The organism is Streptococcus sp. 544 (genome assembly GCF_013277385.1).
GTDB classification, from domain to species: domain Bacteria; phylum Bacillota; class Bacilli; order Lactobacillales; family Streptococcaceae; genus Streptococcus; species Streptococcus mitis_BA.
The window spans coordinates 57,672-115,342 of the sequence record NZ_VMMU01000010.1; the positions used below are offsets into that span (position 1 = coordinate 57,672).

General features: G+C 37.6%; 54 protein-coding genes, 3 tRNA genes and 1 riboswitch (2 of these 58 cut by a window edge). Of the genes, 18 read left to right on the top strand and 39 right to left on the bottom strand.

The genetic code is table 11. The features are described from left to right. The 3 genes in view from hslO to HT728_RS05790 are tightly spaced (at most 1 nt apart) and all read left to right on the top strand, a layout consistent with a single transcriptional unit that may run on beyond the window. Positions 1 to 18 carry the final stretch of an Hsp33 family molecular chaperone HslO gene (hslO, locus tag HT728_RS05780; protein ID WP_173234315.1) on the top strand. 855 nt of this gene lie to the left of the window's left edge, so the window shows 18 of its 873 coding nt (coding positions 856-873); its start codon lies beyond the left edge, outside the window; the stop codon is at positions 16 to 18. Then, complete coding sequence (gene dusB, locus HT728_RS05785; protein WP_173234318.1) at positions 5 to 985, top strand: tRNA dihydrouridine synthase DusB; 981 nt, start codon at positions 5 to 7, stop codon at positions 983 to 985. Before hslO ends, dusB begins: the two co-directional genes overlap by 14 nt. Before the next feature lies 1 nt (position 986). Then, positions 987 to 1,538, top strand: a complete 552-nt coding sequence (locus tag HT728_RS05790; RefSeq protein WP_172925430.1) for a cysteine hydrolase family protein — start codon at positions 987 to 989, stop codon at positions 1,536 to 1,538. A gap of 165 nt (positions 1,539 to 1,703) precedes the next feature. On the opposite strand, the gene HT728_RS05795 is transcribed toward HT728_RS05790, so the two are convergent. From HT728_RS05795 to HT728_RS05875, 17 genes are all read right to left on the bottom strand, one after another. Next, a complete protein-coding gene (locus HT728_RS05795; RefSeq protein ID WP_173234320.1) occupies positions 1,704 to 2,477 on the bottom strand; it encodes an NUDIX hydrolase in 774 nt (257 codons plus the stop codon). Between the two features lies 1 nt (position 2,478). Then, positions 2,479 to 3,258: a nicotinamide riboside transporter PnuC gene (gene pnuC / locus HT728_RS05800; protein WP_173234323.1), complete on the bottom strand. Its 780-nt coding sequence runs from the start codon at positions 3,256 to 3,258 to the stop codon at positions 2,479 to 2,481. A gap of 9 nt (positions 3,259 to 3,267) precedes the next feature. Beyond that, positions 3,268 to 4,326: an AAA family ATPase gene (locus HT728_RS05805; protein WP_172925428.1), complete on the bottom strand. Its 1,059-nt coding sequence runs from the start codon at positions 4,324 to 4,326 to the stop codon at positions 3,268 to 3,270. Positions 4,327 to 4,473: 147 nt separating this feature from the next. Continuing rightward, positions 4,474 to 6,906 (bottom strand): ATP-dependent Clp protease ATP-binding subunit, encoded by a 2,433-nt coding sequence (locus HT728_RS05810; protein ID WP_173234325.1) that lies wholly within the window; start codon positions 6,904 to 6,906, stop codon positions 4,474 to 4,476. Between the two features lies 1 nt (position 6,907). Continuing rightward, on the bottom strand, positions 6,908 to 7,366 hold the full coding sequence (locus HT728_RS05815; protein ID WP_004261972.1) for a CtsR family transcriptional regulator: 459 nt from the start codon (positions 7,364 to 7,366) through the stop codon (positions 6,908 to 6,910). Positions 7,367 to 7,484: 118 nt separating this feature from the next. Further along, positions 7,485 to 8,213: an ABC transporter ATP-binding protein gene (locus tag HT728_RS05820; protein ID WP_173234327.1), complete on the bottom strand. Its 729-nt coding sequence runs from the start codon at positions 8,211 to 8,213 to the stop codon at positions 7,485 to 7,487. Continuing rightward, entirely contained in the window at positions 8,213 to 9,220 is a 1,008-nt protein-coding gene (locus tag HT728_RS05825) for an ABC transporter substrate-binding protein (RefSeq protein WP_050136943.1), read from the bottom strand. Before HT728_RS05825 ends, HT728_RS05820 begins: the two co-directional genes overlap by 1 nt. A gap of 38 nt (positions 9,221 to 9,258) precedes the next feature. Beyond that, complete coding sequence (locus HT728_RS05830; RefSeq protein ID WP_001245134.1) at positions 9,259 to 10,017, bottom strand: ABC transporter permease; 759 nt, start codon at positions 10,015 to 10,017, stop codon at positions 9,259 to 9,261. Then, complete coding sequence (locus HT728_RS05835; protein ID WP_000647659.1) at positions 9,980 to 10,270, bottom strand: thiamine-binding protein; 291 nt, start codon at positions 10,268 to 10,270, stop codon at positions 9,980 to 9,982. Before HT728_RS05835 ends, HT728_RS05830 begins: the two co-directional genes overlap by 38 nt. 68 nt (positions 10,271 to 10,338) lie before the next feature. Next, positions 10,339 to 10,441: riboswitch (TPP riboswitch) on the bottom strand. A gap of 82 nt (positions 10,442 to 10,523) precedes the next feature. After that, the gene (gene cbpD / locus HT728_RS05840) at positions 10,524 to 11,870 is read right to left on the bottom strand and encodes a choline binding-anchored murein hydrolase CbpD (RefSeq protein ID WP_173234328.1); all 1,347 of its coding nucleotides are present in this window, start codon (positions 11,868 to 11,870) and stop codon (positions 10,524 to 10,526) included. 87 nt (positions 11,871 to 11,957) lie between these two features. Then, on the bottom strand, positions 11,958 to 12,224 hold the full coding sequence (locus tag HT728_RS05845) for a Veg family protein (protein WP_000128619.1): 267 nt from the start codon (positions 12,222 to 12,224) through the stop codon (positions 11,958 to 11,960). A 1-nt stretch (position 12,225) separates the two neighbouring features. Then, a complete protein-coding gene (gene dnaB, locus HT728_RS05850; RefSeq protein WP_112444677.1) occupies positions 12,226 to 13,578 on the bottom strand; it encodes a replicative DNA helicase in 1,353 nt (450 codons plus the stop codon). A 43-nt stretch (positions 13,579 to 13,621) separates the two neighbouring features. Continuing rightward, positions 13,622 to 14,074, bottom strand: coding sequence for a 50S ribosomal protein L9 (gene rplI / locus HT728_RS05855; protein WP_000864214.1), 453 nt, complete (start codon positions 14,072 to 14,074; stop codon positions 13,622 to 13,624). Then, entirely contained in the window at positions 14,071 to 16,044 is a 1,974-nt protein-coding gene (locus HT728_RS05860) for a DHH family phosphoesterase (RefSeq protein ID WP_173218770.1), read from the bottom strand. The genes rplI and HT728_RS05860 overlap by 4 nt, the downstream gene beginning before the upstream one ends. 135 nt (positions 16,045 to 16,179) lie before the next feature. Continuing rightward, positions 16,180 to 16,728: a ribosome-associated translation inhibitor RaiA gene (gene raiA / locus HT728_RS05865; RefSeq protein WP_173234329.1), complete on the bottom strand. Its 549-nt coding sequence runs from the start codon at positions 16,726 to 16,728 to the stop codon at positions 16,180 to 16,182. 79 nt (positions 16,729 to 16,807) lie between these two features. Beyond that, positions 16,808 to 17,470 (bottom strand): ComF family protein, encoded by a 663-nt coding sequence (locus HT728_RS05870; protein ID WP_173234330.1) that lies wholly within the window; start codon positions 17,468 to 17,470, stop codon positions 16,808 to 16,810. Next, the gene (locus tag HT728_RS05875; protein ID WP_173234331.1) at positions 17,467 to 18,765 is read right to left on the bottom strand and encodes a DEAD/DEAH box helicase; all 1,299 of its coding nucleotides are present in this window, start codon (positions 18,763 to 18,765) and stop codon (positions 17,467 to 17,469) included. Before HT728_RS05875 ends, HT728_RS05870 begins: the two co-directional genes overlap by 4 nt. 56 nt (positions 18,766 to 18,821) lie before the next feature. On the opposite strand from HT728_RS05875, the gene HT728_RS05880 reads away from it, so the two are divergent. Continuing rightward, on the top strand, positions 18,822 to 19,457 hold the full coding sequence (locus HT728_RS05880) for a YigZ family protein (protein WP_000395741.1): 636 nt from the start codon (positions 18,822 to 18,824) through the stop codon (positions 19,455 to 19,457). A 285-nt stretch (positions 19,458 to 19,742) separates the two neighbouring features. Next, on the top strand, positions 19,743 to 20,669 hold the full coding sequence (gene cysK, locus HT728_RS05885; protein WP_000029881.1) for a cysteine synthase A: 927 nt from the start codon (positions 19,743 to 19,745) through the stop codon (positions 20,667 to 20,669). Positions 20,670 to 20,790: 121 nt separating this feature from the next. Here the strand turns inward: cysK and tsf are convergent, their stop codons facing one another. The 12 genes from tsf to HT728_RS05945 form a co-directional block, all read right to left on the bottom strand. After that, positions 20,791 to 21,831 carry a translation elongation factor Ts gene (gene tsf, locus HT728_RS05890; RefSeq protein WP_173234333.1) on the bottom strand — a complete coding sequence of 347 codons (1,041 nt, stop codon included), beginning with the start codon at positions 21,829 to 21,831 and terminating at the stop codon, positions 20,791 to 20,793. 79 nt (positions 21,832 to 21,910) lie between these two features. Then, positions 21,911 to 22,690, bottom strand: coding sequence for a 30S ribosomal protein S2 (gene rpsB, locus HT728_RS05895; protein ID WP_014017378.1), 780 nt, complete (start codon positions 22,688 to 22,690; stop codon positions 21,911 to 21,913). A 226-nt stretch (positions 22,691 to 22,916) separates the two neighbouring features. After that, entirely contained in the window at positions 22,917 to 24,095 is a 1,179-nt protein-coding gene (locus tag HT728_RS05900; RefSeq protein WP_081530007.1) for a CHAP domain-containing protein, read from the bottom strand. Between the two features lie 93 nt (positions 24,096 to 24,188). Further along, positions 24,189 to 24,683 carry a rod shape-determining protein MreD gene (gene mreD, locus HT728_RS05905; protein ID WP_173234334.1) on the bottom strand — a complete coding sequence of 165 codons (495 nt, stop codon included), beginning with the start codon at positions 24,681 to 24,683 and terminating at the stop codon, positions 24,189 to 24,191. Continuing rightward, complete coding sequence (gene mreC, locus HT728_RS05910; protein ID WP_173234335.1) at positions 24,683 to 25,501, bottom strand: rod shape-determining protein MreC; 819 nt, start codon at positions 25,499 to 25,501, stop codon at positions 24,683 to 24,685. The genes mreD and mreC overlap by 1 nt, the downstream gene beginning before the upstream one ends. Before the next feature lie 59 nt (positions 25,502 to 25,560). Further along, positions 25,561 to 26,355: an energy-coupling factor transporter transmembrane protein EcfT gene (locus tag HT728_RS05915; protein WP_173234336.1), complete on the bottom strand. Its 795-nt coding sequence runs from the start codon at positions 26,353 to 26,355 to the stop codon at positions 25,561 to 25,563. Further along, entirely contained in the window at positions 26,348 to 27,187 is an 840-nt protein-coding gene (locus tag HT728_RS05920; protein ID WP_173234337.1) for an energy-coupling factor transporter ATPase, read from the bottom strand. Before HT728_RS05920 ends, HT728_RS05915 begins: the two co-directional genes overlap by 8 nt. Next, positions 27,172 to 27,999: an energy-coupling factor ABC transporter ATP-binding protein gene (locus HT728_RS05925; RefSeq protein ID WP_173234338.1), complete on the bottom strand. Its 828-nt coding sequence runs from the start codon at positions 27,997 to 27,999 to the stop codon at positions 27,172 to 27,174. Before HT728_RS05925 ends, HT728_RS05920 begins: the two co-directional genes overlap by 16 nt. Next, positions 27,996 to 28,541, bottom strand: a complete 546-nt coding sequence (gene pgsA / locus HT728_RS05930; RefSeq protein WP_173234339.1) for a CDP-diacylglycerol--glycerol-3-phosphate 3-phosphatidyltransferase — start codon at positions 28,539 to 28,541, stop codon at positions 27,996 to 27,998. The genes HT728_RS05925 and pgsA overlap by 4 nt, the downstream gene beginning before the upstream one ends. Before the next feature lie 10 nt (positions 28,542 to 28,551). Next, entirely contained in the window at positions 28,552 to 29,394 is an 843-nt protein-coding gene (gene rodZ / locus HT728_RS05935; RefSeq protein WP_173218759.1) for a cytoskeleton protein RodZ, read from the bottom strand. Between the two features lie 41 nt (positions 29,395 to 29,435). After that, a complete protein-coding gene (locus tag HT728_RS05940; RefSeq protein ID WP_164226124.1) occupies positions 29,436 to 30,719 on the bottom strand; it encodes a pitrilysin family protein in 1,284 nt (427 codons plus the stop codon). Beyond that, complete coding sequence (locus tag HT728_RS05945; protein ID WP_112445431.1) at positions 30,716 to 31,966, bottom strand: pitrilysin family protein; 1,251 nt, start codon at positions 31,964 to 31,966, stop codon at positions 30,716 to 30,718. The genes HT728_RS05940 and HT728_RS05945 overlap by 4 nt, the downstream gene beginning before the upstream one ends. A 158-nt stretch (positions 31,967 to 32,124) precedes the next feature. On the opposite strand from HT728_RS05945, the gene yaaA reads away from it, so the two are divergent. Together yaaA and recF are read left to right on the top strand one after the other, a co-directional pair. Further along, positions 32,125 to 32,493 carry a S4 domain-containing protein YaaA gene (yaaA, locus tag HT728_RS05950; RefSeq protein ID WP_061438545.1) on the top strand — a complete coding sequence of 123 codons (369 nt, stop codon included), beginning with the start codon at positions 32,125 to 32,127 and terminating at the stop codon, positions 32,491 to 32,493. A gap of 2 nt (positions 32,494 to 32,495) precedes the next feature. Further along, on the top strand, positions 32,496 to 33,593 hold the full coding sequence (recF, locus tag HT728_RS05955; RefSeq protein WP_173234341.1) for a DNA replication/repair protein RecF: 1,098 nt from the start codon (positions 32,496 to 32,498) through the stop codon (positions 33,591 to 33,593). A gap of 50 nt (positions 33,594 to 33,643) precedes the next feature. Here the strand turns inward: recF and guaB are convergent, their stop codons facing one another. Both guaB and trpS read right to left on the bottom strand, forming a co-directional pair. Beyond that, positions 33,644 to 35,122, bottom strand: a complete 1,479-nt coding sequence (gene guaB, locus HT728_RS05960; protein WP_173234343.1) for an IMP dehydrogenase — start codon at positions 35,120 to 35,122, stop codon at positions 33,644 to 33,646. Positions 35,123 to 35,273: 151 nt separating this feature from the next. Next, positions 35,274 to 36,299 carry a tryptophan--tRNA ligase gene (gene trpS, locus HT728_RS05965; protein WP_000165450.1) on the bottom strand — a complete coding sequence of 342 codons (1,026 nt, stop codon included), beginning with the start codon at positions 36,297 to 36,299 and terminating at the stop codon, positions 35,274 to 35,276. 205 nt (positions 36,300 to 36,504) lie between these two features. On the opposite strand from trpS, the gene HT728_RS05970 reads away from it, so the two are divergent. After that, positions 36,505 to 38,127 (top strand): ATP-binding cassette domain-containing protein, encoded by a 1,623-nt coding sequence (locus HT728_RS05970; RefSeq protein WP_173234345.1) that lies wholly within the window; start codon positions 36,505 to 36,507, stop codon positions 38,125 to 38,127. Positions 38,128 to 38,188: 61 nt separating this feature from the next. After that, positions 38,189 to 40,732: a YfhO family protein gene (locus HT728_RS05975; RefSeq protein ID WP_164226123.1), complete on the top strand. Its 2,544-nt coding sequence runs from the start codon at positions 38,189 to 38,191 to the stop codon at positions 40,730 to 40,732. Between the two features lie 26 nt (positions 40,733 to 40,758). Here the strand turns inward: HT728_RS05975 and HT728_RS05980 are convergent, their stop codons facing one another. Beyond that, positions 40,759 to 43,401 (bottom strand): YhgE/Pip domain-containing protein, encoded by a 2,643-nt coding sequence (locus tag HT728_RS05980; protein ID WP_173234348.1) that lies wholly within the window; start codon positions 43,399 to 43,401, stop codon positions 40,759 to 40,761. Positions 43,402 to 43,528: 127 nt separating this feature from the next. On the opposite strand from HT728_RS05980, the gene HT728_RS05985 reads away from it, so the two are divergent. Beyond that, positions 43,529 to 44,071 (top strand): TetR-like C-terminal domain-containing protein, encoded by a 543-nt coding sequence (locus tag HT728_RS05985; protein ID WP_119941849.1) that lies wholly within the window; start codon positions 43,529 to 43,531, stop codon positions 44,069 to 44,071. Positions 44,072 to 44,111: 40 nt separating this feature from the next. Here HT728_RS05985 and HT728_RS05990 read toward each other — a convergent pair. The 7 genes from HT728_RS05990 to rlmH form a co-directional block, all read right to left on the bottom strand. Next, a tRNA-Asn gene (locus HT728_RS05990) sits at positions 44,112 to 44,185 on the bottom strand. Between the two features lie 5 nt (positions 44,186 to 44,190). Then, positions 44,191 to 44,262, bottom strand: a tRNA-Glu gene (locus HT728_RS05995). 51 nt (positions 44,263 to 44,313) lie between these two features. Continuing rightward, positions 44,314 to 45,066 carry a competence system response regulator transcription factor ComE gene (gene comE, locus HT728_RS06000; protein WP_000866064.1) on the bottom strand — a complete coding sequence of 251 codons (753 nt, stop codon included), beginning with the start codon at positions 45,064 to 45,066 and terminating at the stop codon, positions 44,314 to 44,316. Next, the gene (comD, locus tag HT728_RS06005) at positions 45,063 to 46,388 is read right to left on the bottom strand and encodes a competence system sensor histidine kinase ComD (protein ID WP_164226121.1); all 1,326 of its coding nucleotides are present in this window, start codon (positions 46,386 to 46,388) and stop codon (positions 45,063 to 45,065) included. The genes comE and comD overlap by 4 nt, the downstream gene beginning before the upstream one ends. 20 nt (positions 46,389 to 46,408) lie before the next feature. Then, positions 46,409 to 46,534 (bottom strand): competence-stimulating peptide ComC, encoded by a 126-nt coding sequence (gene comC, locus HT728_RS06010; protein ID WP_112445417.1) that lies wholly within the window; start codon positions 46,532 to 46,534, stop codon positions 46,409 to 46,411. Positions 46,535 to 46,699: 165 nt separating this feature from the next. Beyond that, a tRNA-Arg gene (locus HT728_RS06015) sits at positions 46,700 to 46,773 on the bottom strand. Positions 46,774 to 46,816: 43 nt separating this feature from the next. After that, complete coding sequence (gene rlmH, locus HT728_RS06020) at positions 46,817 to 47,296, bottom strand: 23S rRNA (pseudouridine(1915)-N(3))-methyltransferase RlmH (protein ID WP_112445415.1); 480 nt, start codon at positions 47,294 to 47,296, stop codon at positions 46,817 to 46,819. A 183-nt stretch (positions 47,297 to 47,479) separates the two neighbouring features. Here rlmH and HT728_RS06025 point away from each other — a divergent pair, with 183 nt between their 5' ends. The 8 genes from HT728_RS06025 to mfd all read left to right on the top strand — a co-directional run. Further along, positions 47,480 to 48,661, top strand: a complete 1,182-nt coding sequence (locus tag HT728_RS06025; RefSeq protein ID WP_112445413.1) for a S1C family serine protease — start codon at positions 47,480 to 47,482, stop codon at positions 48,659 to 48,661. Between the two features lie 57 nt (positions 48,662 to 48,718). Next, positions 48,719 to 49,477 (top strand): ParB/RepB/Spo0J family partition protein, encoded by a 759-nt coding sequence (locus tag HT728_RS06030; protein ID WP_112445411.1) that lies wholly within the window; start codon positions 48,719 to 48,721, stop codon positions 49,475 to 49,477. 212 nt (positions 49,478 to 49,689) lie between these two features. After that, on the top strand, positions 49,690 to 51,051 hold the full coding sequence (dnaA, locus tag HT728_RS06035; RefSeq protein ID WP_112445409.1) for a chromosomal replication initiator protein DnaA: 1,362 nt from the start codon (positions 49,690 to 49,692) through the stop codon (positions 51,049 to 51,051). A 158-nt stretch (positions 51,052 to 51,209) separates the two neighbouring features. Next, entirely contained in the window at positions 51,210 to 52,346 is a 1,137-nt protein-coding gene (gene dnaN, locus HT728_RS06040; protein WP_112445407.1) for a DNA polymerase III subunit beta, read from the top strand. Positions 52,347 to 52,410: 64 nt separating this feature from the next. Beyond that, positions 52,411 to 52,605, top strand: coding sequence for a DUF951 family protein (locus tag HT728_RS06045; protein WP_000285186.1), 195 nt, complete (start codon positions 52,411 to 52,413; stop codon positions 52,603 to 52,605). 84 nt (positions 52,606 to 52,689) lie between these two features. Continuing rightward, positions 52,690 to 53,805 carry a redox-regulated ATPase YchF gene (gene ychF, locus HT728_RS06050; protein WP_112445405.1) on the top strand — a complete coding sequence of 372 codons (1,116 nt, stop codon included), beginning with the start codon at positions 52,690 to 52,692 and terminating at the stop codon, positions 53,803 to 53,805. Between the two features lie 71 nt (positions 53,806 to 53,876). Continuing rightward, on the top strand, positions 53,877 to 54,446 hold the full coding sequence (gene pth, locus HT728_RS06055) for an aminoacyl-tRNA hydrolase (protein WP_173234350.1): 570 nt from the start codon (positions 53,877 to 53,879) through the stop codon (positions 54,444 to 54,446). Further along, positions 54,447 to 57,671, top strand: partial view of a transcription-repair coupling factor gene (gene mfd, locus HT728_RS06060; RefSeq protein WP_173234352.1) — the 5' portion only. 285 nt of this gene lie beyond the right edge of the window; only the first 3,225 of its 3,510 coding nucleotides appear in the window; it begins with the start codon at positions 54,447 to 54,449; its stop codon lies beyond the right edge, outside the window. It abuts the gene before it with no gap.

The window sequence follows — 57,671 nt, forward strand, 5'->3', positions numbered from 1 at the left end:
ATTCGTGACAAATCTTAATACATCTTTTATGATTGGCAATGTTGAGATTCCCAATCGTACCGTTTTAGCGCCTATGGCTGGCGTGACCAACTCAGCCTTTCGTACCATCGCAAAAGAACTCGGAGCTGGACTCGTTGTCATGGAAATGGTCTCTGACAAGGGAATCCAATACAACAATGAAAAAACCTTGCATATGCTTCATATCGATGAGGGCGAAAACCCTGTTTCTATCCAACTTTTTGGTAGCGATGAAGACAGCCTAGCACGCGCAGCAGAATTCATCCAAGAAAACACTAAGACCGATATCGTCGATATCAACATGGGCTGTCCAGTTAATAAAATCGTGAAGAACGAAGCTGGCGCTATGTGGCTCAAGGACCCAGATAAGATTTACTCGATCATCAACAAGGTCCAATCTGTTCTTGATATTCCCCTCACCGTTAAAATGCGTACCGGCTGGGCTGACCCATCTCTGGCAGTAGAAAACGCCCTGGCTGCTGAAGCAGCAGGTGTTTCTGCCCTCGCCATGCATGGCCGTACCCGTGAACAAATGTATACAGGTCACGCAGACCTTGAGACCCTTCACAAGGTTGCCCAAGCTCTGACCAAGATTCCCTTCATCGCCAACGGTGACATCCGTACTGTCCAAGAAGCCAAACAACGTATCGAAGAAGTCGGTGCTGATGCAGTCATGATTGGCCGCGCTGCCATGGGAAATCCTTACCTCTTCAACCAAATCAACCATTACTTTGAAACAGGAGAAATCCTACCTGATTTGACCTTTGAAGACAAGATGAAAATCGCCTACGAACACTTGAAACGATTGATTAACCTCAAAGGAGAAAACGTAGCAGTTCGTGAATTCCGTGGACTCGCTCCTCACTACCTCCGTGGAACATCTGGTGCAGCTAAACTTCGTGGAGCTATTTCACAAGCTAGCACCCTAGCAGAGATTGAAGCCCTCTTGCAATTGGATAAAGCATAAAATGGTTCATACTGCTCTACTGATTATCGATATGCAAAAAGCATTTGATAACCCTATCTGGGGAGAACGGAACAACCCTCAAGCTGAACAACAAGCATTGAGGATACTGGCATACTTTCGTAAACACGCTCTTCCAGTCTTACATGTTCAACACATATCTGACAATCCCCAGTCACAATTTCATAACAAACAAAATCAGGTGTTTAAAAGTGGATTTGAACCAGTTGCTTCAGAACCTGTCTTTCAAAAAACGGTTAATAGCGCCTTTATTGGAACAAATCTTGAAGCCTATTTACGAAAAAATCAGATTTGTCATTTAGTCGTTGTTGGTTTGACCCTGCCTCATTGTGTATCTACTACGACACGAATGGCAGCAAATCTTGGTTTTGAAGTCACTTTACTAGCAGATGCTACTGCCAGTTTTACCCTATCTAACAAAAACGGTCAAGTCATCTCTCCTGAGACTATCCATGAGATTAATCTCCTTTCTCTACAAGATGAGTTTGCTCAAATTCTTACTACAGAAGAATTTTTAACCCAAGTACAAGTATAAAATAAGAGTCTGGGACAAAAGTCTAGCCTTAAATATAAAAAGCGAACAAAACGAGTTATCTGACACTCAGAATTCTGTCTTGTTCGCTTTTTTGTCTAATCTATCGATTTTTAAAATTTATAATAAAGAATTCCTAAAATCAAAATCTTTTTGTCCCAGACTCTTTTATTTCAATCGATAGGTTTTTCTTGGTTTCTTTTTAGGTACTCGTTTGAGTCCGACTTCTTCTACATATTCTCCATATTTTACGAGAAAGTTATTGCTGACGATTGGACGACCGGGGTTGATAAGATTGACCAGTTCAGTCCCTTCGTATACAGTGAACTCCTCCTCTAGCAGATAAAGGAAGGTCGGATTCCAGTCAAGTCGACCTTGGATTCGTTTGATGGATTCTTGGATAATGGCATAATGGTCAAAAGCGAAGGCTTGCTCCTCCAACTCTACTCCCTCTAAGAAGCACTTGCCCGTCTGAAAATCGACATCTACGAAAACGACATCCTTGGCATAGTCTCCTGCTTGAACAAGTTCTAATGCACGACTAGGCAAATAAACCAAGTGGGCAATGGTCACTGTCCAGCCCCGTGGGTCACGGCCGGGAGTCGATACGGTCATCAATTGCTCGATTTTTTCCAAAGGAAGATCGAGATTGACTTCTTCTCTCACCTCACGCTGACAGGCATGCGCAGCGTCTTCGCCCTTGTCCATAAATCCTCCAACCAGAGCCAAACAATTTTGATAAGGGTGAGCCTTGCGTCGAATTAATAAGAGCTTGATCTTTCCTTCGACAAAGCAGTAGGCTACCATATCCACCGTCACACTTGGTTTTTCGTATTGAGGGAGTTCCTGCTTGTAGTACCAATCTAAAAACTCTTCCTGACTGGCATGGATTTCAAAATATTCTCTCTCTGTCATCCCAGCTGGAATCATCGTGTCCGCCATTTTATGCCTCCTTACGAACTGCCTTGGTCCATTGGTACCAACCTACTAGACTATTGAGAGTGTAAACCCAGTACATCCCTTGGATATGGATCTTTTCACCCCACCAGAGATAGATACTAAAGAGATTGGTTGCAATCCAGAAAATCCATTGCTCACGGTAAAGACGTGTCATCAAGAGCTGACCAACACCATTGGTCGCATCGGTAACACTATCACAGAAAGGGCGAGCACTATGGATACTTTGGTAAGCTAAGCCCATACCAATCCAAATGATAGCAGTCAAGGCTAAGTACTTGAGCCAGTCAAGCACAGATAATTTCTTGGCTTCAAAGTGAGATTCTTCTGCTTTTCCTTGGTCATTAATACGGTTGGACAGCCAAGCATAGAGGCCAATCGGCTGCATGACAAAGAAGTAAACTGTCGTCAAAACTTCGCCATAAAAAGTCGCATTCATGGCCAAAACCAAATAGATAGCAGAGTTAATGGCCCCAAAGAGATAATTGCTTGCACGCCCTTCTGCTACCAAGATAACACAGACAATCCCAGTCCAAGATGCAAACAAGCTCATCCAGTCATGACTTTCTGTATTTTGCGTGAATTCCAAGATCAAGGGAACACTTGACAGGACGATGAGATACAACCACTGGAAAAGACTACGGCCGACAAAGAGATCTTTCCAGAGCAAGTGCATGATTCCTGCAAAACCAATCTTGCGGGCTTCCGCATGGACATTTTTAAAGTTTTCGATAAATTGTGTGATTTTTTCAGTTAGTTTTTTCATAATTTTCTCCTAATCTGCTTGATAAATGGCATCAATAGCCTCTTTTGCAGTTTCATAATTTCCTAGATAATCCTCTGCTAGATAAACTAGTGGAATATTTGCTAAGTAGCGCTCCCTCATCTGATCCAAATGCTGGGAAAAACTATGACGAATATGGTCTTCTGCCATAGTCATATCTCTAAATCCGTCATTGACATAGGAGCCGACAGGCTGCACAAAGAGAATCAAGTCCCATTTCTCCTTAGCCAATATCGAGACAAAGAGATTATCAAAAGTCTCTCCCGATAAGTCCCCTTGATCCTCAGTCTCCATGTAATAATCATAGTAGCCCTTGGTTACTAAGGAGTTGGTGTCTGCTACCACCAGTCCCCTATTGGCATTACTGTCAATTAACTTAGAGGTCTGGTCATACTGCCCCAACAGGATATAATAGTAATCTTTTGGAGTCAATTCATCGTCGCGGACATTGTTTTTGATCTGGTATTCACGCGCGTATTCCAGACTAACGGGTGCATCGTAATACCTAGCCAAATCCTTGGCCAAAGTTGTCTTCCCATTGCTAGCACTTCCCATAATCAACACTTTCTTTGTAAACTGACGTCGGAAGGGTTGAGCAATATATTTCCAATATTTGCTTGGATTTTCTCGAATCATAGTCGCTGAGATACCAAACTTTCTTTCTTGCAAGACAGTCTCAAAGCCACGATTAGACAATTCTTGCTGGTAGTCTGCTTCTCCCACAAAGAAAATTAGTTCTTGCTGGTTTTTATCATAGGAAATCTCCGCTAACATTTGGTCCAACCACTCCTGCCAACCCATAGGGTAACGAGGAAGATTGATTTCATCTAACTTGCAGACAGAGGTCAACTCGTCATCACGAAAGGCCTCTCGGATATAGCGAAATCTTTTTTGAAGCGTTAAGCCTACCTGTTCCCCTCTGTCTCCCTCATAGCCTGAAACGACAACCCAAACCTGGTCACACTGCCGCTTTGCACACTGGATCAGATCGATATGCCCTTGATGAAGCGGAGCAAAGGTTCCAAATACCACTGCTGTTTTCTTTTTCATAAATGCATTGCCTTTTTATAATTTTCGATATTTTCATTGTCTATGTTTTTATTATAAACTATATTTTTATTTCGTCAATAGATTTTTATTATTTTTTATAAAAAAGTAGCAAAAAAGAGAATCAAGATTTCTCCTGATTCTCCATTTTTATACAATATCAAATTTTAACTGGCCTGCTTTGACACCAATCTTAAGTGTGCTGCCTGCCTCTAATTCTCCCTTGAGAAGAAGTTCTGCTAACTTGTCTTCCACTTCTGTTTGTAGGGTTCTGCGAAGTGGACGAGCTCCCATCTCTGGGTCATATCCTTGATTGGCCAACAATTTCAGTGCGGAAGTTTGTAATTTCAAGTCAATACCTTTTTCAGCCAAACTTGCCACTAAAGGTTTGACCATAATCTTCACCACTTCCTGCATATGGTCGCTAGACAGGCTATGGAAGACCACCTTTTCATCAATACGGTTAATAAACTCAGGTCTATAAGCTTTTTTCAGCTCTTCAAACATGCGTTTTTCCATATTTTCCTGATCAAAACGAATGTCCTTAGCTCCAAATCCGACAGTCTTGTCATCACGAAGGGCTGTCGCACCAAGGTTTGACGTCATGATGATAATGGTATTTGAAAAATCAACCTTGCGCCCCTTGCTATCTGTCAAGACACCATCATCCAAGACCTGTAAGAGAACATTAAAGATATCAGGGTGGGCCTTCTCTACTTCGTCAAAGAGGAGAACGGAATAGGGTTTGTTGCGAACCTTCTCGGTCAACTCCCCACCTTCTTCGTAGCCCACATAACCCGGAGGAGCTCCATTGAGACGGCTGGCTGCAAATTTCTCCATATACTCACTCATATCAAAGCGGATAAGGGCTGATTCGTCATCAAAAAGAACTTCTGCCAGAGCCTTGGCCAATTCGGTCTTCCCGACACCTGTGGGTCCTAGGAACATAAAGGAACCAATCGGACGCTTATGACTGCGAATCCCTGACTGGTTGCGACGAATCGCACGGCTAATGCTTGAAACTGCTTGATCTTGACCGATGACACGTTTGTGTAGTTCAGCTTCCAAATTCAAGTATTTCTTGGCATCCGTTTGAGTCAGTTTTTGGACTGGAATACCTGACAAGCGACTCAAGGTGGTCAAAATATCAGACTCTGTCACCAAGACTTTATAGACAGGCACTTCCTCTTCTTTAGCAATTAGTTGAGCAGCTTGTTTCCACTTACCATCCATCAAGGCCTTGTCAGCTGGACTCAAACCTGAATCGTCTGCTTTTACATTTTTAGTTTTATTTTGCACTGTTGCCGCTGCTTCATCCAAGAGATCGATAGCAGAGTCTGGCAAGTGACGACTGGTTAAGTAACGATGCGCCATCTTAACCGCTGTTTCAACCGCTTCATCTGTGATTTGTACCCGGTGATGTTTCTCATAAGTCGCCTTCAAACCTTGTAAAATGGTCATGCTGTCTGCCACACTTGGCTCTTCAATCGTTACTTTGGCGAAACGACGAGAAAGGGCCGCATCTTTTTCGATGTGTTTTTGGTATTCTTCCTGAGTGGTGGCACCAACCGTTCTCAAAGTTCCACGCGCCAAGGCTGGTTTTAAGATATTGGCCGCATCCAGAGTTGAATCAATCCCGCTCCCAGAACCCATGATAGTGTGAAGTTCATCGATAAAGAGGATGACTTGGCCATCTTTTTCAATATCCTTGATGATATTATTCATGCGTTCTTCAAAGTCACCACGGAAGCGCGTCCCTGCAACGACATTCATCAAATCAAGCTCTAACACGCGCATCTTAGCCATTTCAACAGGCACATCCTCACTAGCAATACGCTGAGCAAGACCAAGCGCCAGAGCAGTTTTCCCGACACCAGCATCCCCAACCAAGACAGGATTATTCTTGGTTTTCCGACTCAAAATTTGAATCATACGCGAGATTTCCTTATCCCGACCGATGACTGGTTCTAACTTGCCAGAACGCGCTTGCTCTGTCAAATCATGCGTATAGTCCTCGAGACCACCACTAGGAGTCTGCGGCATGCCCATCATATTGGCCATAGAATTTTGCTTGTCAGCTACTGTACGATGGCGTTGGCGTAGAGCCTTGAGATCTTCTCGAGTCCAGCCTGCACGTTCTTCTAGATTGCGACGAAGGGCAGCAATCTTGACCTGATCTTTCTTGTCTTCATAAGAAAAACCAGCCCTCTCCAAGATACGAGTCGCCAAGGCATTGCCATCATGCAAAATCGCATAGAGGACGTGCTCCGTCCCTAGCACCTTAGCATGGACCACTGACGCTACATACTCTGCTTCGTCAAAAAGAACCTGCAAACGATGGGAGAACGGCAATTCCGTAAAGGTTTCATCCTGGCTATAGTCTGTTTCAGTCAGTTCCAAAGCGACCTCTTCTAAACGGTCCATCTCATATGGATAATCATTTAAAGTCGCCCCTGCCACACTATAACTGTGATTGGACATGGCAATCAACAAGTGCCAAGACTCTAGGTAACGAGCTCCAAAATGGCCAGCAACCATGTAGGCACTTTCGATACATTCATTCAATGCTTTTGAATAGTTCATCTTACTTCCCTTTTCTATCTACCTCTTGTATGACCTGTCGTAGCATGTTTGCTCGAACAACTGGAGCTTCTTCTCCTAGAACGCGATCCAAAGCTACTGCCACCAGCAAATTCATCTCCTGCTTGGTCATCAATTCCTGCTCAACCAAAAGCTGCAGAATATCCTCATAAATTTCTTGACTAACTCGCTCACCAATCGAGTAAAGCAGCTCCCTGAGCATTTCATGATGACTAGAAAACTCAATCCGTCCTATACGAATGTAGCCTCCGCCACCACGTTTACTTTCAACCAAGTAGCCTCTACTTTCAGTAAAGCGTGTCTTGATCACATAGTTAATCTGACTAGGGACAACCTGAAAGGTATCTGCCAACTGACTACGTTGTAACTCCACGATACCAGATTGATCTAAAATCGCCTTGATGTAGGCCTCAATATGATCCGATGTATTTTTAAATCTCATTACAAACCCACCTCTCTCTTTAAACCTTGACTATCTTTGACTATTATACCGAAATTTTCTCATTTTTAAAAGAAAAAGGGCGCTGGTAAAGGATAATCTTCACCAACTCCCTATTTTTCTACTTATCTAAGCCTAATTCTGCTAAGATTTGACGTTTGTAGGCAATCTTTTGAACTTCCTTGTCCTCACTTTCAGACCAATCTAGTTTAATTTCTGAAACAATTTGCCCAGGGCGATTTTTCAAAATATAGATGCGGTCGCTGAGACTGAGGGCCTCCTCGATACTATGCGTGATGATCAAGGTTGTTAGCTGCAACTGCTTGTGAATCTCAAGGTACCAAGCGTGTAGTTCCATCTTTGTCATCTCATCCAAGGCACTAAAGGCCTCATCTAAGAGAAAGAGCTTGTGCCCGAAAAGGTAAGTCCGGAGTAAGGCTACACGCTGGCGCATCCCACCACTGAGTTCATGAGGGTATTTATCTCTTACAGCTGTCAACTGGAAGGTCGCAAGAATGTCATCTGCGCGAGCAATAGCTTCTGCCTTATCCACCTTTTGAATCAAGAGGGGCAGAATGATATTACCAAGCACCGTCTTGTGCTCCAAGAGCAGATCCTTTTGCAACATATAACTCACGCGCCCCTTGGGATTTTCTTCACCATCAAGGACAATTCTCCCTGACTGAACTTCTAAAATCCCCGCAATTAAGTTGAAAAGCGTAGTCTTACCAACACCACTTGGGCCTAAGATAGAAACCACTTCTCCTGAAGTCACCTGCAGGTTAATGTCCTCTAAAATCCTCTCTTGACCATAGGCATAACTGACGTGTTCTAGTCTAATCTCTGTCATTATTTCACAAATTCGTTGGTGAAGCCTTTGTCTGTCAAGTCTTCTTTAAGGATACCATTTTCTTTATCCCATTTGTAGAAGGCATTCCAGCGAGCTGCATCAAATTGACCCCATTTTTCCTTGTCGCTTGCGTATTCTTTTGACAAGTATTTTTGAGATTCGATGACAAAGTCACGTTTTTCCTTGAGTTCAGGTGCATTTTTGATGAGGATATCAGCTGCTTCTTCTGGATGCTCCATAGCATATTGGTAACCTTTTTTGATAGCTTGGATGACTTTACGAGCTTCTTCTTTATTGTCTTTCAGATAGTCGTTGTTTGCGATGATAACTGGTGAATAGTAGTCAAACTCCTTGACATAGTCTTTCAAATACATGAAGTTAGCATCTACACCTTGAGATTTAGCAAGAATTCCATCCCAACCGTAGTAAATCCAAGCAGCGTCAAAGACACCATTGGCAATCGGTGTGATTGAGTTTGAGTCGTTGTTTGGTACTTTTTCAACTTTTTCAAAGTCCCCACCTTGTGATTCTACCAAGGTTTTCAACATAGCCAGTTCAGTTGGGTCATTCCAAGTTCCGTATTTCTTACCAACCAAGTCTTTTGGACTGCTTACATTGTCAGATTTACGAGAGATGATTCCTGATGTATTGTGTTCAACAATAGCTGCAACGGCAGTAATTCCTGCCCCTTTTTCCAATTTCTTAGCCATGTAGTCTTGGAAATACACTGCAAATGGTGCCTTACCATTGATAACCAAGTCAGAAGAACTTTCTTCTGGTGGCAATTTCAAATCAACATCCACTCCAGCTTCTTTGAAATAACCTTTTTCCTTGGCAACATAAAGCCCTGTGTGATTGGTATTTGGCGTCCAGTCTAGGATAAAGTCAATCTTCTTGAGTTCTGCCTCTTTGTTATCCTTAGAAGTAGTTCCTTGACCACAGGCCACAAGCACAACAGCTACAAGAGCTGTCACAAGCGTTAAAAACACTTTCCATGTTTTCTTCATTTTGATTTCCTCTTTTCTTTTTCAGAAACATTCTTATTCTAAGAACGTTTCCATTTAATAACATATTTCTCGCTGATATCGACCAACTTCATACCCAAAAGGCTGATAATCGATACCAGAATAATAATAGCAAACATGGTATCATACTGAAACAGTTTCTTGGACTGAATCATGTAGACACCTAGTCCTTCAAAGCCTCCCAACCACTCAGATACCACTGTTGTGATAAAGGCGTAGGAGACACTGACCCTCAGACCTGCATAAAAGTAGGGCAGGCTGACTGGAATTTTAAAATGCCACAGGATTTGCCAAGGCTTGGCCCGCATCAGACTAAACAAGGTCAACATATCCTTGTCACAATGCCTAAAACCGTCCAAAATGCTGACGATGATAGGAAAAGTTGTCGTCAAGATAATCAGGACAATCTTGGGCAGAATGCCATAACCTAGCCACAAGACCAAGATAGGAGCTATGGCAATGGTCGGGATAGTCTGAACAACCACCATCATAGGGTAAATCAGGTCATTGAGCCAAGTCAAACTGTCCATGAGTACAGCCATGAGACAGGCAATCAAGACTCCCAAAATTAGACCTAGCAAAGCCACTCTCAAGGTCGCCCAGCTATGGTGCCAGAGAAATTCTCTATCACGCACAAAAGACTGGAGGATCTCAAGAGGAGTTGGCAGGATAAACTTGGGGAGAAGTTTAAGAAAACCTGCTAACTGCCAGATTGACAAGACTCCCAGAAAGCCCAATAGACTAATGTGTCGTCTCAGTATACTTTTCAAGTTTCTCATCAATACTTAAAATCTCTCCTACATTTATTTTGACATTGGCAAAGACATTATCTGCCTCCTGCCCTGCCACTTCCAGCGCTTCTTTGAGAATACGCATGAGCTCATCAAACTCCCCTTCCAAGACCGTTTCAAATGGTGTCACCACCATGGTCACTTCTTGAGCTTGCAGGTAAGCAATGACCTGATCGATAACAGCTATCCGATCAATCCCCTGCGCTAGGGGTAAAACTTGCAAGGCAATGCTTGCTTTCATAAAAACCTCCTCTTCTCGTTTTCCTTTGACAAAAAGAAAAACCTTTACCATATATGGAAAAGGTCAAGAATAGACTAAGTATCGTTCCCTACGCTGGCATTACCCAGATCAGGTGCGGTCGAAGTTTAACACTTCCTCTCAGACTGTACACAGACTCCCATATATTATATAGATATATGATAGCGCAAAATAAGAAAAATGTCAAGGAAACTGCTTACAGAAAAGAGCAGGAAAAATTTCCTACTCCAATTTTCTATACTCGTTCTCCATCACTGTTTACTCTGTAGCCATCCACCGTCGTATTAACAGCTAAGACACCTGAAGAGTAAGAATAATACCACTTACCAGAAACTTGATACCAGCCTGTTTTCATTGCCCCTGAACTATCCAGATAATACCACGAGCCATTTTCCTTTAACCAGCCTATCTGCATTTCACCAGATGATTTCAAATAATACCAGCTAGATCCATCTTTCAACCATCCCGTTGATTTAGACCCATTTGATTTGAAATGATACCAACTACCATTTATTTTCTTCCAACCGACAGTCGATCCATTATTTGAGCTATAATTAGAGCTATTCCCTGATTGGTTCTGATAATTCTGTGAAGAAGTCACACCCTCTAACTGGATATAACGACGACTTCCGTTATAAGCCGTATAACTCAACCACTTGTAGCCGTCTTTTTCGAGAATTTGATCATAATGAACCTTCTCCCCAGGATAATAGTAATCAATCGCAGTTGCGCTAACTAATGGCTGATTTTTGATAGCAGACTTGCTCTTAAAATAATGTGTTCCTCCTGTTGAAGAAAGACTAGAATTACCTAGAGGATTTTTATTCACAGCCTCCAATTGAACATAACGATAGCTTCCGTTATAAGCTGTATAACTCAACCACTTGTAGCCGTCTTTTTCGAGAATTTGATCATAATGAACATTCTCCCCAGGATAATAGTAATCAATCGCAGTTGCGCTAGCTAGTGGCTGATTTTTGATAGCAGACTTAGACTTGAAATAATGTGTTCCTCCTGTTGAAACTGAGGTTTGACTATTCCCAACACTGCCACCAGCCAAATCTTTAAAATGAATAAATCCTGTCATCATATTTGCTTTTATACTTCGTTTATTATAGGCTTCTGTATAACCATAGTTATATTCCTCGATCTCAATCTGATCTCCCATTACATTTGACACCCAGGCAACATGCCCATAAGTTCCTGCAGTAGACCAAGCAATGGAGCCAATCGTCGGTGTATTATCTACACGATAGCCTTCACGACGAGCACGATGCCCCCATTCATTCGCATTTCCATAAGCCCTTGGAATCTCAAAACCATTGACATTACTCAAACGAAAGGCTGCAAAAGAAGTACACTGACGAGAATACATGCGCCACTGATCAATCTCCTGGCTCCCATTTTTATAATGAACAGGATAATCATCCCCACGCGCAATCGATCCATTTCCTCCAGAATAGGCATATACACTATCACTCGCTGCTAACATCAATCCTACTACTAAAAAAGGAACAACCTTTTTAGCTGATTTTCTGAAAGAAAACCTTGTCTCTGTTACTTTAAACGGTAAAATTTTCATTCTTCCTCCTTGAAAATAATATAAATCGAAGATTACCTTCACTTAAACTATTCGGAGAAAAAAGAAAAAGTGAGAAAATTTCTCACTTTAGTCCAGATAATGAATTAGATTTTTTTCTGTAAGGATATCTGAGTAAGTAAAGGATTCAACGTAAACATTAGCCTGTTTATCTCCTTCCACATTCCCAAATTCCACAATAAATAGGGATGGATAAACTTCAATTAACTTACCCAATCTATTTTTTTGACGCTTACGCCCATTTTCCAAGGTCATTTCAATTACATGACCCTCATGTGCCTTGATTTCCTCTTTGATTTTTTTCATCTTAGCTACATCTGTAAATGCATCTGTCATTTTATGCCTCCCTTTTTGAGATACTTGAAAATTTATTGTATTCTTTTTGGAAAATCAATTCCACTGTTCCACGAGCTCCACTACGGTTTTTCTCGATAATAACTTCCACCTTATTATTTGGGATACCGTCCTCTTCTTCACCACCACGCTCATAGTAATCGTCACGATAGAGAAAAGCTACGATATCAGCATCTTGCTCAATAGACCCAGATTCACGAATATCAGACAAGACTGGTCTTTTATCCTGACGTTGTTCTACACCACGAGAAAGCTGACTTAGAGCAATTACTGGAACTTTCAGTTCTTTTGCTAGGATTTTCAACTGACGTGAAATTTCTGAAACTTCTTGTTGGCGGTTTTCTCGCCCAGTTCCCGTGATAAGCTGCAAGTAATCTATCAAAATCAAACCAAGATTACCCGTTTCTTGAGCAAGTTTGCGTGAGCGAGAACGAATTTCCGTGATTCGAATCCCTGGCGTATCATCGATATAGATACTCGCGTTGGCTAGATTCCCTTGAGCAATGGTATACTTTTGCCATTCCTCATCAGTCAATTGCCCCGTACGGATAGAATGGGATTCCACCAAACCTTCTGCCGCCAACATACGATCCACTAGACTTTCCGCACCCATTTCCAGTGAAAAAATAGCAACCGTTTTGTCCAACTTGGTCCCAATATTCTGAGCAATATTCAAGGCAAAGGCTGTCTTACCAACCGCCGGACGAGCTGCTAAGATAATCAACTCCTCCTCATGAAGACCAGTCGTCATATGATCTAAATCACGATAGCCTGTCGCAATACCTGTAATATCAGTCGTTTGCTGCGAGCGAGCTTCCAGATTTCCAAAGTTGATATTCAACACATCTCGAATGTTCTTAAATCCACTTCGATTAGCATTTTCACTGACATCAATCAGGCCTTTTTCTGCCTGAGCAATGATTTCATCAGCTGGTTGCGAAGCCTCGTAAGCTTGATTGACAGACTCTGTCAACTTGGAGATTAATCGCCGTAGCATTGCTTTTTCTGCAACAATCTTAGCATAGTACTCCGCATTAGCAGAAGTTGGCACAGAATTGACAATCTCAACCAAGTAAGACAAGCCACCAATATTCTGTAAATCACCTTGATTATCAAGAATGGTACGAACCGTTGTTGCATCTATAGCATCGCCACGATCGGATAAATCAACCATAGCTTGGAAAATCAAACGATGGGCATACTTAAAAAAGTCCCGAGACTCAATATATTCTCGCACAAAAACAAGTTTACTCTCATCAATAAAGATAGCCCCCAAAACAGATTGCTCAGCTAAGATATCTTGAGGTTGTACTCGTAACTCTTCTACTTCTGCCATCAGACTTCCCTTCCTTTTACAATCTTGTCAAGAAGGTGTAAACTTATCCTTCTTTCACACGAAGATTGATTACACTTGTGATATCTTGATAGATTTTCACTGGCACATCAATCAAACCAACCGCTCGAATCGGAGCTTGTACTTGAATATGACGTTTATCAATCTTAATTCCAAATTGCTTTTGCAATTCTTCTGCAATCTTCTTATTGGTAATAGAACCAAAGGTACGACCATCTGGACCAACTTTTTCAACAAATTCTACAACCGTTTCTTCTGCTTCAAGTTGGGCTTTAATTGCTTTTGCTTCTGCAATCATCTCAGCGTGAGCTTTCTCTTCGGATTTTTGTTTACCACGAAGTTCACCTACAGCTTGAGCAGTCGCTTCTTTTGCTAGGTTCTTTTTGATAAGAAAGTTTTGCGCATACCCTGTTGGTACTTCCTTAATTTCGCCTTTTTTACCTTTTCCTTTAACATCTGCTAAAAAGATTACTTTCATTCTTCTTTCTCCTTTTCCTTTATTTCATTTAATACAATTTCTGTCAGTTTTTCACCTGCTTCCGACAAGGTTAAATCCTTAATTTGAGCTGCTGCCAAATTAAAGTGACCTCCACCGCCTAACTCTTCCATAATCCGTTGTACATTCAGTTTACTACGACTTCGAGCTGAGATAGAGATAAATCCTTGTGTATTTTTCGCAAGAACAAAACTCGCTTCAATACCTGACATAGCTAACATGGCATCTGCTGCCTTACTAATAACAACTGTATCATAGCATTTCGTGTCCTTAGCCTCTGCTATTAGTACATCTGAACCTAATTTACGCCCCTGTAAAATCAGTTCATTGACCTCACGATATTCTTCAAAATCTGTCGCAGCGATTTCTTGGATAGCAATACTATCACTTCCTCTCGTTCTGAGATAGCTAGCAACATCAAATGTCCGACTAGTCACTCGTGAGGTGAAATTTTTAGTATCCAGCATCATACCAGCCATCAAGACACTTGCTTGCATACGACTCAAACGATTTTTCTTAGAATTCTGGAACTGAATCAATTCCGTTACCAACTCACTGGCACTGCTTGCACCACTTTCGATATAAGTGATGACTGCATTATCTGGAAAATCCTGATCCCTTCTATGGTGGTCAATAACGATGGTCTGTGTAAACAAATCATAAAATTCTTTTGATAATGTTAAGGCTGTCTTTGAATGGTCTACAAGAATCAACAAAGAACGATTGGTCACCATCCCCATTGCATCCTTAACAGACAACAACTTCGTAACTCCTTCTTTTTCTAAGAATGAAACAGCACGTTCAATATCTGGAGACATTTGTTCTTCATCATAAAGAGCATAGCTATTTTCAATCACATTGCTGGCGAACAACTGCATACCTACAGCAGAGCCCAAGGCATCCATATCTAAATTTCTATGCCCAACTACAAACACTTGATCCACACTACGAATCTTATCAGATATGGCTGTCATCATTGATCGAGTACGGGTACGAGTGCGCTTGATGGACGCAGCCGACCCACCGCCAAAGTAGACTGGATTTTTCGTTTCATCATTCTCCTTGACAACCACCTGGTCGCCACCACGTACTTCAGCCAAGTTCAAGTTGAGCAAAGCAACTTTCCCTATTTCATCATGATTTCCATCGCCATAAGAAAATCCCATACTTAAGGTCAAGGGCAACTGTCTCTGTTTCGACTCTTCTCTGAAAGCATCAATAACAGAAAATTTATCATTCATCAAGCCCTCAAGCACCGTGTAGTCAGTAAATAGATAAAATCGATCCATACTTACCCGACGAGAAAACATCATGTATTTTTCTGAAAACTCTGATATAAAATTAGCTACAAAACTATTGATTTGACTAATATCTGACTCAGAAGTTGCATCCTCCAAATCATCATAATTATCCACAGATACAATTCCAATCACTGGTCGACTCGTTACTAACTCATCTGTTATGGCTTGCTCCCTGGATACATCTACAAAATACAAAACACCGGAAGAAGCATCCATATGAACAGCATAACGCTTCTCACCCAGTTTGGCATAAGTAGACGGATTTCCTACTGAAGCCTTGATAATCGTTTGAACAGCTTCCAAATCAAAATCGCCATCTTCCTTGGTCAAAATCAATTCAGCATAGGGATTAAACCACTCAACCTCTCCAGAAGATAAATTCAATTTCATAACACCTACAGGCATCTGTTCCAATAGAGATGTCAAACTTTCTTCCGCTTGGTGGTTTACATACTGTATCTGTTCTACATCACTCCTTGTATAATGCACTCTCAGTTTCTTAAATAAAAAAACATAGCCTCCTACAAAAAGAAACAAAATTAAAAGCGTCAACAGATTATTATTAACAAAAATAATGAAAGTGGATAAGACTCCAAACGCAATCAATCCTACTAGAATAGGAAAAATTGGACTTACATAAAATTTTTTCATTCCAAACCTCTTGGCACCCATTATACCATAATAACCCTCAAAAAGCGACTTTTTAAAAGTGTAATCAGTAATTCTATCAATTATAAGAAAAAGGAGGTTTACAATTCAGTAAACCTACCTTTACACATATTGAAATTAAGATTCTTTAACTTCTAACAAACCAATTTCGCCATCTTCACGACGATAAATCACATTGGTTGTCTGATCTTCAACATCCACATAGATAAAGAAATCATGTCCCAACAAATCCATTTGTAGAATAGCTTCTTCCAAATCCATTGGTTTTAAATCAATTTGTTTTGAACGAACAACTCTAGACTGGACAACATTTGGATCTTCCACCAAAGCATCTGTAAATAATTGACTAGTTGCTACCTTATTTTTATTTTTACGCTCGATTTTTGTTTTGTTTTTACGAATCTGACGTTCAATTTTATCGGTTACAAGGTCAATTGAACCATACATATCTTGAGACACATCTTCTGCACGAAGAGTAATAGAGCCAAGCGGAATCGTTACTTCCACTTTAGCCGTTTTTTCACGATAAACTTTTAAGTTAATTCGGGCATCCAACTCTTGTTCTGGCTGGAAGTACTTTTCGATCTTTTCGAGTTTAGAAACTACATAATCACGAATTGCTTCTGTTACTTCTAGGTTTTCACCACGGATACTATATTTAATCATATGAGTACCTTCTTTCTAAACATTTTTGTTTTTATGATTTTATTATAACGCTTTCATTCTATTTTTGCAAATTTTTTCCTCATCTTACAAGGGAAAATGTTTTTACATCCTCAGCACCAGCTTCTTCCAGCAGTTTCTTCACACGATTTATAGTTGTTCCTGTAGTATAAATATCATCTATAAGTAGGATTTTCTTAGGAATGCGGACTCCACTTTTAATAAAGAAAGGAAGTTCTGTCGCCAAGCGCTCTGAGCGACTTTTAGAAGAACTGGCTCGTTCTTCTCTTTTCTCTAGTAAGTCTTGAAAAGAGAACCCTGCTGCTTCAACTAAACCTTCAATCTGGTTAAATCCCCTCTCGAGCAATCTTTCAGGACTTAGGGGAATGACTACAAATTGATACTCTTTGTACTTTTTTAACTCCGCACTTAAAAATGAAGCGAACACTTTTCTTAACAGGAAGTCTCCATCAAATTTATATCGACTAAAAAAATCCTTCATAGCTTGATTGTAAGTAAAAATCGCTCTATGACTGACCTCAACTCCTTCTTTACACCAAAATTGACAATCTTGACACTTTGTTGACAAACCTGTTTTCATACAATTTGGACAGTTCTCTTCTCCAATTCTCTCAAAAGTAGAATCACAGTCTGAACAAAGACAAGACTCATCATTCTTCAGAAGTAAGAGACTACTAAAAATTAAAACAGTCTTCATAGTCTGCCCACATAACAAACACTTCATAAGCCTGCCTCCTTGTTCATCTGCTGAATTTCCTTAATTGCCTTCTTGATTGAAGCATTTAACCCGTCATGAAAGAAAAACAAATCTCCTGTCGGTCTATCCATGCTTCGTCCAACTCGTCCACCAATCTGAATCAAACTAGACTTGGTAAACAAACGATGATTGGCCTCTACTACGAAAACATCCACACAAGGGAAGGTAACCCCACGCTCCAAGATTGTCGTACTGATAAGTATTGTCAGTTCTCCATCTCGAAAAGCTTGTACTTGCTCTAATCGATCCTCTGTTACAGAAGATACAAAGCCAATTTTCTCATTTGGAAATTGCTCCTGTAAAATTTCTTTTAACTGCTCCCCTTTCTTAATTTCTGAAGCAAAAATGAGTAACGGATGAGCTGTCTTTCTCTGCTTCTCAATATAGGACTTTAACTTTGGTGACAAACGATTCTTGTCTAAGTAGCGATTAAAATCCGATAACCAAATTGGTTTTGGAATAATCAACGGATTTCCATGGAATCGTCTAGGTAAGCTCAGTCTTTTTAGTTCTCCTAAACGGACCTTTTTATCTAACTCATCGGTCGAAGTCGCTGTTAAAAAGATTCTCAATCCATTCTCCTTTACACTATTCTTGACAGCATGGTAAAGCGTGGGATTATCAACATAAGGAAAAGCATCTACTTCATCCACTATCAGCAAATCAAAAGCTTGATAAAATTTCAATAACTGATGGGTCGTCGCAACAACTAGTGGTGTTCGAAAATACGGCTTTGATTCTCCATGTAGGAGGGCTATCTCGCAAGAAAAATCATTTTGCAGGCGCTTATACAGCTCCAAACAAACATCTATGCGAGGACTAGCCAAACATACTGCACCACCTCCATTGATCACTTTAGCCACTACTTGATAAATCATTTCTGTCTTTCCTGCTCCTGTTACTGCATGAACTAAGGTTGGCTCCTGCTTGTCTACTGCTTGAATCAGTCCCTCTGACACCTTCTCTTGAAAAGGAGTTAATTGACCACGCCATTTAAGAACATCTTGCTTCGGAAAATCCTCCTGTGGAAAATAGTATAAAGCTTGATCACTCCTGACTCGCTTCATAATTAAGCACTCCCGACAATAGTAAGCACCGATGGGCAAATACCATTCTTCTAGAATAGTACTATTACAACGTTGACAGAAAAGTTTCCCCTTCTCCTTTCTCATTGCTGGAAGTTTCTCCGCCAACTGACGCTCCTCTTCTGTTAATTCATTCTCAGTAAACAAACGACCGAGATAGTTTGGATTTACTTTCATACTTCTTTATTCGTAAAAGCCTAGCACTTTAGATGATTTTTTAGTACAATTAAATCATGGAATTTAGAACAATTAAAGAGGACGGTCAAGTCCAAGAAGAAATCAAAAAATCCCGCTTTATCTGTCATGCCAAGCGTGTTTATAGCGAAGAAGAGGCTCGTGACTTCATTACTGCTATCAAAAAAGAACACTACAAAGCTACGCATAACTGCTCTGCATTTATTATTGGGGAACGTAGTGAAATCAAACGTACAAGTGATGATGGCGAGCCTAGTGGCACTGCTGGTGTTCCCATGCTTGGGGTACTAGAAAATCACAATCTCACCAATGTCTGTGTGGTCGTGACACGCTACTTTGGTGGTATTAAACTAGGCGCTGGAGGACTAATTCGTGCTTACGCAGGCAGTGTTGCCTTAGCCGTCAAAGAAATTGGCATCATTGAAATAAAGGAACAGGCGGGCATTGCTATTCAAATGTCTTACGCTCAGTACCAAGAGTACAGTAACTTTCTTAAGGAACATGAGCTCATGGAACTTGAGACAAACTTTACAGATCAAGTCGATACGATGATTTATGTTGATAAAGAAGAAAAAGAAACTATTAAAGCTGCACTGGTGGAGTTTTTTAATGGAAAAGTCACTTTAACTGATCAAGGTTTACGCGAAGTTGAGGTTCCTGTAAACCTAGTGTAAACAATAGATAATACAGTGTTTCACTGATATTTTCACCGCTACTTTAATTAGCAACATAAAAAGGTTCTTGCCAAGAGTTACTAGAAAATGAAGCAATTCAAAAAGAAAACTGATAACTTTCTTCTTTACACCTATTTACTAAAATTAACTTATCACAATCGCTTAAAAATTAATGGCTTAGACCTGTGATATAAAAAAATCCTATCGCTCCGATAGGATTTCTATATTTTACAAATGGTATAGTTAGCGTTATACTAGAAATATCTTATACAAAGAGGTATTCATATGTCTATTTATAACAACATTACTGAACTAATCGGTCAAACTCCGATTGTTAAACTCAACAACATTGTGCCAGAAGGTGCTGCGGACGTCTATGTAAAGCTTGAAGCATTTAACCCTGGTTCATCGGTAAAAGACCGTATTGCTCTTAGCATGATTGAAAAAGCGGAACAAGACGGTATTCTAAAACCTGGTTCTACCATTGTTGAAGCAACAAGTGGAAACACTGGTATTGGACTTTCATGGGTAGGTGCTGCTAAAGGGTATAAAGTTGTCATCGTTATGCCTGAAACCATGAGTGTAGAACGACGTAAGATTATCCAAGCTTATGGTGCTGAACTCGTCCTAACTCCTGGTAGTGAGGGAATGAAAGGAGCTATTGCTAAAGCTCAAGAAATCGCTGCAGAACGTGATGGTTTCCTTCCTCTTCAATTTGACAATCCCGCTAATCCAGAAGTACACGAAAGAACAACAGGAGCTGAGATACTAGCTGCTTTCGGTAAAGATGGATTAGATGCCTTTGTTGCTGGAGTTGGTACCGGTGGAACAATTTCTGGTGTTTCTCATGCACTCAAATCAGCAAATTCAAACATTCAAGTTTATGCAGTGGAAGCTGATGAATCCGCCATTCTATCTGGTGAAAAACCTGGTCCTCACAAAATTCAAGGTATCTCAGCTGGATTTATTCCTGATACACTTGATACTAAAGCCTATGATGGTATCGTTCGCGTAACATCAGATGATGCTCTTGCACTCGGACGTGAAATTGGTGGAAAAGAAGGCTTCCTTGTAGGGATTTCTTCAGCTGCAGCTATCTACGGAGCCATCGAGATTGCCAAAAAATTAGGTACAGGTAAAAAAGTCCTTGCTCTAGCACCAGATAACGGTGAACGTTATCTCTCTACAGCACTCTATGAATTTGAAGTTTAGTCTCCTAAATGCACTTAGCCCTTATTATAGGGCTTTTTATTTTTACCTTGAAAATAGGAAGCTCTCCCTATAGGGATCGACTGCATAGAAAAAAGGAAGCAAATTTACTTCCTTTCTATAATTAGTTATTCAAGGCTGCTGCCATTGTAGCTGCAACTTCAGCTTCAAAGTCGTTTGCAGCTTTCTCAATACCTTCACCAACTTCAAAGCGAGCGAACTCAACTACTGAAGCGTTAACTGATTCAAGATATGCTTCAACTGTCTTGCTGTCATCCATGATGTAAACTTGTGCAAGAAGTGTGTAAGCTTGGTCAACTTTAGTATTGTCAAGCATGAAGCGATCCATTTTACCTGGGATGATTTTGTCCCAGATTTTTTCTGGTTTGCCTTCTGCAGCCAATTCAGCTTTGATGTCAGCTTCAGCTTGAGCAATAACATCATCAGTCAATTGTGCTTTTGATCCATATTTCAAGTGTGGAAGAGCTGGTTTGTTAACCATTGCACGGCTTTCGTTATCTTGGTCGATAACGTGGTTCAATTGTGCCAACTCATCTTTAACGAATTGTTCATCTAATTCTTTGTAAGAAAGAACTGTTGGTTTCATCGCTGCGATGTGCATTGACAATTGTTTAGCAAGTGCTTCGTCTCCACCTTCGATTACAGAGATAACACCGATACGTCCACCGTTGTGTTGGTAGGCTCCGAAGTGTTGTGCATCTGTTTTTTCAATCAAAGCAAAGCGACGGAATGAGATTTTTTCTCCGATAGTCGCTGTTGCAGATACGTATGCAGCTTCAAGAGTTTCACCTGAAGGCATTGTCAAAGCAAGAGCTTCTTCGTTATTAGCTGGTTTTCCTTCAACGATTGCTTTAGCTGTTGCGTTTACCAACTCAACAAATTGAGCGTTTTTCGCAACGAAGTCAGTTTCAGCATTTACTTCAACAACTGCTGCAATGTTACCGTCAACATAAACACCAGTCAAACCTTCTGCAGCAACACGGTCAGCTTTCTTAGCTGCTTTTGCCATACCTTTTTCGCGAAGCAATTCAATCGCTTTTTCGATATCGCCTTCCACTTCAACCAATGCTTTTTTAGCGTCCATAACACCAGCACCAGATTTTTCACGCAACTCTTTAACAAGTTTAGCTGTAATTTCTGCCATTTTGATTCTCCTATATTTTTTAAAAATAGGAGAGCCGGGCTAAGCCCCGCCCTCCTAGGTAATTACTATTTATTATGAATTAAGCGTTGTCGCCTTCTACAACTTCAACGATTTCTTCAATTGAATCTGCTTGAGTTTCTGAAGCTGCAAATTCTGCTTCAACTGCTGCTGCATCTTCACCTTGACGTCCTTCAATGATAGCATCAGCCAATTTAGCTGTGATCAATTTAACAGCGCGGATAGCATCATCGTTAGCTGGGATGATTACATCGATATCATCTGGATCAGTATTTGTGTCAACCATCGCTACAACTGGGATTCCCAATTTTTTAGCTTCTTTAACAGCGATTTGCTCTTTATGTGGGTCAACTACATACATCACATCTGGGATACGAGGCATATCTTCGATACCACCCAAGAATTTTTCAAGACGTGCACGTTGTTTGTTAAGAAGTGCAACTTCTTTCTTAGGAAGAACTTCGAAAGTTCCATCTTCTTCCATACGTTTGATTTCTTTCAAACGAGCGATACGTTTTTGGATTGTTCCCCAGTTTGTAAGAGTTCCACCCAACCAACGGTGGTTGATGAAGTATTGACCTGAACGTACTGCTTCTTCAGCAACTGCATCAGCTGCTTGTTTCTTAGTACCAACGAACAATACAACTGCATCGTTAGCTGCTGCATCACGCATGAAGTCGTATGCTTGGTCAGCGTATTTTACAGTTTGTTGCAAGTCGATAACGTGGATTCCGTTACGCTCTGTAAAGATGTATTTAGCCATCTTAGGGTTCCAGCGACGAGTTTGGTGACCAAAGTGTACACCAGCCTCAAGAAGTTGTTTCATTGAAATTACTGCCATGAGTATTTCTCCTTTTTGTTTTTTTCCTCTTCTTGACTTCAACTCGCAAAACGACCCAAGAGCAACTGCTTCACAATTCATCAAGAATGAGTATTATCGTTCACACGACAATTTTCATTTTACCATACTTTTCCAATATTTTCAAGCTATTTTGATATAATTTTTAATAGTTATTGTCTCTGGTAAAACCTGAAAAAGAGGGCTCTATTCGAGTCCCTCTCTCTAATTAGTCTGCATAAATATATGTTACAAAACCTTCAGAAGTCGTTGTTGGATTAAACCATCCACGGTGATTTCCAAGTGTACGATTACCTGCATAGTTTGATTCTGATACTTGGATACGTGTTGTTGATTCAACAGCTGTAACAACCGCTACGTGTCCATATCCACCATCGTTCCAACATGCAATTGCTCCAACTTGAGGTGTCGATCCTGTACGGAATCCTGCTGCAGCTGCACTTGTAGCCCACTGTGCTCCATTACCCCAATAGTCTCCAGCCCAAGGTGCTAATGTTTTAACTCCCCAGGTACATTCTCCAATTGGGTAAGTTGAGGCATCCGTGTTATATGTTGGACGTACTTTAGCCTGAACAGGTGCCACTGCAGATTCAGATACTGCTTGTACCTGTGCTGTTAGGTTTGTATTACCTGAAGCAAGTACTGATTGTTGTTGGCTAGCTTGTTTTTCTTTATAAGCTGCTTCTGCTGCCGCAGCTGCACGAGCCTCTGCCTCAGCTGCTGCTTTTTGTTCTAATAGACTTGCCTTTTCCCCTTCAGCTGTCGCTTTCTCAGCAGCAAGACTCAATTCAGCAGCTTTTAGTTCTGCCTGTTTCGTAGTCAATGCTTGAGCATCATCAGCTAATTTTTGTTGATTAGCAATTACAGTATTGATAGCATCATTATTTGCTACTTGTTTTTCAGAAATAGCTTTTTTATCTGCCTTTTGTTGTTCTAACATTTTGTTATTCGCAGATACGATTTCACTCATTGCAGCAACACGTGAAATAGCTTCTGTAATTGATTTTGAGTTTACGATTGTATTGATGTAGCTAGTTGCGGCTCCATTTGTTTGAGCACTACGAGCTTGTTTTTCCAAAGATTGGTTACGAGAAACAATGTTTTTAGAAAGTTCTGTAATCTCACCCTCGAGTTTCTTAGATTCTGCTTGTAATCTATCATTTTCAGATTGCAAGTTAGATTGCTCTGCTTGAATAGCAGATACTTGCTCCTGAATTTGATCAACTTGTTTTTGTGCTTCTTGTTGTTGTGCTGTTAAGTTACTAATTTTATTATCTTGAGCAGCAATTTTGTCATCAGTCGTTTCTGCATGAGCAGTCGTCAATACTGCTGCCTGGGAAACCATTACTGTACTTAATAAAAGCGAGGCTAAGATTTTTTTCTTCATGGTTAATAAATACTCCTTCTGTTTAAGACAATACTAGTATACCAAAAAAAACTCCAATAAATATTACGCCTTTGTTACATTTATATGTCGTTCTTATAGATAATATTTTTCAAAAATAAATTGAAAAACAATAATCCATAAAAAATTTAAAATCATCGTCGGTACCAAGCTATAGACTATAAAAATCGGCATGTTATCCACTGTCAATCCTACCATAAAAGCCAAAAGATAACTACCCATTTCAAACAGGAAGGTCAGGACAATCATGGCTAGCATTCTTGTCCAACGATTCAACAAAATAACACTATTCAATTTATGAAGAAACGCTCCCAATAAGATAAATAAGAGAGTTGCAATCCCTATTAGATGGAAAAAGTAAACATCGTAAACCAAGCCTATCACAAAACAATAGACTAGGTAGAGATACTCTGATACTTCTATCGTCTCAAATAATAGAAATAGAAATAGAAAATGACTAGCCAAATGTACATGGGGGAAAAATGAGCCCAGAAGCTGGCTAATATGGGCGTCAATTAGAACAAAGAAAGGAAGCAATAAAAACACTCCAACCCGCTTCAACTGTCTCATTATGAATTCCCCACTAATTCTATCACATCCACATTATGAGTATCTGCACTCAATTTAACAGTTACTTCTCGTGTCAAATAGTCTGTACTATGCGTTGTGGCAACCACTTCACCAACAGGAATATCCGTAACGTTAAAGTTTCCTAATCCACCCGTTGTCACCTTATCGCCTGTACTAATATCGCTATTACTATTTAATTGACTAATTTTAAGAACTTCATTTTCCTTGTCGTAGCCAACAATAATTCCATAAATTGTGGTAGTGCCGTGTTGAATTTTAACAGAAATCTTATCAGTATTTTCCGTATTTGTCAGAAGGTTGACTATAGTAGAGTTCTCCTCTACTTTTGAAACACTCCCAATCAAGCCACCATTTGCAATAGCTAACATATTCTCAGAAGCCCCTTTTGATTTCCCTGCATCTAAAGTCAACTCCTGCTTCCAAGATACCGGAGAACGCATAATAACATCTGCTGCCAAAGTCTTTGTAGCTTGCAACTTGGACTTCATATCAAGCAATTGGCGCAATTGTTCATTTTCTGTCTTTAAAGTTTCCGCCTCATTTGATTTGACTTCTAACTGGTAAATCTGTTTCTTCAAACTTTCATTTTCATTATATGTTCGTGTCAAATGAGCCAAATCTGATTTGACAGAATCAAACCACTGAAAAGGTTTTTGTACAACCCTATCAACCAATGAGATTCCATCTCCTAATTTTGTCACAATTGTACTTGAATAAGTCGTCGCTAAGAGAGCTGAGACAAGCAGAACAGTGACAAAAACAATAATGACATATTTTGATTTTTTAAAACGGTTCATATCCCTACCTTTATATCAAGAACTGTTACAGTAACTTTTTTATCAATTCCTGAAAGCTACTAAGATTTTAAGAAAAATAAGCAACAACCAAGTACGAGAATAACAAGAATGGTCAGCGTATCCTTTCGAGTCCATTTCAATTGTCGGTATTGACTTCTACCTTTTCCACCCTGATAACCACGCGCTTCCATGGCGATAGCCAAGGAATCTGCACGTTTTAAACTTGTCGCAAAAAGAGGAATCAAAATGGGAATCATCGCCTTTACTTTTTGAACGATGCTTCCTTCACCAAAATCCACTCCACGTGCTTTCTGCGCATTCATAATCCGCGTCGTATCATCCATCAATGTTGGAACAAAACGTAGACTCATGGACAGCATCAATCCAATTTCATGAACTGGAACTTTCACACGCTTTAAAGGCGCTAACAAAGCTTCTACAGCTGAGGCCAAACTTAAGGGCATGGTTGTTAAGGTTAACAAAGTTGAAAAGAAAATAATCAATACGAAGCGACAAAAAATAATCCCAGCTTGTTGCAAAGCATAATCCGTGATTCTCACAAACGAAAACTCAAATAAAACATTCCCATTAGAAATGAAAAAAAGTTGAAAAATAGTTGTGAAGGCAATCAAGAAAAACATAGATTTCAAGCCCTGAATAAAAAATGAAAGAGATACTCCTGACAAGGCAATAAATATCCCTGTCACTATGAAAAGAATTAGATTCGTCAAAGGGTTATTAGCCCAAAACACAATCAAAATCAGTAGCATCATAGCAAGTAATTTGCTACGTGGATCCAATCGGTGAACAATCGAATCCCCTGGGATATAACGCCCCAAAATCATACTATCCATTTAGCGACTCCTTGAACTCCTCTATCTTAATCGGTAATCGTTTAAATGACACACCTCTATCAGCCAATCGTTTACAAAAGGCCGTAATTTTAGGTACTCCCAACTGCACTTCTTCCATAAAGACAACATCTTGAAAGACGTCACTCGGTTTACCATACTTAACTAAACGTCCCTTTTCCATTACATAGACTTGATTCGCATATTCAGCAACATCATCCATCAAATGCGTTACCAAGACAATGGTCATCCCTGACTGGTGGAGTTTTTTGAACAAGTTCATCAACTCTTTTCTTCCCAGAGGATCCAGACCTGCTGTGGGTTCATCTAAGACTAATATAGCTGGCTCCATTGCAAGTATACCTGCAATGGCAACACGTCTCATTTGTCCACCTGATAGCTCAAACGGGCTACGATCAAAAAGTGATTCATCAATTCCAACCAAAGCCAGTTTCTCACGTGCAATCTGCTCCGCATCTTCTTCAGAAACTCCAAAATTTTGCGGTCCAAAAGCAACGTCTTTCAAAACCGTTTCTTCAAAAATCTGATTTTCAGCAAACTGAAATACCAAGCCAACCTGTTTTCTAATTTGACGAATATCTTTATTTTTAGAAGTCGAGGTGATTAAGGTATCAAAAACCCTCACACTCCCTTGACTTGGCACCAATAAACCATTTAAGAGTTGTAAAATAGTTGATTTACCACTACCTGTGTGCCCAATTAAAGCCGTATAAGAACCATCTTCAATCGTCAAAGAAACATCCGACAAAGCTGTTGAAGCTAAGGGAGTCCCTTCTTGATATGTAAAATTCACATTTTCTAGAGCAATTCCCATAGCTTATCCTCTAGCTCACTTTCTGTCAAATAATTTTCAGGTAAATCATAGCCATTCTGGCTCAAAGATTTTTTTAATTGATTAGCAAAAGGATCGTCTAATCCAATTTGATCCAAATCATTTCGAGAGAAAAGATCTCTTGGACTATTAGTTGATTCAATTTCCCCTTTTTTCATGACCAACACACGATCACTCATGGCAACTTCTTCCAAATCATGTGTAATGGAAATGACCGTCATATCATAGTCTTTCCGAATTCCTTTTACTGTCTCAATCAGTTCTCTACGTCCCTCAGGATCCAACATACTTGTTGCTTCATCTAAGATTAAAATAGCTGGTCTTAGGGCTACAACACCTGCAATGGCCACACGTTGCTTTTGGCCACCTGATAGACGCGCCGGCTCTCTCTTTTTAAAGTCCAACATGCCAACCAAATCCAGAGCTTCCTCCACTCTCTTTTTCATTTCTTGACGAGAAAGGCCCTGATTTTCCAAACCAAAGGCAACATCATCTTCAACAGTCGCTCCAACAAATTGATTGTCTGGATTTTGAAAAACCATACCGATTTGACGACGTATTTTCCAAACATTTTCCTCAGTCAGCCGTTGGCCATCAATTACAATCTCTCCGGATTCTGCTTCCAGTAAGCCATCAATTAAGCGAACCGTCGTTGATTTACCACTACCATTATGCCCTACAATCGAAAGCCATTCTCCACGTTTCACGTGAAACGTAATATCTTTCACATCATAGTATTCCTGACTTTCCTTATAGCGAAAAGAAAGATTTTTTACATCAATTATTGATTTCATTTCGAACCAAATGTCCCTTTAAATACATAAGCACTACCCTTGAAATAATCATAGCCAGAGTAGATAGTGAAAAACAAGGCTACATAAAGTAGATCTTGACCAAGCAAAGTCCAATGTAATAGCAAGAAAATAATCGCAAACATCTGACTAAAAGTTTTAATTTTTCCAGGCATTGCCGCTGCTAAAACTGTTCCACCAGTTTCAACCAATAAAAGCCTTAAACCTGTCACAGCCAACTCACGACAGATAATTACTGCAACAATCCAAGCTGGAGCCATACCTAACTCAATCAGCATAATAAAAGCCGACATAACTAGTAACTTATCCGCCATAGGATCTGCAAATTTACCAAAATTACTGACCACATTCCATTTACGTGCTAAATATCCATCTAAATAGTCGGTAATACTGGCAACAGCAAAGATAATAGCTGCCACTATATGACTCTCTATCGAATTTCCTACTGTTAAAATAAAGATAAAAATAGGTATAAAGAGAATTCGACCTATTGTTAAGAGATTGGGAATTTGTTCTTTTTTCATTCGTTTTTCCTTAATTTTTAGTAAAGGTTACAGTGATTTGTCCAGTCTGCGCTGTTAACTTCGATAAATCAACAGTCTGATTATCTACTGTCAAAGTAACACCTTTTACAACACCTAACGTAATTGTTACAGGATTTTTTGTTGCAACTGTTGCTTCTGCACTTTTATTATCCGGTGATAAGGTTACACCGCCCTCAAGTTCGCTTTCTGAAACGCTGATCCAACTTGTAACATCTGAAACTGCCAATTGCAATTTAACTGTTTCCTTACTTGTCTTATAAGCGATTTCTACATGATTTCCTTCACCTGACACACTTATAGCTGATTCTACACTAGAAGAACTGCTAGATGAACTACTACTTGAAGAGTGGGGAACAGAGCTAGTTGAACTTATTGAACTTGTTGATTGAACCACACTGTAATTAGAAAGAGAAGCCCCCTCTGGTTGAGTTTGAATATAGTTCCAAACATAATAGGTCACAAAAATTAAAATCGATAAAGCAAAAAGGATAAAATAGAATAAAGGTAAAAATGATGTTTTTTTCTTCTTTTTCTTACTTGAACGTCTACGACCTGTCAACTCGTCTTCATCAACATCTACTTCCTCATAAGTAATCATACTCCCAGAATCATAAGCATCCAAAACAATTTGGTCATCTAACTCAACAGCCCATGCATATTTTCTCAAGAAAGAACGCGTGTAAAAAGGACTTGGAAGTTGATCGAAATCGTCTGCTTCCATTGCTTCCAACATATCTAACTGGATTTCTGTTTTTTTCTGCAATTCATCTAAACTCAATCCCTGATTGATTCTAGCTAATCGTAAAACCTCTCCAATTGTTTTTTTTCTCATACTTGTCATCCCTTCTTTCTAGTGTCTATTATGATAGGTTACTACGATGGGAATATTGTAAAATCAACTATATCCCCTTCATCTATTAAATGATGTCCAGCATCAAGGACATCCTCTAAAGTAATTTCCTGTAAAATCTTCGGCAAATCAAAGATTGTCTCACCTTGTCCAAAAGTATCATATTGCGTTGCAATAAATTCAAGAGAGTTCATGCTACTGAAAAATTCTCCAAACATCTCTCTTTTGATAGTATCCAAATGATCCTCTGTAATATCTAAATCCTTTGTAAAATTACGAATGGCCTTCCTAAACTGATGAGATAAAGCAACTGGCTCTTTTGTATCCATTGTCAACATGACAAAATGAAAGCGACTTGTTACTTCAACTTCCAGAGATAAGGACGCATCAATTTTACCTGATTCATATAATTTTTGAAAACGATCAGAAGTCCAACCAAACATCATTGCAAACAATAATTTTAATAAAATATGATGTCGATAGCAATCGGCCTCAGCAACTTCTCGCTTACCTCTAATCCCAATCGCTAATTTAGGAGAAGACACTTCCATTCTCATACTGTCTGTTTGCTTTACATCTTGTAAAACAAACTTTTCTCTTGCTACTTCCTGAACATCTAAATCTTTACGTTCTTTTCTTTCAAAGTAGTCCTGTACTTGATCCACATCAAAATTACCAACTAAAAACAGAGACATGTTTACAGGTTTGTAAAATCTTGTAAAATTTTCTTGCAAATTAGTTAGATTGATTTGGAAAATGGACTCCTCACTACCAACTATATCAGTTGCTAAAGGTGTTCCTGGATACAAATTCGCTAAAGTTGAAAAGAATAAACACGAATCTGGATCATCTTGATACATTTCTCGTTCTTGCTGGATAATATCCTGCTCTCTCAGAATGGAGTCTTCAGTAAAGTGTGCTGATGTTACCAATTCATCAAGTAAGTCTAAATTTTCTAAAAAATGATCCGTTGCTGAAAAAAGATAACTTGTTTTTGTAAAGCTTGTAAAGGCATTACTATCTGCACCTAGACTCGTAAAAGCCGACATCAAGTCGCTAGAATCTTCTCTTTCAAATAATTTATGTTCAAGAAAATGAGCAATTCCTGCAGGATATTGTTTTACAGCTCCGTCAACTCCTGTGACAAGCGCATCTGCTGAACCAAACTGAACAGTGACACTCCCGTAAACCTCTTTAAATTCCTTTTTAGGCAAAAGAGCAACTGTCAATCCGTTGGCCAAACGAGTCCGATAAACCATTTCTTTTACAGCTGGATAGTATTTTTCTTCAAAAATAACCTTTGTCATTCTATTCCTTCCATAAAGTAAATCGCCTGTAGTTTCACATTATTAGCTGCTCTACAAATATCATCTTTGGCAACTTGCTCGAGTTTTGCAATCCAACTTTTAAAGTCTGCCGAAAATTTTCCAAGTAAGGCATTTTGATAAGCACGTTCAATCAATGAAGATTGATTATCTTGAGAAAGTAACAAAGACCGACGAATCATTTCCTTGGTCTGCTCTAACTCAAGCTCTGTAAAATATCCTTTTTTTAAATCAATCAGTTGATTATTCATCATTTTACGAGCCTGGTTACGATTTTCTCGATTGATACCAGCATACATCCTCAAGAATCCACTAAACAAATCAAGCTGACTTGAAATAGTATAAGCCAATCCAGCATTTTCACGGACATTTGTAAATAGTTTAGAGTGAGCAAATCCACCAAGTAAACCATTCATTACAATCATGGGGAAATGTTGCTCATCACCATATTCAGCAGAGCAATGATATCCCAACTCTAAAATAGACTGTCCCACATTTTTCCTAACCATGCCTTCTTGCAAGATATTGGAATAAGGTTGGCAATATTGAATCTTCACATCCACTTCTCGACCTTTAAAGGCAAATGATTCTAATACATTTTGAATTTCAACCTCATTAAAATCACCTAGGAAAAAGAAATCGATTCGATCATTGGCCAAAAATTCTTGGAAACAAGAATAAGAACTTTGTGGAGTTTCAGCTAAAATACGATTTCGTAAATCACTATATTCCAATTGGAGACGTTCATCATGAAAAAATAATTTATCTAATTCTTTATGTGCGAAATAAAAAGAATCATCCATATCAGCTGCTAAACTTGCTAGCAATTGCTTTTTCTCAATTTCAAATAAGGCCGAATCAAACCCATTATCAACTACTACGGGTGAAAAAAGAGTTTCTTTTACAAGTTCCAAAACCTGAGAAGTTAGCATATTTTTCCTACTTAAAAACTCATCACGAACATAGGTAAATGTCAATTCTACAATGTGACTTTGCCCTCTTCTGAAACAATTGGTTGACATATCTGTACCGTATAGACTGGCTAAATGTCTTCTCAAATCTTGAGAAGTGGGGTACATCTGATTAGCAGTCTCTAGCATACTCGCACTCAACATGCGACCTGCAATCGTATCGAGGGATAATGGAGTGGTAAAACGCACGGCGATTTTGTTCGTTTTAAACTTCTTTGATTGGATAAAATGTGTTGAAATTCCATGCACTAACTCCATGATTTACCTCCTTATATACAGACTTCTATTATATCACGAAAACCTGAAATTTTCTTGTTCTCTGTAACACTTTTGAAATAAAAATCGCTTACATTTCTCCCTGTTTCTCTCACTATTTTTAGGAAAATATGGTATAATACCAAAGATTGAGGTGAATTATGGAATACAAATTATTTGAAGAATTTATTACCCTCCAAGCACTACTCAAAGAACTTGGAATCACACATAGCGGAGGAGCTATCAAATCCTTTCTCTCTGAACATTCTGTTTACTTTAATGGGGAATTAGAGAGTCGTCGCGGTAAAAAACTTCGTATTGGCGATAAAGTTGACATCCCTGACATGAATATTGACATCTTGTTGACACAACCTACTTCTGAAGAACTAGATGAATACCAAGCTGATAAAGTTGAAAAAGAACGAATCGCTAAACTTGTTAAGGAGATGAATAAAGGAGTAAAAAAAGACAACTCTAAACCTACTTCATCACCAAAAAGCAAACAAGCTCCGCGATTCCCTGGTAGATAATCATGTGGCTACAACACCTATCTCTCAAGACTTTTCGTAATTACAAAGAGACGAAAATAGACTTTAATCCTAAATTGAATGTCTTTTTGGGACGTAATGCACAAGGAAAAACAAATATGTTAGAGGCTATCTATTTTTTAGCCTTAACGCGTAGTCATCGAACTCGAACAGATAAAAATCTCATTCATTTTGATGAGGAACAACTTCATCTTTCAGGTCTTGTTCAGAAAAAAACGGGATCTATTCCCCTCGAAATCGAACTAACACAAAAAGGACGTGTGACAAAAGTTAATCATTTAAAACAGGCACGCCTTTCAGATTATGTAGGACACATGAATGTTGTCTTATTTGCTCCTGAAGATTTACAACTAATTAAAGGAGCACCTTCGGTTCGACGAAAATTCATTGATATGGAACTTGGACAAATCAAGCCAATCTATTTATCTGACTTAACCAATTATAACCACATCCTAAAGCAAAGAAACACTTACCTAAAATCAGCTCAAAAAATAGATGAAACCTTCCTTTCAGTACTAGATGATCAGCTAGTTGATTATGGATGTCGTGTGATGAATCACCGCTTAGATTTCATAAAAAAACTAGAATATTTTGGCCGTAAGAAACATTTTGAGCTTTCTAATCAGATTGAAGAGTTGTCAATATACTATCAATCTTCTGTCAAGCTAACTGACAAAGAAGACTTATCCGAATCTTTCAAAATTTCTTTAGAAAAAAGTAGATCCAGAGATTTATTAAAAAAGAATACTGGTGTCGGTCCTCATCGAGATGACATTTCTTTTTATATAAATGGGATGGATGCTAGTTTCGGAAGTCAAGGCCAACATCGTAGTCTCGTCCTTTCTATAAAATTAGCAGAAATCGAATTAATGGAAAGTATTACTACAGAATCTCCAATATTACTGCTTGACGATGTCATGAGTGAACTTGATAACACTAGACAATTAAAATTATTAGAAACGATTTCTCATTCAATCCAAACCTTTATCACAACAACAAGCTTAGATCATCTTCAAAATCTGCCAGAAAATCTAAGTATCTTCACTATTCAAGATGGTAAAGTTATTGTAAATGAAACTTGACAATATTGTAAAAGAACTCCTGTTTCCATGGGAGTTCTTTTCATTGTTTTTTACATAGAATAATTTGGTGCCTCATTAGTAATTTGTACATCATGAGGGTGGCTTTCTTTCAAACCAGCACCAGACATTTCAATAAATTGAGCATTATCGTGTAGTTCTTTAAGGTTAGCTGCACCACAGTAACCCATACCAGAGCGAATACCTCCAATCATTTGGAAGACAATATCAGCTGCTGCTCCTTTATAAGCAACACGACCTTCAATTCCTTCTGGAACAAGTTTATTTGCTTCATTGACAGAACCTTGGAAGTACCGATCGCTTGAGCCTTTTTTCATAGCAGCAATTGATCCCATACCACGGTAAGTCTTGAACTTACGTCCTTGGAAGATTTCAGTCTCTCCTGGAGCTTCATCAGTTCCAGCAAACATTGATCCAAGCATAACTGCATTTCCACCAGCAGCAAGAGCTTTTACAATATCTCCAGAATACTTGATTCCACCGTCAGCAATGATCGTTTTTCCATATTCACGCGCAACGGCTGCAGCATCGTAGATAGCTGTTACTTGCGGAACACCAACACCAGCAATCACACGAGTAGTACAGATAGAACCTGGTCCAATACCAACCTTGACAACGTCTACACCTGCTTCATAAAGGGCACGCGCTCCCTCAGCAGTAGCAATATTTCCAGCAATCAAAGTACGATCTGGGAAGTGAGCACGAATCTCAGCAATTTTACGCAAGACACCTGCAGAATGACCATGTGCAGTATCAATAACAATCGCATCCGCTCCTGCCTCAAAAAGAGCCTCTGCACGTTCAAATGTATCTGAAGTAACACCTACTGCACCTGCAACTAGAAGACGACCAAATTCATCTTTAGCAGCATTTGGAAACTCAATAACTTTTTCAATATCTTTGATAGTAATCAAACCAGAAAGACGACCAAACTCATCTACCAAAGGAAGCTTTTCAATACGGTGCTCTTGAAGAATACTCTCAGCTGTTGAAAGATCTGTACCTACAGGAGCAGTCACAAGATTTTCACTGGTCATATGATTTGAGATTGGTTGGTTATAGTCAGAAATAAAACGAAGATCTCGGTTTGTCAAAATACCAACCAATTTACGATTTTCAAGTGTTTCAACAACTGGAACACCACTGATGCGGTAACGACCCATAAGCTCATCTGCTTCAGCAATTGTATGTTCAGGCGTCAAGAAGAACGGATCAATAATAACTCCATTTTCAGAACGTTTTACCTTACGAACCTCGTCTGCTTGTTGAGCAATTGACATGTTTTTATGGATAACTCCGAGACCGCCTGCACGAGCAATAGCAATAGCCATTTGACTCTCTGTAACTGTGTCCATGGCAGCGGTAATAATTGGGATATTTAAAGTCAGATTATCTGCCAATTTAGTTGTTAAATCTGCATCGTTAGGCAACACATGACTTTCAGCTGGAATAAGCAATACATCATCAAAGGTAAAACCTTTTTTCAAAAATTTAGTGTCCCAATTAGACATTCGAAGTTTCCTCTTTTCTTTCTTTTTGAGCTTGACTCTTTTTATATTGTATCTATCATACCATTCTATAAAAATTTGTCAAATGTTACAGGGGTAAATAAAAAACTATCTTTTCTTTGAGATAGAAATGATAGTTTCTTATAAAATAAACTTAGTTAAAGTAATGAAGTCCCATTGCTCCTTTAACTTCAGATAGGGTTTGACCTGCAACTTCACGCGCTCTTTCACTACCTTTTTGAAGCATATTATAAACTTCTCCCATATCCTTAGCAAATTCGATACGGCGCTCACGAATAGGACCAAGTTCACGTTCTAATATTTCAAGTAGATAACGCTTGGTCTTCACATCACCAAGACCACCTCGTTGATAATGTTCTTTCATGTCAGCAATTTCTTGAGCATCTTCTGGACGACCAAAAACATCTAGATAATGGAAAACCATATTTCCTTCAATTTTACCTGGATCCTCAACGCGGATATGATCTGGATCTGTATACATACTCATTACTTTTTTACGCAAAGTATCCGCATCATCAGCTAAATAAATACCATTATTGAGTGATTTAGACATTTTAGCATTTCCATCTAAACCAGGTAAACGCCCTGCTCTCTCATTTTCTGGATAAATACCTTCCGGTTCTACCAAGACATCACAGTTATATGCATTGTTAAAAGAACGAACAATTTCACGAGTTTGCTCAATCATTGGTTTCTGATCTGTCCCAACAGGAACATAATCAGCTTTGAAAGCTGTGATGTCAGCTGCTTGAGCTATTGGATAGACCAAGAATCCTGTCGGAATGCTTTCTCCAAATCCTTTCTGAGCAATTTCTGTCTTGACAGTTGGATTACGCTCCAGACGTGCTAATGAAACCAGATTCATATAATACATAGACAACTCAGCCAACTCTGGAATCTGACTTTGAATAAAAATAGTTGACTTACTTGGATCCAATCCAACTGCAAGGTAATCCAAAGCCACATTTCCGATAGACTCTACAATGGTTTGAGGATCTTTGGCATGATCTGTCAATGCTTGTTGGTCAGCCAAGAACACAAACATATCATACTTATCCTCTTCCTGTAATAATACTCGATTTTTGAGACTTCCAACATAATGCCCAATATGCAATTTTCCTGTTGGACGGTCTCCTGTTAAAATAATGGGTTTAGTCATTTTATTCTCCTTCGATATGGTCCCTTCAATTATAGCATTTTTTTAATGAAATAACTGCAATTTATAAAAATAAATCAACCTTGCTATTTACGGATTTTTGTAAAGTATGCTGTAAATGTAATTTACACAAAATTGACAGATAAAAATTTGAATATTTCCGTATTTTCTAGTAGAATAAATATATTACACATATAGGAGAAAAACATTGCTTACAGTATCTGATGTTTCACTACGTTTTAGTGATCGCAAACTTTTTGATGATGTCAATATCAAATTTACAGAAGGAAATACTTACGGATTAATCGGTGCTAATGGTGCCGGAAAATCAACCTTTTTAAAAATTTTAGCTGGAGATATCGAACCTACTACTGGTCACATCTCTCTTGGTCCAGATGAGCGTCTCTCTGTTCTCCGTCAAAATCACTTTGACTATGAAGATGAACGTGCCATTGATGTCGTTATCATGGGAAATGAAAAACTTTATAGCATCATGAAAGAGAAAGATGCTATCTACATGAAGGAAGATTTCTCAGACGAGGACGGGGTTCGTGCTGCCGAACTCGAAGGAGAGTTTGCCGAACTTGGAGGTTGGGAAGCAGAGAGTGAAGCCTCTCAACTCCTTCAAAACCTAAACATTACAGAAGAATTGCACTACCAAAACATGAGCGAATTGACCAACGGTGAGAAAGTAAAAGTTCTCCTTGCCAAAGCACTTTTTGGTAAACCAGATGTTCTTCTTTTGGACGAGCCTACCAACGGTTTGGATATCCAATCGATTACTTGGTTAGAAGACTTCTTGATTGATTTTGATAACACAGTTATCGTAGTATCCCACGACCGTCACTTCTTAAACAAAGTATGTACTCACATGGCCGACCTTGACTTTGGAAAAATCAAACTCTATGTCGGAAACTACGACTTCTGGAAGGAATCTTCTGAGCTTGCTGCTAAATTGCTAGCAGACCGTAATGCAAAAGCAGAGGAAAAAATTAAGCAATTGCAAGAATTCGTTGCTCGTTTCTCTGCTAATGCTTCTAAATCAAGACAAGCAACATCACGTAAGAAAATGCTTGATAAGATTGAGCTAGAAGAGATTGTGCCATCTAGTCGTAAATATCCATTTATCAACTTTAAAGCAGAACGTGAAATTGGTAATGATCTCTTGACAGTAGAAAATCTAACTGTAAAGATTGACGGTGAGACTATTTTAGATAATATCAGCTTTATCTTGCGTCCAGGTGATAAGACAGCGCTTATTGGACAAAATGACATCCAAACGACTGCATTAATTCGTGCAATCATGGGAGACATTGACTATGAAGGAACTGTCAAATGGGGAGTTACTACTAGCCGTTCTTACTTGCCAAAAGATAACTCGGCAGATTTTGCAGGAGGAGAGTCAATCCTTGACTGGTTGCGTCAATTCGCAAGTAAAGAAGAAGATGACAATACTTTCCTACGTGGCTTCCTCGGCCGTATGCTCTTCTCTGGAGATGAGGTTAACAAACCTGTCAACGTCTTGTCAGGGGGAGAAAAAGTTCGTGTCATGCTTTCAAAACTCATGCTCTTGAAATCAAATGTCCTTGTACTTGATGATCCAACCAATCACTTGGACTTGGAATCTATCTCAAGCTTGAATGATGGATTGAAAAACTTTAAAGAATCAATCATCTTTGCCAGCCATGACCACGAGTTTATTCAAACTTTGGCTAACCATATCATTGTCTTGTCTAAAAATGGCGTCATCGACCGTATCGATGAAACCTACGATGAATTCCTAGAAAATGCAGAAGTACAAGCAAAAGTTAAAGAACTTTGGAAAGACTAAATAAAACTTCAAAACTCAGTTGGGTTAACCAGCTGAGTTTTCTAACATTTTATGAGGTAACATGAAATTATTTTTTAAAACATATTGGACCTATTTTGTTTCCTTCATCATTCCCGTAGTCATTATGACAGGAGTATACCTATCTCAAGGTATCTACTGGAATAGTGACAACTCTCCTCTATTAGGGGATGGGTTTCATCAATACGTTATTTTTGATGTATCCTTACGAAATATCCTACATGGAAATAGTAGTCTATTTTACACCTTTACAAGTGGCCTCGGATTAAATTTCTATGCCCTATCTAGTTATTACTTAGGTAGTTTCTTTTCACCACTAGTTTACTTTTTTGATCTAACGAATATGCCAGATGCTGTCTATATGACAACTCTCTTAAAATTTGGATTGATTGGACTGTCAACTTACTTTAGTTTAAATAATTTATTTCAATCGATTCCTAAGCCTTTAAAACTAGCCTTATCTACTTCATATGCTCTGATGAGTTTCTCTGTCAGTCAATTAGAGATAAAAACCTGGCTAGATGTTTTTATCTTGATTCCTTTAATTATCACTGGTTTACATCTACTGATAACTGAAAAGAAATTCCTATTGTACTTTACAAGTCTGTCAATTTTGTTTATTCAAAATTATTATTTTGGCTATATGACAGCATTGTTTCTTATTTTCTGGTATCTCTGTCAAATTTCGTGGGACTTTAAAACCCGAAAATCATCTTTTCTTGATTTTGTTGTCACCTCCTTTTTAGCTGGTATGGCTAGTTTAATTATGACTCTTCCCACTCTATTTGATTTACAGACACATGGGGAAAAATTGACTGAAGTTACAAAGTTTCAAACTGAAAGTAGCTGGTATCTTGATCTCTTTGCTAAGCAATTCATCGGTTCCTTTGATACAACCAAGTATGGGGCTATTCCAATGATTTTTGTCGGACTACTCCCCTTTATTTTGACCATTTTATTTTTTACGATGAAATCTATTAAGTTTCACGTGAAACTTATCTATGCAATCTTCTTTGCATTTCTAATTGCCAGCTTTTATATAGAAGCTCTTGATTTATTTTGGCAAGGTATGCATACTCCAAATATGTTTTTACATCGCTATTCTTGGATTTTCTCTACCTTGTTAATTTACACAGCAGCGGAAGTCTTAAATCGTCTGAAAGAAATTAAAATCTGGAATTTTTTAGTTTCGCTTTTTCTTATAGTAACAGGATTTTTAGCTACCATCTATCTAAAATCACATTATTCTTTTTTAACAGATTTGAATATTCTACTGACTCTTGAATTTTTAGTTGTCTATTCTCTTTTACTACTTGCAGTTATCAAAAAGTTTATCTCTGTAAATCTATTTGCCATTCTAATCTCTTTATTTATAATAGTTGAAATAAGTTTAAATGCTTCATCTCAAATGGACGGAATTGCTAAAGAATGGGGCTTTGCTTCTCGAAGTGCATATAATCGAGATATCCCAGCTATGGAATCTTTCTCAACATATATTGGAAATCAATTTACTCGTACTGAGAAACTAGAGACTCAGACAGGAAATGACAGTATGAAATTCAACTACAATGGAATCTCTCAATTTTCATCTGTTCGAAATCGTTCAGCAAGCTCTACTTTGGATAAACTTGGATTTAAATCCTCTGGGACTAATCTCAATCTCCGTTATGCCAATAATAGTATTTTGGCTGATAGTTTATTTGGAATCCAGTATAATATCTCAGAAAACCCTATTGATAAGTATGGTTTCCAAGATGTATATCAAAAAGATAATCTTACCCTATATGAAAATCAATTCTCTCTTCCAATTGCATTTGCTAGTCAATCTGTTTACAATGATGTCAAGTTCAATGAACACACTTTGGATAATCAATCCTCGTTTTTAAATCAACTTGCTAACGTCGATTTTGATTATTTTTCTCCAATTCCTTATGACAAAACAGAAAATACTAATGATTTGATTAGTGTTACAAGTTCTTCAAATGAGGATGCAGCAATCCAGTATCAAATTGAGGTTCCCGAAAACAGTCAAGTTTATCTTTCTTTCACAAACCTTCACTTTTCTAATGACAAACAAAAAAAGGTTGACATTCTTGTAAATGGAGAAAAGAAAACTTTTACAACTGATAATGTCTTCTCCTTCTTTAATCTAGGCTATACAAAAGATACAAAAACTTTTAATATTCATGTTAGTTTCCCTGGAAATTCACAAGTATCATTTGAATCTCCTACCTTCTACCGTTTAGATACCCAAACTTTAACTGAGGCAATTCAAAAAATTAAAGAACAACCTGTCACAGTATCAACTTCTAAAAACAATGTTTTTGCTACATATGATGTCCAACAAGATACATCTATTTTTTTCACTATTCCTTATGACAAAGGTTGGTCTGCCTACCAAGATGATAAGAAAATAGAAATGAAACAAGCTCAAACTGGCTTTATGAAAGTTGACGTTCCTAAGGGAAAAGGAACTATTACACTTTCCTTTATTCCCAATGGTTTTATTACTGGAGCAATCTGTTCCTTTACTTCTCTTTTACTATTTGGAATCTATAATCACAAACGAAAATCATCTAAGACATAAAAAAATCGACCAGTTGGTCGATTTTTTTAATCTTCTTCCATTTTCTTAGGTTGATAGGCTAGCATACCTAAACAAATAAATAGTACTAATATAACGGCAAGGAAAATAACTTGATGATGAATATTTCCTGTCATAGAGATTGTTTGTCGTAATCCCGAAACTGAATAACTCATTGGTAACCAGGGATTAATAGCTCTAAAGAAATCATTTGTCAAGGCAAGTGGATAAGTACCTGCACTTGATGCTAACTGTAATAAAAGCAAGATAAGAGAAAAGAAAGCTCCTATACGACTATTCCATGTTGTTAAAGCGGTCACCATGGACATGAATACTAAACTTGTTAGGATAATGAGAATAAATGTTCTCATCTCATGATTTGCAGTTAAACCAATAAGATGAACTCCTCCATATACCAAAATTCCTGCTAAAACAGCTATAATACCATTTATTTCTGCTCGAGATTTCAACCAAGCCCAACGGCTCTCTGGATGACGTCCTGAAGGCAACTTCGCAAAGATCATATTCGTTGATATTGCTGCAACAAAGAGAGCAACTGATATCATATAAGGAGCCATTGCAATTCCATTTACAGGAACTTGGTCATTGTCAGTTTTGGATAGACTGAGAGGATTTGACAAAATCTCTGCATTTTTAGATTCTGTTGATGCTGACTTGAGTTGATCACTAGCATTACCTAATCCTTGTCCCAAAGAAGCAACTCCTATCTGTAAACCTTCCAATCCAGAAGTTAACTTTGTTCCACCTTCTGCTAGTTTCCCAGCTCCATCTGCCAATTTATTAGCTCCACTTTCTAATTGAGAAGCACCTGAAAGTAACTGACTGGATTTGTCAACTAGTTGGCTAGAGCCTGACTGCAATTTATCAACTCCTGCTATCAATTCTTGACTCTTTTGATTCAATTGGTTAGAGCCAGTTGATAATTTTTCAATCCCAGACACTAATTCTGGAGTTTTTTCAACTAATTGACCAACTCCTGCTGTCAAGTTAGAAGATTTTTGTGTCAAGGTGTTTGAGCCTGAAACTAGTTGATCCAAACTACCTGTCAAGGTGGCATTTTTTTCACTTAGTTGACTTGCGCCCTGAGAAACTTTATCAACACCTGTAGTATATGTATTTACACCTGATGCAATCGACTGACTAGCAGGAACTAATTTACTAGTAACAGCTCCTTGTATCTCTGTTAATCCACTTGACAATCCTGTCAAAGAAGTAGAAGCAAGCGGTAATACTTGATTAGCTTGATTTTTTAAAGTCGAAAGATTAGAAGATTGATTTTGTAAGTTTTCTAAACTTCCCTGTAAACCTTGTACTAAAGTTACAATTGACTGAGCAGATTGAATACTATCAGTTGAATTTTGAGATACAGAAGCACTTATCTCAGCTTGTTGCTCACTTGTCAATGATTGATAAGCTGCTGTCGATTGAATATTAGCTAATGTAGTCGCTTTATCAGACTGAGCACGTGCTAACATTTGATTAGAAAGAGATACTATACTTGATAAAACAGAATCTAATTGTTTTGTATCTCCAACATCAATATTTTGAATAGCTTGATTTAACTGATTCAAACCAGAAGATAATTGATTAATTTGATCTTTTTGCTCAGACGAAGCATCTAACTTGCTAGAAAGTTGTTGAATTCCTTCACTTAATTGCTCCACACCCATTCGAAGTGTAGCTGATTGATTAGATAACTGATTAGCACCTGTTGCAAGATTTCCCACACCATTTGTATAGGCACTAACACCAGATGAAAATTGATTAAGACCAGCATTAAGCTGAGAAACACCGCCAGTATAGGATTCTACACCAGTATATAACTGATTGATTCCTCTTACTAATTCAGGACTTTTAGAAGATAATTGACCTAATCCGCTATCTAATTGACTCACTGCACCAGTATATGTAACTAAACCACTATTAAAATTCCCTAAGCCAAGATGAAGTTGTTCGACACCAGAAACATAAGCAGATAATCCTTTAGTAAACTGCTCCGTTCCATTTGAAAAGGTTAAACTTGAAGCTGCTAAAGAGTGTAGGTTAGTAGTTAATGTTTGACTTCCTGTCACTAACTGATTCGCTCCATCAGTTAATTTTTCACTACCAGAAGCTGCTTGACTCATGCCATCCTTTAAATCAATCATTTTGTTAAATAAGGCTTTAGTATAGGTCTCAGTTACATTTGTAGAAACATTCTGCTTCAATTGTGTCATCGCAGAATCGCTCATCTTGCTGGCAATAAAGCTATGACCACTTGAAGTCTGATAATCAATTTGCATTTGCTCTGGATGATCCGTTAAAATAGAAGCTGCTTTTTCAGATAAATCACTGGGTAAAGTCACTACCATATAGTAATCTCCATCTTCCAATCCCTTCTTTCCTTCATCTTCATCCACGAAATGAAAATCCAAGGTTTTATTTTCTTTTAAATTGGACACCATGTCTTTTCCTATTGCCATAGTATTACCATTATAGGAAGCCTCTTTATCATTATTGACAACTGCCACAGGTAAGTCAGACAATTGACCATACGGATCCCACATTGAGGACAAAAATATAATATTGTACAGAGCTGGAATAAGAGAAATCCCTATCATGACAATAATAAAGGTTGGTTTTTTAAAAATTGCTTTCCATTCTTTAAACATAGTTTCTCCTTTTTTACACATATTGTCTAAAATTTTGATATAATAGATTATACATTAAAAAATCTAAATTACAAGATAAAAAATCTATTTTTAGACATATAGTCTAATTTGTTTATAAGGAGAAAATATGCAAGAAAGTAACAAACGCTTAAAAACAAAGCGAACTATTGAAAATGCTATGGTACAATTACTGATGGAACAGCCATTTGATCAAATTTCTACTGTAAAGTTAGCAGAAAAAGCCAGAATTAGTCGTTCCAGCTTCTATACTCACTATAAGGATAAGTATGATATGATTGAGCATTATCAAAGCAAGCTATTTCATACATTTGAATATATTTTTCAAAAACATGCTCATCACAAAAGAGACGCTATTTTAGAAGTCTTTGAATATTTGGAATCAGAACCACTTCTGGCTGCCCTTCTTTCTGAAAATGGAACCAAAGAAATCCAAAATTTCTTACGAAATAAACTTCATATCATGCTCAGTACAGATTTACAAAAGCGATTTATGCAACTGAATCTCAATACAACTGAATTAGAATACAGTAGCATCTATCTAACTCATGCACTTTTTGGTGTCTGTCAAACTTGGATTGCACATGGAAAAAAAGAAAGTCCTCAAGAAATAACAGATTTCCTTATGAAGATGCTTGGTGATACAAATTGATACAAAAAGAGGAACACAGTTGTGTTCCTTTTTATCTATACTCCGCCAGTAGGACTCGAACCTACGACATCATGATTAACAGTCATGCGCTACTACCAACTGAGCTATGGCGGATAAAATAGTCCGTACGGGATTCGAACCCGTGTTACCGCCGTGAAAAGGCGGTGTCTTAACCCCTTGACCAACGGACCTTCTATCTGTAGCAGATATAACCATTATATCAATTTCTTACTAATTGTCAATCACTTTTTAGATTTTTTCTCTAAAATATCTTTTAATTTTCTAATTTTTAATCTTGAAATAGGACAACGATGATCTTCATAGAAAACAATTTCTAGGTTTTTTCGATCAATCTCTCTAATATTGCCTATATTTACCAAAAATGACTTATGAGGAGAATAAAATCGCTGAGTATGTTTGTCCTTTTCCTGAATATCTGTCATGGTACCGTAAAACTCTTTGGCAAAATTCTTACCAATAATACGTAATTTATGAGAGACTCCTGTCGTTTCAATATACAAAATATCATGGTAAGGGATTTTTAAATCATTTCCCTTGTAATTGTAGTCAAAATAATCCACCACATCTTCATTTTCAAGTAACATACTCTTCGTGTAAAAGATATTTTGCTCAATTCTCTTCTTAAACATCTCATCGTTGATATCCTTATCAACAAAATCTAGGGCTGATACCTGGTATTTATAGGTTAGAGTCGCAAACTCTGATCGACTGGTGATAAAGACGATAATAGCGTAAGGATTGTAATGACGAATGAGCTGAGCCACTTCAAATCCCTTTTTCTCAATTCCATGAATATCAATATCTAGGAAATAAAGCTGATTTACTTCATCGTTTTCAATGTATTCTTCAAATTCACGGACTTTTCCTGTTGTCTTGTATGATATTGGAATATTCGATTCTTTCGAAATTTCATCCAATATTCTCTCTAGTCTCACTTGATGTTCAATAACATCTTCTAAAATTAAAACTTTCATTCAAATTCCCTCTTAAATCTAATAATTTGTCTAAATGTACTGCCTTCCATCTCTGTTTCTAAAATAATATTGTTGTACTTATCTAGTAGTTCTTTCACATTATTTAATCCTACCCCGCGATTTCTTCCCTTAGTGGAGAATCCTAAAGCAAATAGATCTCCTGAAGGAGTCATCGTCATTTTACATGAATTCTGAATCACAATAACTGTTTCAGTTTCCATCTTAATAACTGCTACTTCCATCTGCTTTTTATAGCTATCAGCCGATCCTTCGACAGCATTGTTCAATAAAACGCTCATGATACGAACCAAATCCAATAGTTCAATTGGGAGCTTGGTAATCGTATCTTTTACTTCCAGTGTAAACTCTACACCATTATTTCGAGCATAGACAATAGACTGAGCAACCAAACTTCGTAAAGCTGAATCTTCTATGTTGTTCAAATCAAAGTAAGTGTACTTATCTGAACGCAATTTATGATTTGCTTTGACCAAAACTTCATTGTAAACTCTGTCAATTTCCTGTAAATCACCACTGTCAATTGCCATCTGCATACTGACAAGCATTCCAGCATAGTCATGTCGAAAACCACGGATTTCATTATACAGTCCGACAATTTCATCTGTATAATTCTGTAAATGTTTCTGTTCAAATTTCTTCTGCTTCAAAGCAATCTCTTTTTCCATTTGTTCTTTATGCGAATTCATTGCAAAGAAGGTCAAAAGGAGAGAAATAAAGACAATAGATGACAAGATACTTCCAAAACTATTCAAATGTTTAATCGTACTTACTATATCTGAAACGAAAGATAAAAGATGTAACAATAGTAAAGCAAAAAATACTTTTTTCAAGAAAGGATAAAGGTAGTCCTTGTCAAAATAGGTTAGTTCTAAGTGGAAATAATGAATGATTTTTAATATAACAACATAAGTCAACACCGTTACAACGAAAAAGAATGGGAAATGATATTGTGAAACAAAATTGTCTCCTGTTATAGAGGAGAAAGTTACGGACAGAAAGTTATGAGTGCTCTCATATAAAAGAGATAGTAGTAAACTTAGGAATAGTCCTCTATCCCTCTCATACTGTTTCATCCATCGAAAATAGGAATATAAGCCCAAAGGAAATAAAAATCTTTCAATCCCTATTTTATCTAAATATGGAAGATAAAAGGAAAGTTCAAGTACTGCTTCTACTAGTAATGTATAGATACCAAAAACATATAGTTCTTTTCTATTTATTTGACCTTTACAAATTAAACGGTAACTGTGACTAATAATTAAAAAATGAACAATAACTGTCCCAAATCCAAGTAAATCCATTACTCTTTCTCCTTATTTTATTACTTTTTTCGTAGGAAAAGAAAATCAAGGATGATTCTTGAAACCCTACTTTCCCCACCTCGAATCTCCTGCAAGTCTTTTTCCTTCAAGGCTACAAACTGTTCCAATTTAACTGTGTTTTTCATAATAAAATCTCCTAAAATGTTTTTTTCTTGTAAGCTAACTTACAAAAACCATTATACAAAATGGAATTTCATTTTAGATAAAATTCTCTCAACTGTCATTTTTTTCTCCCCAAGTGTACTTTTTTAAGAAAAAAGCCGGGAAAATTCCCAGCTTTGCTACTATATTGATCCCAGCAGGATTCGAACCTGCGACCGTTCGCTTAGAAGGCGAATGCTCTATCCAGCTGAGCTATGAGACCTAACACAATTATTCTACCAAAAATTCAATTAAAAGTCAATTCTCTATTTATGATAGGGTGATCCCTGCTGAATCGTAAAAGCGCGATAGATTTGTTCAACAAGAACTAGTCTCATTAACTGATGGGGCAAGGTTAAACGGCCAAAGCTGACAGAAAGATTGGCTCTCTTTTTTACAGCTGATGATAATCCTAAACTCCCTCCAATGATAAAGGTAAGAGTAGAAAATCCTTTTATAGAAGCTTCTTCTAAATTCTTACTAAATTCTTCCGAGGAGAAAGTTTTCCCTTCAATGGCTAACACAATAACAAAATCACGGTCACCAACTTTTGATAAAATTCTCTGACCTTCTATTTCTAAAATCTTTTGATTTTCTGATTCACTGGCCCTATCTGGTGTTTTTTCATCTGCTAACTCAATCATTTCAAGTTTAGCAAATCGAGAAATTCGTTTTGAATACTCTGCAATACCATCTTTTAAATACTTTTCTTTCAGTTTCCCAACTGTTACAACTTTAATTTTCATGACTCTATTCTAACATATTCTCTATTTTTTCACATCTTATTCACAAAATAAAAAATAGATTTCAATTGAGAAAATCACAGTTTTAAAAGAGTTATCCACAGTTTGTGTAAAACTTTTTGTGTTTAAGTTATAATTAAGCTAGTCAGTTTATACTTTCAGTAATTCAAAAATATGGAGGCAAATATGAAACATTTAAAAACATTTTACAAAAAAGGGTTTCAATTATTAGTCGTTATCGTCATTAGCTTTTTTAGTGGAGCCTTGGGTAGTTTTTCAATAGCTCAACTAACTCAAAAAAGTGGTGTAAGTAGCTCGAACAACAATAGCACTATCACACAGACTGCCTATAAAAACGAAAATTCAACAACGCAGGCTGTTAATAAAGTAAAAGATGCCGTTGTATCCGTTATTACTTATTCAGCAAATAGACAAAATAGCGTATTTGGCAATGATGAGACTGATACAGATTCTCAACAAATCTCTAGTGAAGGATCTGGAGTTATTTATAAAAAGAATGATAAAGAAGCTTACATCGTCACCAACAATCACGTTATAAATGGCGCTAGCAAAGTAGATATTCGATTGTCAGATGGGACTAAAGTACCTGGAGAAATTGTCGGAGCGGACACTTTCTCTGATATTGCTGTCGTCAAAATCTCTTCAGAAAAAGTGACAACAGTAGCTGAGTTTGGTGATTCTAGCAAGTTAACCGTAGGAGAAACTGCTATTGCCATTGGTAGCCCGTTAGGTTCTGAATATGCAAATACTGTCACTCAAGGTATCGTATCTAGTCTTAATCGAAATGTATCTTTAAAATCTGAAGATGGACAAGCCATTTCTACAAAAGCCATCCAAACTGATACTGCTATTAACCCAGGTAACTCTGGTGGCCCACTGATCAATATTCAAGGACAGGTTATCGGAATTACCTCAAGTAAAATTGCCACAAATGGAGGAACATCTGTAGAGGGCCTTGGTTTTGCAATTCCTGCAAATGATGCTATCAATATTATTGAACAGTTAGAAAAGAACGGAAAAGTGACACGCCCAGCTTTGGGAATCCAGATGGTTAATTTATCTAATATAAGTACAAGCGACATCAGAAGACTCAATATTCCAAGTAATGTTACATCTGGTGTAGTTGTTCGTTCTGTACAAAGTAATATGCCTGCCAATGGTCACCTTGAAAAATACGATGTGATTACAAAAGTAGATGACAAAGAGATTGCTTCATCAACAGACTTACAAAGTGCTCTTTACAATCATTCTATCGGAGACACCATTAAGATCACTTACTATCGTAACGGTAAAGAAGAAACTACATCTATTAAACTTGACAAGAGTTCAGGTGATTTAGAATCTTAATTGACATCTATGTAAAGAAAGCTTTACATAAGAGAAAAGATATGTTAGTGTAGAATCATGGAAAAATTTGAAATGATTTCTATCACGGATATACAAAAAAATCCCTATCAACCTCGAAAAGAATTTGATGGAGAAAAACTAGATGAACTAGCACAGTCTATCAAAGAAAATGGACTCATTCAACCGATTATTGTTCGTCAATCTCCTGTGATTGGTTATGAAATCCTTGCAGGAGAGAGACGCTATCGGGCTTCACTTTTAGCTGGTCTAAGGTCTATCCCAGCTGTTATTAAACAGCTTTCAGACCAAGAGATGATGATCCAGTCCATTATTGAAAATTTGCAGAGAGAAAATTTAAATCCTATAGAAGAAGCACGCGCCTATGAATCTCTCGTAGAGAAAGGATTTACCCATGCTGAAATTGCAGATAAAATGGGCAAGTCTCGTCCATATATCAGCAACTCCATTCGTTTGCTTTACTTGCCAGAACAGATTCTCTCAGAAGTAGAAAATGGCAAACTATCACAAGCACATGCTCGTTCGCTAGTTGGGTTGAATAAGGAACAACAAGACTATTTCTTTCAACGGATTATAGAAGAAGATATTTCTGTAAGGAAGTTAGAAGCTCTTCTGACAGAGAAAAAACAAAAGAGACAGCAAAAAACGAATCATTTCATACAGAATGAAGAAGAACAGTTAAGAAAACTACTCGGATTAGATGTAGAAATCAAACTTTCTAAAAAAGATAGTGGAAAAATCATTATTGCTTTTTCAAATCAAGAAGAATACAGTAGAATTATCAACAGCCTGAAATAAGGCTGTTCTTTTATTTTTTTATCTCACAAGGTTATCCACTATATTTTTCAATAAAAAGCTTAATAAATCAATAGTTTCTAACTTTATCCCCAACCTGTGGATAAAACTTGATAACATTGTGGATTATTTTTCACAGCTTGTGGAAAATTCTTACTATCTATGGTAAAATAGGTCTAGTATTAAACTTTTAAATAGTAAAGGAGGAGAAAGGATTGAAAGAAAAACAATTTTGGAATCGTATCTTAGAATTTGCTCAAGAAAGACTGACTCGATCCATGTATGATTTCTATGCTATTCAAGCTGAACTCGTCAAGGTAGAAGAAAATGTTGCCACTATATTTTTACCACGATCTGAAATGGAAATGGTCTGGGAAAAACAACTAAAAGATATTATTGTAGTAGCTGGATTTGAAATTTATGATGCTGAAATAACTCCCCACTATATTTTCACCAAACCTCAAGATACGGCTATCTCACAAGTTGAAGAATCTACAAATTCAACTCTTTATGACTATAGTCCAAAGTTAGCATCTATTCCGTATTCGGATACTGGGTTAAAAGAAAAGTATACCTTTGATAATTTTATTCAAGGGGATGGAAATGTTTGGGCAGTATCAGCCGCTTTGGCTGTCTCTGAAGATTTGGCTCTGACCTATAACCCTCTTTTTATCTATGGAGGACCTGGGCTTGGTAAGACTCACCTGTTAAACGCTATTGGAAATGAAATTCTAAAAAATATTCCAAATGCGCGTGTCAAATACATACCTGCTGAAAGCTTTATTAATGACTTTCTTGATCACTTAAGGCTTGGGGAAATGGAAAAATTTAAAAAAACCTATCGTAGTCTTGATCTTTTGTTAATCGATGATATCCAGTCACTCAGCGGAAAAAAAGTCGCAACTCAGGAAGAATTTTTCAATACCTTTAACGCCCTTCATGACAAGCAAAAACAGATTGTCCTAACCAGTGATCGTAGTCCAAAACATCTAGAAGGACTCGAGGAGAGGCTTGTCACGCGCTTTAGTTGGGGGTTGACACAAACTATCACACCCCCTGACTTTGAAACACGCATTGCCATTTTACAAAGTAAAACGGAACATTTAGGCTACAATTTCCAAAGTGATACTCTAGAATACCTAGCTGGGCAATTTGATTCAAATGTTCGAGATCTTGAGGGAGCTATCAACGACATCACTTTAATTGCCAGAGTAAAAAACATCAAGGATATCACTATTGATATTGCTGCAGAAGCTATTAGAGCTCGAAAACAAGATGTTAGCCAAATGCTCGTCATCCCAATTGACAAAATCCAAAATGAAGTTGGTAACTTCTATGGAGTTAGTGTCAAAGAAATGAAGGGAAGCAGACGCCTTCAAAACATTGTGTTAGCCCGTCAAGTAGCCATGTATTTATCTAGAGAACTAACAGATAATAGTCTTCCAAAAATTGGGAAGGAATTTGGTGGAAAAGATCATACAACAGTTATTCATGCCCATGCTAAAATTAAATCTTTGATTGATGAAGACGATAATTTACGCTTAGAAATTGAATCAATCAAAAAGAAAATCAAATAAGTTGTGGATAACTTTTACTTTATTATCTTTTTTATCCACATTTTTTAAACAAGCCAAAAAACTTGATATGACTTGTTTAAAGTCTGTTTTCCACAGATTTCACAGACTCTATTATTACTATTATCCTTCTAATACTAAAAATAAATAAAGGAGAATCCATGATTCATTTTTCAATTAATAAAAATTTATTTCTACAAGCATTAAATACTACTAAGAGAGCTATTAGTTCTAAAAATGCCATTCCTATTTTATCAACCGTAAAAATTGACGTGACCAATGAAGGTGTTACTTTAATTGGTTCAAATGGTCAGATTTCAATTGAAAATTTTATTTCTCAAAAAAATGAAGATGCTGGTTTGTTAATTACTTCTTTAGGTTCGATTCTTCTTGAAGCTTCTTTCTTTATCAATGTAGTATCTAGTCTACCTGATGTGACTCTTGATTTTAAAGAAATTGAACAAAATCAAATTGTTTTAACCAGTGGAAAATCAGAAATTACCCTAAAAGGAAAAGATAGCGAACAGTACCCACGAATCCAAGAAATTTCAGTAAGCACTCCTTTGGTTCTTGAAACAAAATTACTCAAGAAAATTATCAATGAAACAGCTTTTGCTGCAAGTACACAAGAGAGTCGTCCAATTTTGACAGGTGTTCATTTTGTATTGAGTCAACACAAAGAGTTAAAAACAGTTGCAACAGACTCTCATCGTCTAAGCCAGAAAAAATTAACGCTTGAGAAAAATAGTGATGATTTTGATGTTGTCATTCCTAGCCGTTCTCTACGCGAATTTTCAGCGGTATTTACAGATGATATTGAAACTGTAGAGATTTTCTTTGCCAATAACCAAATTCTCTTTAGAAGCGAAAATATTAGCTTCTATACTCGTCTCCTAGAAGGAAACTATCCTGATACAGATCGCTTGATTCCAACAGACTTTAACACTACTATTACTTTTGATGTGCTAAACTTACGCCAGTCAATGGAACGTGCTCGTCTTTTATCAAGTGCGACTCAAAATGGTACTGTGAAACTTGAAATTAAAGATGGGGTTGTTAGCGCCCATGTTCATTCTCCAGAAGTTGGTAAAGTAAACGAAGAAATCGATACTGATCAGGTTACTGGTGAAGATTTGACTATTAGTTTCAACCCAACTTACTTGATTGATTCACTCAAGGCTTTAAATAGCGAAAAGGTGACCATTAGCTTTATCTCAGCTGTTCGTCCATTTACTCTTGTGCCAGCAGACACTGATGAGGACTTCATGCAGCTCATCACCCCAGTTCGTACAAATTAAGTGAAAGAGGTTGAGCCTAGCTCGCCTCTTTTATGATATAATCGAAAAAGAAAAGGAGAGTAGTATGTATCAAGTTGGAAATTTTGTTGAGATGAAAAAACCACATGCTTGTACTATCAAGTCAACTGGTAAAAAAGCAAATCGTTGGGAAATTACACGTGTAGGGGCAGATATCAAAATCAAATGCAGTAATTGTGACCATGTTGTCATGATGGGGCGCTATGATTTTGATCGAAAAATGAATAAAATTATTGACTGAGAACCCTTAGTTAGAGGGTTAGCAAGTTTTCCCTTTTTGTGTTATAATATTAGGGATTGAAATGAAAACGGAGAATGAGAAAATATGGCTTTAACAGCAGGTATCGTTGGTTTGCCAAACGTTGGTAAATCAACACTATTTAATGCAATTACAAAAGCAGGAGCAGAGGCAGCTAACTACCCATTTGCAACGATTGACCCAAACGTTGGAATGGTAGAAGTTCCAGATGAACGTCTACAAAAATTGACTGAAATGATTACTCCTAAAAAGACAGTGCCAACAACATTTGAATTTACAGATATTGCAGGGATTGTAAAAGGAGCTTCAAAAGGAGAAGGATTAGGGAATAAATTCTTGGCCAATATCCGTGAAGTAGATGCCATTGTTCATGTAGTTCGTGCTTTTGATGATGAAAATGTCATGCGCGAGCAAGGACGTGAAGATGCCTTTGTGGATCCACTTGCAGATATTGATACCATTAACCTGGAATTGATTCTTGCTGACTTAGAATCAGTCAATAAACGCTATGCGCGTGTAGAAAAGATGGCACGTACGCAAAAAGATAAAGAATCTGTAGCAGAATTTAATGTTCTTCAAAAGATTAAACCAGTCCTTGAAGATGGAAAATCAGCTCGTACAATCGAATTTACAGATGAAGAACAAAAAGTTGTCAAAGGTCTCTTCCTGTTGACAACTAAACCAGTGCTCTATGTTGCCAATGTGGATGAGGATGTGGTTTCAGAACCTGACTCTATCGACTATGTTAAACAAATTCGTGAATTCGCAGCGACAGAAAATGCTGAAGTAGTCGTTATTTCTGCGCGTTCTGAGGAAGAAATTTCTGAGTTAGACGATGAAGATAAAAAAGAGTTTCTTGAAGCCATTGGTTTGACAGAATCAGGTGTAGATAAGTTGACGCGTGCAGCTTACCACTTGCTTGGATTGGGAACTTACTTCACAGCTGGTGAAAAAGAAGTTCGCGCTTGGACTTTCAAACGTGGTATGAAGGCTCCTCAAGCAGCTGGGATTATCCACTCAGACTTTGAAAAAGGATTTATTCGTGCAGTAACCATGTCATATGAGGATTTAGTGAAATACGGATCTGAAAAGGCCGTAAAAGAAGCTGGACGCTTGCGTGAAGAAGGAAAAGAATATATCGTTCAAGATGGCGATATCATGGAATTCCGCTTTAATGTCTAAAAAATTAATAAATGGTGTCAATTAGGTTGGAAAAAAATTCCAACCCTTTTGGCTTTTGAAAGGAAAAATAAATGACCAAATTACTTGTAGGCTTGGGAAATCCAGGGGATAAATATTTTGAAACAAAACACAATGTTGGTTTTATGTTTATTGATCAACTAGCGAAGAAACAGAATGTCACTTTTACACACGATAAGATATTTCAAGCTGACCTAGCATCCTTTTTCCTAAATGGAGAAAAAATTTATCTGATTAAACCAACGACCTTTATGAATGAAAGTGGAAAAGCAGTTCATGCTTTATTGACTTACTATGGTTTGGATATTGAAGATTTACTCATCATTTACGATGATCTTGACATGGAAGTTGGAAAGATTCGTTTAAGAGCAAAGGGATCCGCAGGTGGTCACAATGGCATTAAGTCTATTATTCAACATATAGGAACTCAGGTCTTTAATCGTGTTAAGATAGGAATTGGAAGACCTAAAAATGGTATGTCAGTTGTTCACCATGTTTTGAGTACCTTTGACAAGGATGAGTATATTGGTATTTTACAGTCTATTGACAAGGTTGACGATTCTGTAAACTACTATTTACAAGAGAAAAATTTTGAGAAAACAATGCAGAGGTATAATGGATAAATGGTGACCCTATTAGATTTATTCTCAGAAAATGATCAGATTAAAAAATGGCATCAAAATTTAACAGATAAGAAAAGACAACTAATACTAGGTTTATCAACGTCTACTAAGGTTCTTGCAATTGCAAGCAGTTTAGAAAAAGAAGATAAGATTGTGTTGTTGACGTCAACTTATGGAGAAGCAGAAGGACTTGTTAGTGATCTTCTATCTATCTTGGGTGAGGAACTTGTCTATCCATTTTTGGTAGATGATACTCCTATGGTGGAGTTTTTGATGTCTTCACAAGAAAAAATCATTTCACGGGTTGAAGCCTTGCGTTTTTTGACTGATTCCTCTAAGAGAGGGATTTTAGTTTGTAATATCGCAGCAAGTCGATTGATTTTACCGTCTCCCAATGTATTCAAAGATAGTGTTGTAAAAATCTCAGTTGGTGAAGAATATGACCAAAACACACTTATCTATCAGTTAAAAGAAATCGGCTATCGAAAAGTTACACAAGTACAAACTCAGGGAGAGTTTAGTATACGAGGAGATATTTTAGATATTTTTGAAATATCCCAGTTAGAACCTTGCCGAATTGAGTTTTTTGGTGATGAAATTGATGGTATCAGGTCATTTGAAGTCGAAACACAATTATCGAAAGAAAATCAGACAGAATTCACCATCTTTCCAGCTAGTGATATGTTTTTGAGAGAAAAGGATTATCAACGAGGTCAGTCAGCTTTAGAAAAACAAATTTCAAAAACGTTATCACCTATTTTAAAATCATACTTAGAAGAAATTCTTTCAAGTTTTCACCAAAAACAAATGCATTCTGATTCACGGAAATTTTTATCTTTATGCTATGATAAGACATGGACTGTATTTGATTATATTGAAAAAAACATACCAATATTCTTTGATGATTATCAAAAATTGATGAATCAGTATGAAGTCTTTGAAAGAGAATTAGCGCAGTACTTTACAGAAGAATTACAGAATAGTAAAGCATTTTCTGAGATACAGTATTTTGCAGATACAGAGCAAATTTATAAAAAACAGAGTCCGGTTACCTTTTTCTCTAATCTACAAAAGGGGTTAGGAAATCTCAAGTTTGACAAAAATTATCAATTTAATCAATATCCTATGCAGGAGTTTTTCAATCAGTTTTCTTTTCTAAAAGAAGAAATTGAACGATACAAAAAAATGAATTATACTATTATCCTGCAGTCTAGCAATTCAATGGGAAGTAAAACATTGGAGGATGTTTTAGAGGAATACCAGATTAAATTGGATTCTAGAGATAAGTCAAGTGTTTGTAAAGAATCTGTAAACTTAATCGAGGGTAATCTCAGACATGGTTTTCATTTTGTAGATGAAAAGGTTTTATTGATAACTGAACATGAGATTTTTCAAAAGAAATTGAAACGTCGTTTTCGAAGACAACATGTTTCAAACGCAGAGAGATTAAAAGATTACAATGAACTTGAAAAAGGAGATTACGTTGTTCACCATATCCATGGAATTGGTCAATATCTAGGGATTGAAACCATTGAAATTAAGGGGATTCACCGTGATTATGTCAGTGTTCAATACCAAAACGGGGATCAAATCTCTATCCCAGTGGAACAGATTCATCTACTTTCCAAATACGTTTCAAGTGACGGTAAAGCACCTAAACTCAATAAATTAAATGACGGTCATTTTAAAAAGGCCAAGCAAAAAGTTAAGAACCAGGTAGAGGATATAGCTGATGATTTAATCAAACTCTATTCTGAACGCAGTCAGTTGAAGGGCTTTGCTTTTTCAGCCGATGATGAAGAGCAAGATGCTTTTGATGATGCCTTTCCTTATGTTGAAACGGATGATCAACTTCGTAGTGTTGAGGAAATCAAGAGAGATATGCAGGCTTCTCAGCCAATGGATCGACTTTTAGTTGGGGATGTTGGTTTTGGAAAGACTGAAGTTGCAATGCGTGCAGCCTTTAAGGCTGTCAATGATCACAAACAGGTTGTCGTTCTAGTTCCGACGACGGTTTTAGCGCAACAGCACTATACCAATTTTAAGGAACGATTCCAAAATTTTGCAGTTAATATTGATGTATTGAGTCGTTTTAGAAGTAAAAAAGAGCAGACCGAAACACTTGAAAAATTGAAAAACGGTCAAGTTGATATTTTGATTGGAACCCATCGTGTTTTGTCAAAAGATGTTGTGTTTGCTGATTTAGGCTTGATGATTATTGATGAGGAACAGCGATTTGGTGTCAAGCATAAGGAAACCTTGAAAGAACTGAAGAAACAAGTGGATGTCCTAACCTTGACAGCAACGCCAATTCCTCGTACCCTTCACATGTCTATGCTGGGAATCAGAGATTTGTCTGTTATTGAAACTCCGCCGACTAATCGTTATCCAGTGCAAACCTATGTTTTAGAAAAGAATGATAGTGTCATTCGTGATGCTGTCTTACGTGAAATGGAGCGTGGAGGTCAAGTTTACTATCTTTACAATAAAGTTGACACGATTGACCAGAAGGTTTCAGAATTACAGGAGTTGATTCCAGAGGCTTCGATTGGTTATGTTCATGGTCGCATGAGTGAAATCCAGTTGGAAAATACTCTACTAGACTTTATTGAGGGACAATACGATATCTTGGTGACGACTACCATTATTGAGACAGGGGTGGACATTCCAAATGCTAATACTTTATTTATTGAAAATGCGGACCATATGGGTTTGTCAACCTTGTATCAGTTAAGAGGAAGAGTCGGTCGTAGTAATCGTATTGCTTATGCCTATCTCATGTATCGTCCAGAAAAATCAATTAGTGAAGTTTCCGAGAAGAGATTAGAAGCGATTAAAGGATTTACAGAATTGGGATCCGGATTTAAGATTGCTATGCGAGATCTTTCGATTCGTGGAGCAGGAAATCTCCTAGGAAAATCCCAGTCTGGTTTCATTGATTCTGTTGGTTTTGAATTGTATTCGCAGTTATTAGAGGAAGCTATTGCTAAACGAAACGGTAATGCTAACGCTAACACAAGAACCAAAGGGAATGCTGAGTTGATTTTGCAAATTGATGCCTATCTTCCTGATACTTATATTTCTGATCAACGACATAAGATTGAAATTTACAAGAAAATTCGTCAAATTGACAACCGTGTCAATTATGAAGAGTTACAAGAGGAGTTGATAGACCGTTTTGGAGAATACCCAGATGTAGTAGCATATCTTTTAGAGATTGGTTTA

Coding starts and splice junctions, on each gene's coding strand:
- HT728_RS05825 (WP_050136943.1), bottom strand. CDS start 9,220: ATGAAGAAAACATGGAAAGTGTTTTTAACGCTTGTGACAGCTCTTGTA.
- rlmH (WP_112445415.1), bottom strand. CDS start 47,296: ATGAAAATTAAAGTTGTAACAGTTGGGAAACTGAAAGAAAAGTATTTA.
- comD (WP_164226121.1), bottom strand. CDS start 46,388: ATGGATTTACTTGGATTTGGGACAGTTATTGTTCATTTTTTAATTATT.
- trpS (WP_000165450.1), bottom strand. CDS start 36,299: ATGACTAAACCCATTATTTTAACAGGAGACCGTCCAACAGGAAAATTG.
- HT728_RS05815 (WP_004261972.1), bottom strand. CDS start 7,366: ATGAGATTTAAAAATACATCGGATCATATTGAGGCCTACATCAAGGCG.
- HT728_RS05975 (WP_164226123.1), top strand. CDS start 38,189: ATGAAATTATTTTTTAAAACATATTGGACCTATTTTGTTTCCTTCATC.
- HT728_RS05810 (WP_173234325.1), bottom strand. CDS start 6,906: ATGAACTATTCAAAAGCATTGAATGAATGTATCGAAAGTGCCTACATG.
- HT728_RS06045 (WP_000285186.1), top strand. CDS start 52,411: ATGTATCAAGTTGGAAATTTTGTTGAGATGAAAAAACCACATGCTTGT.
- dnaB (WP_112444677.1), bottom strand. CDS start 13,578: ATGGCAGAAGTAGAAGAGTTACGAGTACAACCTCAAGATATCTTAGCT.
- HT728_RS05880 (WP_000395741.1), top strand. CDS start 18,822: ATGGAATTTAGAACAATTAAAGAGGACGGTCAAGTCCAAGAAGAAATC.
- ychF (WP_112445405.1), top strand. CDS start 52,690: ATGGCTTTAACAGCAGGTATCGTTGGTTTGCCAAACGTTGGTAAATCA.
- HT728_RS05945 (WP_112445431.1), bottom strand. CDS start 31,966: ATGGAGTTAGTGCATGGAATTTCAACACATTTTATCCAATCAAAGAAG.
- guaB (WP_173234343.1), bottom strand. CDS start 35,122: ATGTCTAATTGGGACACTAAATTTTTGAAAAAAGGTTTTACCTTTGAT.
- HT728_RS05915 (WP_173234336.1), bottom strand. CDS start 26,355: ATGGATAGTATGATTTTGGGGCGTTATATCCCAGGGGATTCGATTGTT.
- yaaA (WP_061438545.1), top strand. CDS start 32,125: ATGGAATACAAATTATTTGAAGAATTTATTACCCTCCAAGCACTACTC.
- cysK (WP_000029881.1), top strand. CDS start 19,743: ATGTCTATTTATAACAACATTACTGAACTAATCGGTCAAACTCCGATT.
- HT728_RS06025 (WP_112445413.1), top strand. CDS start 47,480: ATGAAACATTTAAAAACATTTTACAAAAAAGGGTTTCAATTATTAGTC.
- recF (WP_173234341.1), top strand. CDS start 32,496: ATGTGGCTACAACACCTATCTCTCAAGACTTTTCGTAATTACAAAGAG.
- rplI (WP_000864214.1), bottom strand. CDS start 14,074: ATGAAAGTAATCTTTTTAGCAGATGTTAAAGGAAAAGGTAAAAAAGGC.
- cbpD (WP_173234328.1), bottom strand. CDS start 11,870: ATGAAAATTTTACCGTTTAAAGTAACAGAGACAAGGTTTTCTTTCAGA.
- HT728_RS05820 (WP_173234327.1), bottom strand. CDS start 8,213: ATGACAGAGATTAGACTAGAACACGTCAGTTATGCCTATGGTCAAGAG.
- HT728_RS05980 (WP_173234348.1), bottom strand. CDS start 43,401: ATGTTTAAAGAATGGAAAGCAATTTTTAAAAAACCAACCTTTATTATT.
- rpsB (WP_014017378.1), bottom strand. CDS start 22,690: ATGGCAGTAATTTCAATGAAACAACTTCTTGAGGCTGGTGTACACTTT.
- HT728_RS05875 (WP_173234331.1), bottom strand. CDS start 18,765: ATGAAAGTAAATCCAAACTATCTCGGTCGTTTGTTTACTGAGAATGAA.
- pth (WP_173234350.1), top strand. CDS start 53,877: ATGACCAAATTACTTGTAGGCTTGGGAAATCCAGGGGATAAATATTTT.
- HT728_RS05985 (WP_119941849.1), top strand. CDS start 43,529: ATGCAAGAAAGTAACAAACGCTTAAAAACAAAGCGAACTATTGAAAAT.
- raiA (WP_173234329.1), bottom strand. CDS start 16,728: ATGATTAAATATAGTATCCGTGGTGAAAACCTAGAAGTAACAGAAGCA.
- mreD (WP_173234334.1), bottom strand. CDS start 24,683: ATGAGACAGTTGAAGCGGGTTGGAGTGTTTTTATTGCTTCCTTTCTTT.
- HT728_RS05870 (WP_173234330.1), bottom strand. CDS start 17,470: ATGAAGTGTTTGTTATGTGGGCAGACTATGAAGACTGTTTTAATTTTT.
- HT728_RS05925 (WP_173234338.1), bottom strand. CDS start 27,999: ATGAAATCAATAATTGATGTAAAAAATCTTTCTTTTCGCTATAAGGAA.
- rodZ (WP_173218759.1), bottom strand. CDS start 29,394: ATGAGAAAAAAAACAATTGGAGAGGTTTTACGATTAGCTAGAATCAAT.
- HT728_RS05805 (WP_172925428.1), bottom strand. CDS start 4,326: ATGAAAAAGAAAACAGCAGTGGTATTTGGAACCTTTGCTCCGCTTCAT.
- HT728_RS05860 (WP_173218770.1), bottom strand. CDS start 16,044: ATGAAAAAATTTTATGTAAGTCCAATTTTTCCTATTCTAGTAGGATTG.
- HT728_RS05790 (WP_172925430.1), top strand. CDS start 987: ATGGTTCATACTGCTCTACTGATTATCGATATGCAAAAAGCATTTGAT.
- HT728_RS06030 (WP_112445411.1), top strand. CDS start 48,719: ATGGAAAAATTTGAAATGATTTCTATCACGGATATACAAAAAAATCCC.
- HT728_RS05845 (WP_000128619.1), bottom strand. CDS start 12,224: ATGACAGATGCATTTACAGATGTAGCTAAGATGAAAAAAATCAAAGAG.
- pnuC (WP_173234323.1), bottom strand. CDS start 3,258: ATGAAAAAACTAACTGAAAAAATCACACAATTTATCGAAAACTTTAAA.
- comC (WP_112445417.1), bottom strand. CDS start 46,534: ATGAAAAACACAGTTAAATTGGAACAGTTTGTAGCCTTGAAGGAAAAA.
- mreC (WP_173234335.1), bottom strand. CDS start 25,501: ATGAACCGTTTTAAAAAATCAAAATATGTCATTATTGTTTTTGTCACT.
- HT728_RS05795 (WP_173234320.1), bottom strand. CDS start 2,477: ATGGCGGACACGATGATTCCAGCTGGGATGACAGAGAGAGAATATTTT.
- HT728_RS05830 (WP_001245134.1), bottom strand. CDS start 10,017: ATGAGAAACTTGAAAAGTATACTGAGACGACACATTAGTCTATTGGGC.
- HT728_RS05835 (WP_000647659.1), bottom strand. CDS start 10,270: ATGAAAGCAAGCATTGCCTTGCAAGTTTTACCCCTAGCGCAGGGGATT.
- HT728_RS05920 (WP_173234337.1), bottom strand. CDS start 27,187: ATGGGAATTGCTCTAGAAAATGTGAATTTTACATATCAAGAAGGGACT.
- comE (WP_000866064.1), bottom strand. CDS start 45,066: ATGAAAGTTTTAATTTTAGAAGATGTTATTGAACATCAAGTGAGACTA.
- tsf (WP_173234333.1), bottom strand. CDS start 21,831: ATGGCAGAAATTACAGCTAAACTTGTTAAAGAGTTGCGTGAAAAATCT.
- HT728_RS05940 (WP_164226124.1), bottom strand. CDS start 30,719: ATGACAAAGGTTATTTTTGAAGAAAAATACTATCCAGCTGTAAAAGAA.
- pgsA (WP_173234339.1), bottom strand. CDS start 28,541: ATGAAAAAAGAACAAATTCCCAATCTCTTAACAATAGGTCGAATTCTC.
- dnaN (WP_112445407.1), top strand. CDS start 51,210: ATGATTCATTTTTCAATTAATAAAAATTTATTTCTACAAGCATTAAAT.
- HT728_RS05900 (WP_081530007.1), bottom strand. CDS start 24,095: ATGAAGAAAAAAATCTTAGCCTCGCTTTTATTAAGTACAGTAATGGTT.